The 56,502-nt window shown below is 48.9% G+C and carries 43 protein-coding genes and 2 tRNA genes; 25 read left to right on the top strand and 20 right to left on the bottom strand.

Going from position 1 to position 56,502, the window contains the following annotated elements:
* The first annotated feature begins 67 nt into the window (after positions 1-67).
* Both ACYVI9_RS14725 and ACYVI9_RS14730 read left to right on the top strand, forming a co-directional pair.
* On the top strand, positions 68-895 hold the full coding sequence (locus ACYVI9_RS14725; RefSeq protein ID WP_460765791.1) for an ISAon1 family transposase: 828 nt from the start codon (positions 68-70) through the stop codon (positions 893-895).
* A 40-nt stretch (positions 896-935) separates the two neighbouring features.
* The gene (locus ACYVI9_RS14730) at positions 936-1,016 is read left to right on the top strand and encodes a hypothetical protein (protein ID WP_460765907.1); all 81 of its coding nucleotides are present in this window, start codon (positions 936-938) and stop codon (positions 1,014-1,016) included.
* Positions 1,017-1,132: 116 nt separating this feature from the next.
* Here the strand turns inward: ACYVI9_RS14730 and ACYVI9_RS14735 are convergent.
* The 5 genes from ACYVI9_RS14735 to amaB all read right to left on the bottom strand — a co-directional run bounded on the left by ACYVI9_RS14735 (position 1,133) and on the right by amaB (position 8,870).
* A tRNA-Pro gene (locus tag ACYVI9_RS14735) sits at positions 1,133-1,206 on the bottom strand.
* Between the two features lie 157 nt (positions 1,207-1,363).
* The gene (locus ACYVI9_RS14740) at positions 1,364-3,565 is read right to left on the bottom strand and encodes a sodium-translocating pyrophosphatase (RefSeq protein WP_460765794.1); all 2,202 of its coding nucleotides are present in this window, start codon (positions 3,563-3,565) and stop codon (positions 1,364-1,366) included.
* 319 nt (positions 3,566-3,884) lie between these two features.
* Positions 3,885-5,258 (bottom strand): saccharopine dehydrogenase C-terminal domain-containing protein, encoded by a 1,374-nt coding sequence (locus ACYVI9_RS14745; RefSeq protein WP_460765797.1) that lies wholly within the window; start codon positions 5,256-5,258, stop codon positions 3,885-3,887.
* A 239-nt stretch (positions 5,259-5,497) separates the two neighbouring features.
* Complete coding sequence (locus ACYVI9_RS14750) at positions 5,498-7,135, bottom strand: S8 family peptidase (RefSeq protein WP_460765799.1); 1,638 nt, start codon at positions 7,133-7,135, stop codon at positions 5,498-5,500.
* Between the two features lie 208 nt (positions 7,136-7,343).
* Positions 7,344-8,870 carry an L-piperidine-6-carboxylate dehydrogenase gene (gene amaB, locus ACYVI9_RS14755; RefSeq protein ID WP_460765802.1) on the bottom strand — a complete coding sequence of 509 codons (1,527 nt, stop codon included), beginning with the start codon at positions 8,868-8,870 and terminating at the stop codon, positions 7,344-7,346.
* A gap of 260 nt (positions 8,871-9,130) precedes the next feature.
* Here amaB and ACYVI9_RS14760 point away from each other — a divergent pair, with 260 nt between their 5' ends.
* The 8 genes from ACYVI9_RS14760 (at position 9,131) to ACYVI9_RS14795 (ending at position 17,143) form a co-directional block, all read left to right on the top strand.
* On the top strand, positions 9,131-9,634 hold the full coding sequence (locus ACYVI9_RS14760) for a hypothetical protein (RefSeq protein ID WP_460765804.1): 504 nt from the start codon (positions 9,131-9,133) through the stop codon (positions 9,632-9,634).
* Between the two features lie 5 nt (positions 9,635-9,639).
* Positions 9,640-10,446 (top strand): hypothetical protein, encoded by an 807-nt coding sequence (locus tag ACYVI9_RS14765; RefSeq protein WP_460765807.1) that lies wholly within the window; start codon positions 9,640-9,642, stop codon positions 10,444-10,446.
* Positions 10,430-11,077 carry a hypothetical protein gene (locus tag ACYVI9_RS14770; RefSeq protein WP_460765809.1) on the top strand — a complete coding sequence of 216 codons (648 nt, stop codon included), beginning with the start codon at positions 10,430-10,432 and terminating at the stop codon, positions 11,075-11,077. The genes ACYVI9_RS14765 and ACYVI9_RS14770 overlap by 17 nt, the downstream gene beginning before the upstream one ends.
* 44 nt (positions 11,078-11,121) lie before the next feature.
* A complete protein-coding gene (locus ACYVI9_RS14775) occupies positions 11,122-11,754 on the top strand; it encodes a COG1470 family protein (protein ID WP_460765812.1) in 633 nt (210 codons plus the stop codon).
* 22 nt (positions 11,755-11,776) lie between these two features.
* A complete protein-coding gene (locus ACYVI9_RS14780) occupies positions 11,777-12,481 on the top strand; it encodes a hypothetical protein (protein WP_460765814.1) in 705 nt (234 codons plus the stop codon).
* A gap of 4 nt (positions 12,482-12,485) precedes the next feature.
* The gene (locus ACYVI9_RS14785) at positions 12,486-13,514 is read left to right on the top strand and encodes a polyprenyl synthetase family protein (RefSeq protein ID WP_460765818.1); all 1,029 of its coding nucleotides are present in this window, start codon (positions 12,486-12,488) and stop codon (positions 13,512-13,514) included.
* Positions 13,514-14,995, top strand: coding sequence for a geranylgeranyl reductase family protein (locus ACYVI9_RS14790; protein WP_460765821.1), 1,482 nt, complete (start codon positions 13,514-13,516; stop codon positions 14,993-14,995). The genes ACYVI9_RS14785 and ACYVI9_RS14790 overlap by 1 nt, the downstream gene beginning before the upstream one ends.
* Positions 14,996-15,379: 384 nt before the next feature.
* Positions 15,380-17,143 carry a hypothetical protein gene (locus tag ACYVI9_RS14795; RefSeq protein ID WP_460765824.1) on the top strand — a complete coding sequence of 588 codons (1,764 nt, stop codon included), beginning with the start codon at positions 15,380-15,382 and terminating at the stop codon, positions 17,141-17,143.
* 38 nt (positions 17,144-17,181) lie between these two features.
* Here ACYVI9_RS14795 and ACYVI9_RS14800 read toward each other — a convergent pair whose 3' ends face one another.
* Complete coding sequence (locus ACYVI9_RS14800; RefSeq protein ID WP_460765827.1) at positions 17,182-17,931, bottom strand: class I SAM-dependent methyltransferase; 750 nt, start codon at positions 17,929-17,931, stop codon at positions 17,182-17,184.
* Positions 17,932-17,941: 10 nt separating this feature from the next.
* Complete coding sequence (locus ACYVI9_RS14805) at positions 17,942-19,132, bottom strand: acetyl-CoA C-acyltransferase (protein WP_460765830.1); 1,191 nt, start codon at positions 19,130-19,132, stop codon at positions 17,942-17,944.
* Between the two features lie 241 nt (positions 19,133-19,373).
* Between ACYVI9_RS14805 and ACYVI9_RS14810 the strand changes: the two genes are divergently transcribed.
* Positions 19,374-20,588, top strand: coding sequence for an exo-beta-N-acetylmuramidase NamZ family protein (locus ACYVI9_RS14810; protein ID WP_460765833.1), 1,215 nt, complete (start codon positions 19,374-19,376; stop codon positions 20,586-20,588).
* Between the two features lie 153 nt (positions 20,589-20,741).
* On the opposite strand, the gene ACYVI9_RS14815 is transcribed toward ACYVI9_RS14810, so the two are convergent.
* From ACYVI9_RS14815 to ACYVI9_RS14840, 6 genes are all read right to left on the bottom strand, one after another.
* Complete coding sequence (locus ACYVI9_RS14815; protein WP_460765836.1) at positions 20,742-21,383, bottom strand: collagen-like triple helix repeat-containing protein; 642 nt, start codon at positions 21,381-21,383, stop codon at positions 20,742-20,744.
* Positions 21,384-22,551: 1,168 nt separating this feature from the next.
* Positions 22,552-22,875, bottom strand: a complete 324-nt coding sequence (locus ACYVI9_RS14820) for a hypothetical protein (protein ID WP_460765839.1) — start codon at positions 22,873-22,875, stop codon at positions 22,552-22,554.
* A complete protein-coding gene (locus tag ACYVI9_RS14825; RefSeq protein ID WP_460765841.1) occupies positions 22,868-23,275 on the bottom strand; it encodes a hypothetical protein in 408 nt (135 codons plus the stop codon). Before ACYVI9_RS14825 ends, ACYVI9_RS14820 begins: the two co-directional genes overlap by 8 nt.
* An 86-nt stretch (positions 23,276-23,361) precedes the next feature.
* Positions 23,362-24,684 (bottom strand): hypothetical protein, encoded by a 1,323-nt coding sequence (locus tag ACYVI9_RS14830; RefSeq protein ID WP_460765844.1) that lies wholly within the window; start codon positions 24,682-24,684, stop codon positions 23,362-23,364.
* A gap of 487 nt (positions 24,685-25,171) precedes the next feature.
* Positions 25,172-26,707: a RagB/SusD family nutrient uptake outer membrane protein gene (locus ACYVI9_RS14835; RefSeq protein WP_460765846.1), complete on the bottom strand. Its 1,536-nt coding sequence runs from the start codon at positions 26,705-26,707 to the stop codon at positions 25,172-25,174.
* 31 nt (positions 26,708-26,738) lie between these two features.
* Positions 26,739-29,720: a SusC/RagA family TonB-linked outer membrane protein gene (locus ACYVI9_RS14840; RefSeq protein ID WP_460765848.1), complete on the bottom strand. Its 2,982-nt coding sequence runs from the start codon at positions 29,718-29,720 to the stop codon at positions 26,739-26,741.
* Between the two features lie 281 nt (positions 29,721-30,001).
* Here ACYVI9_RS14840 and rpsO point away from each other — a divergent pair, with 281 nt between their 5' ends.
* The 4 genes from rpsO (at position 30,002) to ACYVI9_RS14860 (ending at position 33,956) form a co-directional block, all read left to right on the top strand.
* The gene (gene rpsO / locus ACYVI9_RS14845; protein ID WP_460765851.1) at positions 30,002-30,271 is read left to right on the top strand and encodes a 30S ribosomal protein S15; all 270 of its coding nucleotides are present in this window, start codon (positions 30,002-30,004) and stop codon (positions 30,269-30,271) included.
* 211 nt (positions 30,272-30,482) lie between these two features.
* On the top strand, positions 30,483-32,663 hold the full coding sequence (gene pnp / locus ACYVI9_RS14850; RefSeq protein ID WP_460765853.1) for a polyribonucleotide nucleotidyltransferase: 2,181 nt from the start codon (positions 30,483-30,485) through the stop codon (positions 32,661-32,663).
* Between the two features lie 143 nt (positions 32,664-32,806).
* The gene (locus tag ACYVI9_RS14855; RefSeq protein WP_460765856.1) at positions 32,807-33,592 is read left to right on the top strand and encodes a HipA family kinase; all 786 of its coding nucleotides are present in this window, start codon (positions 32,807-32,809) and stop codon (positions 33,590-33,592) included.
* Complete coding sequence (locus ACYVI9_RS14860; protein ID WP_460765859.1) at positions 33,570-33,956, top strand: DUF3037 domain-containing protein; 387 nt, start codon at positions 33,570-33,572, stop codon at positions 33,954-33,956. Before ACYVI9_RS14855 ends, ACYVI9_RS14860 begins: the two co-directional genes overlap by 23 nt.
* Positions 33,957-33,981: 25 nt before the next feature.
* Here the strand turns inward: ACYVI9_RS14860 and ACYVI9_RS14865 are convergent, their stop codons facing one another.
* Both ACYVI9_RS14865 and ACYVI9_RS14870 read right to left on the bottom strand, forming a co-directional pair.
* Entirely contained in the window at positions 33,982-34,896 is a 915-nt protein-coding gene (locus tag ACYVI9_RS14865; protein ID WP_460765862.1) for a helix-turn-helix domain-containing protein, read from the bottom strand.
* Positions 34,897-34,915: 19 nt separating this feature from the next.
* Entirely contained in the window at positions 34,916-35,656 is a 741-nt protein-coding gene (locus ACYVI9_RS14870; RefSeq protein ID WP_460765864.1) for an SDR family oxidoreductase, read from the bottom strand.
* 227 nt (positions 35,657-35,883) lie between these two features.
* On the opposite strand from ACYVI9_RS14870, the gene ACYVI9_RS14875 reads away from it, so the two are divergent.
* Positions 35,884-36,258: a BlaI/MecI/CopY family transcriptional regulator gene (locus ACYVI9_RS14875; RefSeq protein WP_460765867.1), complete on the top strand. Its 375-nt coding sequence runs from the start codon at positions 35,884-35,886 to the stop codon at positions 36,256-36,258.
* On the top strand, positions 36,258-37,829 hold the full coding sequence (locus tag ACYVI9_RS14880) for a M56 family metallopeptidase (protein WP_460765870.1): 1,572 nt from the start codon (positions 36,258-36,260) through the stop codon (positions 37,827-37,829). The genes ACYVI9_RS14875 and ACYVI9_RS14880 overlap by 1 nt, the downstream gene beginning before the upstream one ends.
* Before the next feature lie 99 nt (positions 37,830-37,928).
* Here the strand turns inward: ACYVI9_RS14880 and htpG are convergent, their stop codons facing one another.
* A complete protein-coding gene (gene htpG, locus ACYVI9_RS14885; RefSeq protein ID WP_460765873.1) occupies positions 37,929-39,818 on the bottom strand; it encodes a molecular chaperone HtpG in 1,890 nt (629 codons plus the stop codon).
* 167 nt (positions 39,819-39,985) lie between these two features.
* Here htpG and ACYVI9_RS14890 point away from each other — a divergent pair, with 167 nt between their 5' ends.
* Together ACYVI9_RS14890 and ACYVI9_RS14895 are read left to right on the top strand one after the other, a co-directional pair.
* Complete coding sequence (locus tag ACYVI9_RS14890) at positions 39,986-40,342, top strand: cupin domain-containing protein (protein WP_460765876.1); 357 nt, start codon at positions 39,986-39,988, stop codon at positions 40,340-40,342.
* Between the two features lie 220 nt (positions 40,343-40,562).
* On the top strand, positions 40,563-41,354 hold the full coding sequence (locus ACYVI9_RS14895; RefSeq protein ID WP_460765879.1) for a DedA family protein: 792 nt from the start codon (positions 40,563-40,565) through the stop codon (positions 41,352-41,354).
* On the opposite strand, the gene ACYVI9_RS14900 is transcribed toward ACYVI9_RS14895, so the two are convergent.
* The 3 genes from ACYVI9_RS14900 to ACYVI9_RS14910 form a co-directional block, all read right to left on the bottom strand.
* Complete coding sequence (locus tag ACYVI9_RS14900) at positions 41,351-42,376, bottom strand: RluA family pseudouridine synthase (RefSeq protein WP_460765882.1); 1,026 nt, start codon at positions 42,374-42,376, stop codon at positions 41,351-41,353. The two genes, ACYVI9_RS14895 and ACYVI9_RS14900, sit on opposite strands and share 4 nt — an antisense overlap.
* A 64-nt stretch (positions 42,377-42,440) precedes the next feature.
* Positions 42,441-44,786: a hypothetical protein gene (locus tag ACYVI9_RS14905; RefSeq protein ID WP_460765885.1), complete on the bottom strand. Its 2,346-nt coding sequence runs from the start codon at positions 44,784-44,786 to the stop codon at positions 42,441-42,443.
* A gap of 95 nt (positions 44,787-44,881) precedes the next feature.
* Positions 44,882-47,272, bottom strand: coding sequence for a hypothetical protein (locus tag ACYVI9_RS14910; protein WP_460765887.1), 2,391 nt, complete (start codon positions 47,270-47,272; stop codon positions 44,882-44,884).
* A 353-nt stretch (positions 47,273-47,625) separates the two neighbouring features.
* Here ACYVI9_RS14910 and ACYVI9_RS14915 point away from each other — a divergent pair, with 353 nt between their 5' ends.
* Both ACYVI9_RS14915 and dnaJ read left to right on the top strand, forming a co-directional pair.
* A complete protein-coding gene (locus ACYVI9_RS14915) occupies positions 47,626-48,174 on the top strand; it encodes a nucleotide exchange factor GrpE (RefSeq protein ID WP_460765890.1) in 549 nt (182 codons plus the stop codon).
* Positions 48,175-48,178: 4 nt separating this feature from the next.
* Positions 48,179-49,336: a molecular chaperone DnaJ gene (gene dnaJ, locus ACYVI9_RS14920; protein ID WP_460765892.1), complete on the top strand. Its 1,158-nt coding sequence runs from the start codon at positions 48,179-48,181 to the stop codon at positions 49,334-49,336.
* A 195-nt stretch (positions 49,337-49,531) separates the two neighbouring features.
* Here dnaJ and queG read toward each other — a convergent pair whose 3' ends face one another.
* Entirely contained in the window at positions 49,532-50,476 is a 945-nt protein-coding gene (queG, locus tag ACYVI9_RS14925) for a tRNA epoxyqueuosine(34) reductase QueG (protein WP_460765895.1), read from the bottom strand.
* A 351-nt stretch (positions 50,477-50,827) separates the two neighbouring features.
* Between queG and clpB the strand changes: the two genes are divergently transcribed.
* The 4 genes from clpB (at position 50,828) to ACYVI9_RS14945 (ending at position 56,318) form a co-directional block, all read left to right on the top strand.
* Complete coding sequence (gene clpB / locus ACYVI9_RS14930; protein WP_460765898.1) at positions 50,828-53,446, top strand: ATP-dependent chaperone ClpB; 2,619 nt, start codon at positions 50,828-50,830, stop codon at positions 53,444-53,446.
* A gap of 254 nt (positions 53,447-53,700) precedes the next feature.
* Positions 53,701-54,312 (top strand): DsbA family protein, encoded by a 612-nt coding sequence (locus ACYVI9_RS14935; protein WP_460765901.1) that lies wholly within the window; start codon positions 53,701-53,703, stop codon positions 54,310-54,312.
* Between the two features lie 402 nt (positions 54,313-54,714).
* Positions 54,715-56,148, top strand: a complete 1,434-nt coding sequence (gene dnaA / locus ACYVI9_RS14940) for a chromosomal replication initiator protein DnaA (RefSeq protein WP_460765904.1) — start codon at positions 54,715-54,717, stop codon at positions 56,146-56,148.
* 81 nt (positions 56,149-56,229) lie between these two features.
* Positions 56,230-56,318 (top strand) — tRNA-Ser (locus ACYVI9_RS14945).
* Positions 56,319-56,502: the final 184 nt, after the last annotated feature.

The raw sequence follows: 56,502 nt of genomic DNA on the forward strand, positions 1-56,502 counted from the left end.
GATTTTGCTGCTTTTTTAAAAGAAGTCCGCGGATACTAAAGCCTTGGATTGCAGTACCATAGCCGAGATGTATGGTATATCACCTAAAAAGTTCCAACGGCAATACAAAAAGAAGATAAGTGACTTTGAGAGTTGGGCGTGCAGGTCTCATGCAGACCGCTGGTTGCTATTCCCGAAGAATATGTCAGAAGAACTGTCCATCGACGAAGTGGCATTATCAGGAGGAGAGCTTTACACGGTAGTTACATCTAAGCAGGCTAAGGGCAGGAAAGGATGCCTGGTGGCCATCATCTTTGGAACAGATTCTGATACCGTCATTGCTCATTTATCCAAGCTAGACAAGCCTTTGAGGGATAAGGTAAAGGAAATTACGCTGGATATGTCAGGGTCAATGAAACTTATCGCGCTGAGGAGCTTCCCTAAAGCTACCCAGGTTATAGATCGCTTTCATGTACAGCAGTTGGCCAGCGAAGCTTTACAGGAAATAAGGATTAAATATCGTTGGGAGGCCATAGATAAGGAACACGAACTGATCGCAAAAGCAAAGACACAGGATAAGCCCTACGTCCCCGAAACACATATCAATGGCGATACAACCAAACAGCTACTGGCCAGAAGCAGGCACCTGCTGTATAAGAATCCCGACAGATGGACCCAAAATCAGCAAGAGCGGGCGGAAATCCTCTTTCACCTATATCCTGACATCAGAAAAGCTTATGAACTTACTGACAGCCTGCGCAGTATATACAATCGAAGAATTAACAAACCGGTAGCAATGACCAAGCTCGCGCGCTGGTTTAACCAGGTAGAAGCATCTGGATTCAAAACCTTCAACACCTTACTGAAAACCATCAAACATCATTACAGTTGTCTTAACCCCCTATTACTTCAATAAGCGTAGTACAAACGCTTCAGCAGAATCATTTAATGCTAAGATAAAAGCCTTTAGAAATCAGTTCAGAGGCGTCAGGGATACGAGGTTCTTCCTGTTCAGATTATCAAATATTTTTGGCTAAATCCCCAGGTTTTGTACTTGATCCGGAATTGATGAACCGAGAACCGCATATTCAACTACCTGACCAATCAAAGAGGCTGTCTCGAACTTTTGAGACAGCCTCTTTGATTTTCTAAGTCGGGAAGACAGGATTCGAACCTGCGACCCCCTGGTCCCAAACCAGGTGCGCTACCGGCCTGCGCTACTTCCCGGATGCTTCCGTTTTTACGGAGCGGGTGCAAAAGTAAGGAAATCCCGTCGATGTAGCAACAAAGCGGTGAAGTTCCTGTAAATTTTTTTGGATTTAGATTTTAAAAAAAGCCACGCGGTAAAGCGTGGCTTCTAGATAGTATTCGGTAAAATATTGTACTAACGATATAAGACGGCGTTTTTTGGTGCCGGTTTGGCTATCGCTTGTTTGGTTTGGTTCTGAACGGTTTCCTTTACAGCAGTTGTATGGGTGCCTGTATTGCCTTCTAATTGTGCCAGTGTAGGTGCTATAACCAGCGAAACGATTGACATCAGTTTGATCAATATGTTCATAGAAGGACCGGAAGTGTCTTTTAAGGGGTCACCAACCGTGTCACCGGTAACGGATGCCTTATAAGGTTCAGAGCTTTTCTTGTAAATCTGTCCATTGATTTCCACACCTTTTTCAAAAGATTTCTTGGCATTATCCCAGGCCCCTCCAGAATTATTCTGGAACATACCCAGCAGGACCCCACTGACCGTGGCGCCAGCCAGAAAACCACCCAGGGCTTCTGCACCCAGCCCTGGAAGAAATCCGATAACCAACGGAGAGACAATAGCAATCGCACCAGGAACCACCATCTTACGGATGGAAGCTTCGGTAGAAATTGCCACGCATTTATCGTATTGAGGCGTGGCTTCACCTTCCATAATGCCTGGGATTTCCCGGAACTGCCGCCGGACTTCTTCCACCATGGCCATAGCAGCTTCTCCGACTGCCCGAATGGCCAGTGAAGAGAAGATAAAGGGGATCATTGCCCCGATAAACAAACAGGCCAATACATTGGCCTTGTAAATATCGATTCCTGAAATCCCCGCTACACCTACAAAAGCGGCAAAAAGCGCCAGAGCCGTCAGTGCCGCTGAAGCAATTGCGAACCCTTTACCCGTAGCAGCTGTGGTATTACCTACGGCATCGAGGGCATCGGTTTTTTCCCGTACTTCCTTGGGCAGTTTGCTCATTTCGGCAATACCTCCGGCATTATCTGCGATCGGACCGAAAGCGTCGATAGCCAGTTGCATGGCCGTAGTAGCCATCATGGCTGCAGCAGAAATCGCTACCCCATAAAGGCCCGCACAATGGAAGGCTGCGATAATACCGCCGGCCAGTACCAGGATCGGAAGGAAGGTAGATTCCATCCCTACAGCCAGACCTCCAATCACATTTGTCGCGTGACCGGTGGAGGACTTTTTGATAATCATATTTACCGGTCGTTTGCCGATAGCCGTATAATATTCAGTAATAATGGTCATCAGGGCACCCACCAGTAAACCAACAACGATGGATCCCAGTACACCCAGCCGGGTGAATACAAAGCCCCGCAGCTCCATCTGGTCCGGCAGCAGCCAGTATACCAGGCCGGCAGAGGCGATGGCAGTCAGGACAATCGAGCCCCAGTTGCCCATATTCAGGGCTTTCTGGATTACATGGGTACTGACACCGGCGGTTTCGGAAATCCGCACGAAAAAAGTGCCGATAATGGAAAACAGAATGCCCACACCGGCAATCAGCATGGGCAGGACCACAGGGGAGTAGCCTCCCAGACTGTCCGCACCACCGGTTATGGTAATTTGCTGTCCTAAAACAATGGTTGCCAGTACAGTAGCCACATAGGATCCGAACAGATCGGCACCCATACCGGCCACATCACCTACATTATCGCCCACGTTATCGGCAATGGTAGCCGGATTTCGGGGATCGTCTTCGGGAATGCCTTTTTCTACTTTACCTACCAGGTCGGCGCCAACATCAGCCGCCTTGGTATAAATACCACCTCCCACACGGGCAAAAAGCGCAATCGATTCAGCACCCAGCGAAAAACCAGTCAATACTTCGATGGTGGTCAGCATTTCTATGGAGTTCAGGCCTGCATCAGGCGCAAAAAACTGTTTCAGCAGGATATACAGCCCTCCCAGGCCAAATACTGCCAGACCTGCTACGCCGACACCCATGACGGTACCGCCGCCAAAAGACACACTGAGTGCCTTTTTGAGGCTGCTGCGGGCTGCGTGTGCCGTACGAACATTGGCCATGGTAGCTGCTTTCATCCCAATAAAACCGGCAACGGCGCTCAGGATGGCACCAATTATAAATGAGACAGAGATCAGCCAGTGGGAATGGGGATTGGCATTGGCGAGTACCCCCAGTAATAAGGCCGCAATGATCACAAAATAGGTTAAAATCCGCCATTCGGCTTTCAGGAAGGCCATGGCACCCTCGGCTATATACTTACTGATCTCTTTCATTCGGGGTGTGCCGGCTTCCTGGCGGGCTACCCAATTGAATTTTCCATACATGTACAGCAAGCCAATTAAGGCCATTCCGGGGACTAGATAAATCAGATATTGCATATTCAGTAGTAAATCCTTTTACTTTATTTGGCAAGGTTGCAAATATAAGCGTTGGATGAATACGGATAGTCTTTATTTAAGGGGTGAAGGCCCAATTACCCGCCCCTAAACACCTACGGTCAACCAAAACTTAAGACAAATCAATTTTTGCCTTCCCTGCCATAAAAAAGCCCCTATACAACCAGACTGATTCCGCAAATTTACCTGCAGGCGTATCCATAAAATTAGACAGATGAACAGCAGCTGTTGGCTCAATACAAGGGTTTCTATGCAAAGTAATTAAAAAAAATCATTCTTCAACTTTTACCGTTTCATCAAACCGGATTTGGTGCTGCCGGAGTGCTTCCAGCACAGGGTTGTAAATCTCCGGCAGGACGGGTATATGCAGCCCCCGGACGCCGATACGTCCGTCAAGTACCATCCCCGCAGCAATACCCAGGGGTAATCCCACGGTTTTGGCCATGGCCGTATGTCGGTCATCATCGCCGGTGGCCTTCAAACAGCCGGTATATCTGAACTGTTGCGCACCCAGCCGATAACGGATTTCATGCTGCATAACGACCATATCCCGGTCGCCGGCATCCAGCCGCAGTTTTTCTTCCAGCAGGGCCTGCAGGACCGATGCAGGAGACGGGTCAGCGTGCCCGGCCAGCCTGATATCTGCGGTAAGGTCTAAATAATCGAAGAGCTGACGCACCAGTGCCTGCTGATCTGCCGGTACCGTTTCTGCCAGAAACTGATCAAAGGAACTAAAGGGGGTGTATAATTTGAGGCAGGCCGTCAACAAATCCCGGTAACTGCATAGATCAGTCTCAGGTGCAAAGGGCGTGGTTGCGGTCAGTCCGGCGGCAATAATATATTTCCAGCCGGTACAGAAATCGGGATGTCTCAGGGTGCCTCTTAGAAAATCAGGTACTGCTTCTAATCCATACAATTCGGTATAAGTCAGGCTATCCCGGTTGGCATAGCATGCGTACTTTGAGCCATCGGGACAGTACACCGGCGTTGTCTGATCGAATACCTGGCGGTGATCCAGCTCTATGACCTGGCCCTTTTTTTTATAACGGGCACCGCTTTTGCCGGCATTGACGATATTGGCGGGGTTCCAGCTGATCTTATAATGCCAGGGATTGGAATCAGAAGCAGGGGCGACCAGACCACCACAATACGACCGGAAACTAATGATTTGCCCCTGTTCTCTTCGAATACGGTCAATGACCTGCATGGCACTCATATGATCAATGCCAGGATCCAGCCCGGATTCGCATAAGAACAGCAGGCCGGCAGATTCGATGTCGGCAGCCATTTCCCGGAGTTGGGCATCGGCATAGGATGCAGTCAGCAGGTTTTTACCCAGGCGCAGACAATCCCTGGCTACCAGATAATGCAATTGGGCCGGCAACATGGAAATGACAAGATCAGACACTTCTATCCACTGACTGCGGGCTTCATCCTGCAGTATGTCCAGCCGGATGGCCCGGGCATTCTGTCGGCCGGCAATTTTTTCGGTTGCCCGTTCAAGATCGGCGTCCACCAGAAATAGATGCCAGTCATTACCCCGTTGACTGCAGAGATAATCAATCAGTACCGTGGCAGATTTGCCGGCACCAAATAATACTATTTTTCTGGGGTGAGCGATAGGCTTTACATATTTAACGGGCACCGTCCTGATAGCCCGGATTTCAATAGCAAACAAACATTCCTGTCCCCGTAAAGATAGAAAGGCGCATGCATAGAAAGCGCAAAACACCAGAAAATTATAGCTCAGGGTAATATGGTATTTCTATGGAGGCCGGCTAATCACCGCAAAGGAGCGGGAGAGCGGCTGGCCTGATGGCTTGCCGTTTCAAAAAAAAAGCTATCTATTTGAGATAGATAGCTTTTTTAGAATCAGTTGATTACTTATTTCTTTTTACGCTTTGGCTTTTCCTTACTGGTCTTGTCAGCCAGCTGAATTGCATTATAGGCATTGACAATACCACCTGTAACGGATATATCAGAAAGCATTACGTCATCTCCTCCACCGGGATTGCTCACTTTTTCTGTGGGTTTGCTCACCGACTGCTCAATGATCTGCTTTACCTGGGCGGCTGTCAGGTCCGGATAATAACTCATAATAAAGGCAGCGATACCGGCTACCACCGGGGAAGCCATGCTGGTTCCCTGGGCATTGCCGTACTTGTTGCCGCCAGGTATGGTCGAATAAATTTTTACACCAGGCGCAAAAACATCCACTTCTTTTTTACCATAGTTAGAGAAACTGGCGGTCAGGCCTCCCAGTTTTTCATCGCCACTGGCACCTACTGTAATCCAGTTATCGGGCCGGCTGCCGTCCAGAAAATGGGCAGTAGGAAAATTGAAAGCGGTGTCAATATTGGAATTGTCATTACCAGCCGCATGTACCAGTAGGACATTTTTATCAGCGGCATATTTAACGGCTTCATCCACCCATTGTTTTTCGGGCGAGAAACCTTTACCGAAGCTCATATTGATCACCCGGGCGCCATTATCAACAGCATAACGAATGGCCAGGGCGATATCCTTATCATGCTCATCACCATCGGGCACCGCACGGATACTCATGATACGAACATTATCAGCAATCCCGTCGATACCGATGCCGTTACCGCGGGCAGCACCGATAATACCAGCGACATGGGTGCCGTGGAAAGCGGATTCATTGGTGACGTATAAATTGCTGTTACCGTAATATTTATCTTTAAAATCCTGATAATTGTCCTTAACGACCTCATCGCGGTAATTCTCAGGCGCTTCAACGGTCAGTTTGGCCTTATCAATATCCTTCTGGATTTCCTCGATCAGCATTTTATTGGTAATATCATCATTCTGATTGGCTTCGCAAACCCGCAGTAGGACCGTTTTCATCTGTGTAGCGGCCACGTTAAGGCTGCTCGGATTGTAGGTTTTCAGATCGGTGCCATTGTATTCCTCTTTTTTCAAGTCTGCACGGACGATGGAATCTCCCTGCAGGAGCACTTTCGCCATCTTCAGCATCATCTGGGTCTGTTGGGGATCCGCATCCTTGTTGATTTCCTCTTTCGCCCTTAACCAGGTTTTGTAATCAGCCTGCCGGTCTGCAGCGATTTCAGTGGCGGATTTACCATCAAATTCATCTTTGTAGTTCCAGTAAAAACGGGCGGCTTCGTAGGAATCCTTCTCAACATTACCGCCGTCTTTATTGCCCAGGAAATTCCATCCGTGGGTATCATCTACATAACCGTTCTTGTCATCATCCTTGCCATTACCGGCAACTTCTTTCTTATTGACCCATAATACCGGTTTCAGGTCTTCATGGGTGGTATCGATACCGGAATCCACGATACCTACAATGACTGGGGTGCTCTTCAGGTTTTTTGATTTTACAAAATCATAGGCCTGATCGAGACTGATCCCATAGAGACCATCTTTCTGCAGATCTTTCAGGTACCAACCATTAGGCACTTCCATTTGCGCGCTCACCGAAATCGTGGTGATGATGGCTGCTGCAAAAGTGCCCGCTTTTCTAAACATACTGTTCATATTCTTCATAATTGATTTAAAATTCAGCAAACGACAAAATTAGCTTTCTTTAGATTAAGAATTTGATAAAATGATGAGCGGTAAAGCCAAAAGGATGCATGTTTCTAATTGATTGGTCTTCAATAGCAATCTCTAAAAGCCTGAATAACAGGCGGACGCATTTGCCACTCTTGACAGCGCCGGCAGGAAGGAGTAGTGCCACCGAAACTTAACCCAGGTCAAAACGGATGCCCTGAGCCAGGGGCAGGCGGTCGCCATAATTGATGGTATTGGTCTGGCGGCGCATATAGTTTTTCCAGGCATCGCTGCCGCTTTCGCGACCACCACCCGTCTCTTTTTCGCCCCCGAATGCCCCTCCGATTTCCGCACCGGAAGTGCCGATATTTACATTGGCAATGCCACAGTCACTTCCATAGGCAGACAGGAAATGTTCGGCTTCCCGCAGGTTCATCGTCATAATGGCCGATGAAAGTCCCTGAGGGACATTGTTCTGGATATGAATGGCATCGTCCAGGTGTTTGTAAGACATCAGGTATAGAATGGGTGCGAAAGTCTCGGTTTGAACAATAGGCATCGTAGCATCGACCTGGGCGATACAGGGCCTTACATAACACCCACTTTCATAACCTGCTCCTTCCAGTACGGCAGCTTCCACCAGGAATTTTCCGCCCTGTTCTTTACAATCGGCGATGGCTTTTTGATACATGGCGACGGCATCTGTATCAATCAGCGGACCTACATGGTGGTTGGGATCCAGGGGATCACCGATTTTTAACTGTCCGTAGGCTTTACTCAGCTTTGCACAAACTTCCTCGTAAATGGATTCTTCAATAATCAGCCGCCGGGTACTGGTGCAGCGTTGCCCTGCTGTTCCGACGGCCCCGAATACGGCAGCCGGGATGGCGACTTTCAGTTCAGCATGCCGGCTGATGATCATCGCGTTATTGCCACCCAGCTCCAGCAGGCTTCGTCCCAACCGGCCGGCTACGGTCGCTGAAACGGCTTTGCCCATCCGGGTGGAACCGGTGGCCGAGACCAGGGCGATCCGCTTATCGGCAGCCAGCCACTGTCCGGCGCTGTGATCGCCGTTGATCAAACAACAGACGCCCTCGGGCACCTGGTTGTCAGCAAAAACCCGGGCGACAATCTGTTGACAGGCCACGGCACAAAGCGGGGTCTTTTCGGAAGGTTTCCAGATACAGACATTTCCACAGACCCAGGCCAGCATCGCATTCCAGCTCCAGACAGCTACCGGAAAATTAAAAGCCGAAATAATACCCACCAGCCCCAGGGGATGGTATTGTTCATACATACGGTGGGCAACCCGTTCACTGTGCATAGACAGGCCATAAAGTTGCCGGCTGAGACCCACCGCAAAATCACATATATCAATCATTTCCTGAACCTCTCCTAGGCCTTCCTGCAGGCTCTTGCCCATTTCATAGGAAACCAGCCGGCCCAGTGCTTCTTTTTGGCTCCGCAGTGCTTCGCCGATCTGCCGGACAATTTCACCTCTTCTGGGCGCCGGCCATTGCCGCCATTCGAGAAATGCGGCCTGTGCAGATGAGATTACCGATTCGTATTCCTTTGCTGAGCTGACACTGACGCTGCCGATTAATTTGCCGTCCACAGGGGATCTTGAGTCCAGCAGCCGGTCGCCTAAAGGTAGCCAGTGACTGCCGGTGGCCGTGCCGGCATTGCGGGCACTTATCCGAAGTTTTTCCAGGAAATCCATATGGTCTGATTTTTCTGTAAACCTACAGTAATATTTCTAAGCCCCAAAATACAGACCGCCTGACCCTGCTATATCGGAAAAGCGGGTAATTTGTAGCGGACAGGAGCCCATCGGCACGCAGGATACCGGGGGTGCAGCTTCCCGGATTGACCACTGGCCCCGACCTGATAATTTCACCGCCATCACCTGAATAAGCGATGGCCGGGATTCGATTGTACGCCCGCAATATTGTAATTTTCCAACTCTAAACTATTATAACCATGGGAGGCTCAAAAGTACCAGACAGTTTCGAAACCGAAGTTAACTTCTATCCCCAGAAAGCTTTCGAAATCGATATGGGTGGACAGTTGGAGTCCATCCTCTCCGGAACCTTCAACCCACAGCATTCGGGTAGTCTGGAAACCAAGGTCAGCGGAAAACTGGAAACCGATAACAAGCACAAACTAACCGGAGATGCCAAAGAACCGGTTGCCACGGACAGTAAGGTAGAAATCCTGAACCTGCCCCGGTTTACGCTGCAGGATATCAAGGACATGCAGAAAGTCCGGATGCATATCCCCAATTATACGAATGTGAGTTTTAAGTTATTCGGTGTCGAAATGATGAGTATCTGTCTGAACGGGGAAGCGCAGGTAATTACAGAACCTTATGTACCCAATCCGCAGGAGCGTTGTGACGATGATTGCTGTGCCCCCGATACCCGGCCCTTTCCTCAAAACAACGATACCAATATCAAACGGAATGATCAGAACATCAAAAAATAGAAACCATGCTTACGGTAACGGTCACAAACTTTCATGATAAACTGGAAGTCGAGGATGAGGAAGTCGTTCTGAACGGCCCTCCGGGTGCCTTAAAAGGCCAGATCGTTTTAAGCAATCCGCATACCGAAGCCCTGCGGATAAAAGCATTGCCCCTGCAGCATGCCAGCCGTTCGACACTGTTAAAATCGGACCAGCAGCAGGCCTTGCGGCTTTCCGTCAGGCTCCAGCCACAGGAAAAAAAGCGGGAGCAGCTGGTCCACGAAATCGATGCGAAAACTCCTCCAGGCATTTATGAAACCAGTTTGCTGGTAGGCGGCAAAAAACGGAAACTGAAAATGATCGTACAACCCCTGGTCGCGGTCAATATTCAGCCCCGGCATTTCAGTTTTCAGGGAACGGCGCCCGGCACCAGCCATAATGCCGTCATAACGGTGACCAATACCGGTAATATGCCTTTCCAGATTCCGGAAATCAAACATCTTTCCTTACTGGATATGGATTATTTGTGCCGGGCCACCGCTTTGGCCATCCGGAGTAAGGGGGCAGCACAGAGCCATGAGGCCATGATGGATGAACTCACCCGTAATGTGCACCAGAATATGACGGACTGGATCACTGCCACGGTCAAGCAGTCAGGGCAAATTGTTGAGCCGGGTGCGACCCTGTTAATAGATCTGGAAATTAAACTGCCCGGTAATACGGACGCCCTGCGTGATTACAGCGGCGATATCCGCTTCTGGAACCGGGTCCTTACCTATACGATAAAAGCCCATCACCTAAAAATTACCAAAAACAATGGCAAACAAAAATAACGGTAACCTGCAGCAGACTTTAACCGATAACGTCCAGCAACTGGCAGACATGTCACTGAGTTTTGCCCAGCCGCTGATGCAACAATTAATGGGTAATTTTTCCACCCTCAGCCAGTCTTTTTTTACCGAGGACGGGCGTGTGAACCTGCCGCAGTTTAAGTTGAATACGGACGGCTGTACACCCAAAAACAGTTGCCCGCCCCATTGCATCGCTCAGATCAGCAGAACGGCAATGCCCCAGGAGCGAATACTGGTGCCTTTTACTGTCAGGAACCAATGCAGTACGACCCATACCTACCAGATCGGCATGCGGCCCCTTATGAATCAGGACGGACAACCGGCACCGGACCAGCCCAGGTTGAACAAAACTTCGGTTACCCTGGAAGCCGGTGCGAGTGAAAGGGTATTGATGGCGCTGGACCTGGGCAAGTTTCAGGCAGGAGGCAGTTATACGGCGGAAATTGTGCTGCGGGAAAAAGAGTACAATCAGAATATCTGCTTCAGTCTGGAAGTTACGGACGACGGCGGACCGGTTGTCAGCCCCTATGACGAAAAGAAATACCGCCGGAAATGGCATGGCTGGCAATCACATTATTATTGTGAACCGGAGCAGGGCAGGACCCGTCAGTAAGCAGCAACAATCGGGGTGGTATATTAACGAATGGCTTAGCAACTATGAATCAAACGGAGAACCTGAAACAGGAAATTCAGGACCTGGTGAATAAAACCATTGAGGTCAACAAAAGCTTTCTAAAAGAAGGCAGCGCCCTGCTGCAACAATTTACGACAAAGGATACCGCGGCGGGAAGCAGGCAGGCTAAGGCCGTATTTCAAAGCAACCTGCTGTCGCAGGCCATTAATGCCTACGCCACACTGAATATCCGGCACCTCAAAAATATGATGGACCTGGGGATGGAGCTGACCCGACAGGCGGTGAAGACGGCCGGATCAGCAACCACTACCGCTGATGAGGAAGAAACTGCGGTGGAGCCTTCCTTTATACTGCAACAATCGGTAAAAGCCGGTAGCAGTACCCGTTTCCAGTTTGTGATGGACAATGATAAATCGGAGGCGGTAACGGTGCAGCTGATACATTCTGCTTACCGGCCCGATGTTGCTACAGATGCCGGACTCGATTTTCCTACGGTATTCAAACCGGCACGTTTCGTTCTGGACCCCGGCGCCGAACAGCGGGTCGACCTGCGGATTACGGTACCTAAAAAAACTGCAGCGGGAACCTATACCGCCCAGGTGCAGGTCAGCGGGTTTGAGCCCGCCTATTTCAGGATTCAACTCGATGTAACTTAACCAATCAAAATATTCATTTCAAATGCCATCGGCCCAGAAGCAATCTAACGGACAATCCAAACATTCAGCTGCCGGTAGCGGCAACCCGCTTTTTGATGCCTTTCAGCCCGATGCCATCATCAACAATGCCCAGCAGGTACTTTCTTCGGCAGTGCATGTGCTGGAAGAAGAAATTGCTGCAGGTATCCTGGCTGCCAAGAAACTGGAATCAAAGGTCATCGATGTGGAAGATATCCGCGAAGACCCCAAAGATCTGATGAACCGGATCCGCCGGGATATTCACGAAGCGGTAGATCTGCTGATGGACTCGGTTTCCGCCCTGACCCGGCACTTTGGAACCGTGTCAGACAATATCATGGGCAAGACCAGCGAATCCACAAAACCAGCCGCTACAGCACCTGCCGGCCCGACACTGATCCGCCATCCGCAGCCGGCAAAGCCAGGCAGCACCGTGGTACTCGCAATGTCCCTGGGGAACCATCAGTCTGAGAAGGCGTTGTCGGTAGCGTTTGTAAAAGCAGACCTTACCGGCCCCAATGCGGCAAAAATTCCTGCCCGCCAGCTTCGCTTCCAACCCAATCCGCTGGTAATTCAGCCCGGCGGGGAGCAGCCCCTGGAACTTATCATCAAAGTCCCGAAATCAACTTCACCGGGTTTGTACAGCGCTATGTTTACTGACAGCCAGGACGCGACCAACCGGTTAGTAGTGGAACTTGAAATCGCCTGAACTTATGGATGAAGCCCGGATGAAATCAATGCTGGCTGATTACGGCGCCCGAACCCTGAAAGGGATTCACGCATATATACCGGATAAGGAACCCCATCAGTATCTTTATGAGCTGGCCAGGGACTATCCCGACAGGGGTGGCAAGGGCTTTCGCCCTGGACTCTGCATGGCTACCTGTAAGGCTTTCGGCGGCACGAGCCGGATGGCCATCCATTCTGCCATTACACTGGAACTCCTGCACAATGCTTTTCTGATCCATGATGATGTGGAAGACGAGAGTTACTACCGACGCAACCGGCCGGCGATGCATCAGGCTTTCAGCAAATCCATTGCTGTCAATGTCGGCGATGCAATGCAGGTACTGGCGCTGTACCCGCTTTTTCAGAACCGTTCGGTGCTGGGGCCGGCGCTGGCCACTAAAGTATATCTGGAAGTACAGCATATGGTGACGGCTTCAGTGGAAGGGCAGGCCCTGGAACTGGGCTGGCGTCAGGACAATCGTTGTGATTTGAAGGATGCCGACTACCTGGAAATGATTCTCAAAAAAACCTGCTGGTATACCTGTATGCATCCCTTGAGAATCGGCGCGCTAATCGGCAGCAATGGCAAAGTAAATCCCGACCAGTTCAACCGACTGGGGTACTTTATGGGAACAGCTTTTCAGATACAGGACGACCTGTTGAACCTGTTGGCCGATGAGCAGAAATACGGGAAGGAAATCGGGGGCGATATCATGGAAGGCAAACGGACCCTGATGCTGATTCATCTGCTGCAGCAATGCCAGCCCCGGGAAAGGGAACTGGTACGTGGCCATCTGGCCCTGCCGATCCCGGAACGAACGGAGGCTACCTGTGAACAGATCATGCAGCTGATGCATCATTATGATTGTCTGAACTATTCTAAAAATATTTCCCGCTATATGGCCGGTGCCGCCCTGAAGGAATTTTATACCGTTTTTTCGCGACTGCCGGATAGTGAGGATAAATCACTACTGGAAACAATAATTTTATACATGATCAATCGTGATTACTGATGATTACCATCCGACCCAAATGGAACCATGACTCCCAGGTACTGATTATTGGCGGCGGTCCTGCCGGCAGCGGGATGGCTTACCACCTGGCCCGGGCGGGCATCAAAGTCCTGGTAGTGGAGGCACAGACTTTCCCCCGGGATAAAGTATGTGGAGATGGCGTCAGCCCGATCGCATTGGCAGAACTTCAGGCCATGGGCATTACCGGTACGGAGCGTTTTGCCCGGGCCAATGAGATTCGTAATGTGGGCCTTTTTATCAAAAACGATAAAGTGGTGATTCCACTTTCCAAACCCGATCACCTGCCCCTGCATGCCCGTATCATTCCAAGGGCGGAACTCGACCACTGGATATATGAAGCGGCTAAGAAAGCCGGCGCCGTATTTATTGAATCGGCGCGCCTTAAATCCTACAGGCTGCAGGAGGGCGGCATCAGTGCGGTTATCAAAGATGATTCCGGTGAACGGATACTGACGGCCAAAGTACTGGTAGGCGCCGATGGCAGCCGTTCGGCAGTGGCCCGGCAACTCCATGGCAGCAAGACGGCTTCGCGGTACCAGCTTCTGGGACTGAGGGCCTATTATGAAGGCGTCGAAGGTCCTTCGGACCGGGTGGATATCTTTTTTTCAAAAGAAAGTTTCCCGGGCATCTACTGGATGTTTCCGAAAGGGACAAGTGGGGCGAATATTGGCATGGCAATGGTGGCAGCCACCCTGCCACATCAGCCCGCCCACGCCCAGCAATTATTACAGCAGCATATTGCACAAAACGCAGATATCAGCGCCCGAATAGGTGGCGGTCAGCAACAGGGGAAAATTCTGGGCTGGCCCATTGGGTTTTTCAATCCCGAAAATCCGATTATTGCCGATCGACTGCTGCTGGCCGGTGATGCAGCCGGACTGATCAACCCATTGAGTGGCGATGGTATCCAATACGCCCTGCTGAGTGCCCGCTGGGCCGCAGAGGCCCTGGTTCGCTGCTGTCAGACGGATGATTTTTCAGTGGCCGGGCTGGCGCCGTATCATCAGAAAATAAAATCGGAACTGGCTTATGATTTTGCCTTCTCGCAACTGCTTGTGCAATGTTCAAGAAATAAAACCCTCTCGACGGTATGGATGGAAATTATTGCGGTGCTGATCGCCCGCGCCAAACAGGATCCGGCTTACGGCGATACGGTGGCCGGCATATTTGAAGGAACTTATCCTTCCTATAAGGCCCTTAGTCTTCCCTTTATCCTCAAATCCCTGTTGCAGGCTGGAAATTCGGGAGCCGCAACTTTACGTAAAATGATCGAGAATCCCCAATACGGTATGCAGACCGGCCTGCAGTTCAGCCAATCTGCCATCAACATCCTGGATGATCTGAAAACCTATCCACGCCTCCAGGGCCAGTGGCTGGGGCAGCTGCTGAAAAGTACGGCAACCGTAGCGGCTTATACAGCTTCGTCTATCTTACAAAAAGCGGGTAAAAAAGCAAACTGATCACAGATTAAATGCCTACCGACAGGTTGGAAGTGCCCGAAAAACGGTTATAGTGTTTGGTGTTACAACAGGAATTAAGGTCCAGCCCCGAAGGCATTGTGGTCCAGTGACCTGCAGTCGTCAGCAGCGCCGTCAATTAATGGAAATAGCTTATCTTTAGCAGCTGACAGGCCCCATATTCAAAACAACAATGACCTGAACCGTATGAATATTGCAATATTAGTCCGACAGACCAGCGGTGGAATTACTATGACTAATGATGTGTGTAAGTTCCTTATTATTAAAAACAATCAGGAACCGCAGACCGGTGTCTGCAGATTCATATCATACCCCAGCAACCTGCATTTTTTCCAATTCAATAGCTAAAATTATAAACTTTTTGACATGCTAAAACCAATGGGTAATCTACTGTATTTATTTGTTCTGACTGGATTACTGTTCGGTTTGCCCTATCTTCTGACAGCCCAGACGATGACGGCACCCGCCCTACAATGGCAAAAATCCTTTGGCGGCAGCGGCACCGAGGTGATCTATTCAGTGGACAAAACAGCAGATGGCGGCTATATTCTGATGGGCAACGCAACGAACGACGGCGGTGATGTTTCGGGAGGACATGGTGAGCAGGATATTTGGGTAGTCAAAACGGATGCAACGGGTACACTGTTATGGCAGCGAATGTTGGGCGGGACCAGTTATGATATTGCGGAGTCCATCATCAGCACGGCCGATGGCGGCTATATCATTGCAGGTTCGACAAGTTCCGATGATGGCGATGTCAGCATTAATTACGGGTCCTATGATGTCTGGATCGTAAAATTAAATAGCAACGGTACGATTCAGTGGCAAAAATCCCTGGGCGGTTCGGATATGGATCATGGTTTTGGGATCCGGGAGTCGGTTGATGGTGGTTATGTTTTGGTGGCCTCTACTTATTCTACAGACGGTATGATCACCAACCCGAAAGGCCAACTGGATAGTTGGCTGGTGAAGCTAGATGGCAGCGGCAACCCGCTATGGCAAAAGATTCTTGGAGGAACAGAAGGCGATGCCCTGCAATCCATTGCCAATACGCCCGATGGAGGCTATATCCTGGCTGGAAATTCTTCTTCCAATGACGGTGATGTTTTGGGCAACCACGGGGGGCAGGATGTCTGGGTCGTAAAAGTAGATGGTGCCGGTAATATTCAGTGGCAGGAAAGCTTTGGTGGTAGTTTACAGGACGCGGCTGAAGCGGTGGCACCCGCCATTGGCGGGGGGTACTATATCGGCGCACATACGGTGTCGGGTGACGGCGATGTCACGAATGGGAGAGGAAGTGCTGATTTCTGGCTCATCAAAATAAACGACGCTGGCAATCTCCTATGGCAGCGCCCGGCAGGATCTACTTCTTCAGAATACATCCGTGGAATGTCCGTTACCTCGGATGGTGGCGCCATCATGACTGGTGGCGTCAACCTGGCTGATGGAGATGTCAGTCAGGTATACGGTAATTTTGATGCCTGGCTGGTTCGTTTCAGCAGTACGGGAGACCTGTTATGGGAGAAGAATATGGGTAGTACGGGAAATGATGCTTCATCGGCTGTAATACAAACGACAGACGGAGGCTTTCTAGTCGGTGGTTATGCCAGTGTTGCCGATATGGACGTAACCGAATCTTTTGGCAACCTGGATTTCTGGTTGGTAAAACTGGATGCGGAGTCAGCGTTATCGGTAAATTTCGGTGTCATCAATGCTTCAAGGAGAGGAGGGCAACTTCGAGTGGACTGGGATAGCGAATCTGAAACCAATTGCCTGCGGTATGATATTGAAGCCTCGGCCGATGGCCAGGTATTTAAAAAGATTGGATCAGTCAATACTAAGGCAGATGGCGGAAATTCCGCGACCACCCTTCATTACAGTTTTACCCGATCGACTACAGGACTCTTGTCGGGAGTGGGCTTTCTGGCCTTTTTATTCGGTTGCTTTAAAAGACGTTCCTGGTTACTTAAGGGGATTGCAGCGCTGCTGTTTTTTGTATCCCTAATGGCTTCCTGCCGCAAAACAGCAGCAGGCGTCACCGAAGCCCAGGCAGCCTTTATTCGCATCGCCCAGGTGGATATTGATGGCAGTGTTCATTATTCCACGGTGGTGAAGGTGGTTACGGAGTGATCGGGCGGCAATCGGTCGATACGTAAAACTACCGCTGTTCAAAGATTCCAGAACAGCTGGGTATCATAACTGAAAATAACTTTATTGTCAATGGCATACTGTTCATAGAGCTGCCGGATGCCTTTCATGATTTTATTATATACCGGACCTGATTTGGGTACATAGGAAGAGGACAGAACCCTGCCCCGGAAACCTTCCCAGTCAAAGACCTGTTGATGGGGCAGCGCCGCCGTTTCCAGCGACGCAGGTTGAAAAAAATCCGCCAAAGCTGCCTGATCTACATTGCGGTGGTCCAGTGTCTGGTATTCGGGTATCAGCTCCCGGAGCAGGTTGTCATAGCCTTTGGAAAAAGCATGATCATCCCTGCGGGCATTCCAGATCAGTACGATATGGCCACCTGTTTTGAGGATGCGGTTAAATTCCTGGCGGCATCCGTCGCGATCGAACCAGTGAAATGCCTGGCCTGCAACAATCGTATCAATCGTATGATCAAAAAGGGTTGTAGTTTCCGCAGTTCCTTTTACCAGTTTCAGGTTGGCATGATGGCCGTAAAGCTCTCCGCAGGCGATACGCATGGCATCATTGGGTTCCACAGCATAAGTATAGTTTTTATTTTTCAGGAAAAGTTCGGTTAAAAATCCCGTTCCGGCGCCGATATCGGCAATGATGCTATGCGGATTCAGCCCGATCCGGTCCCGCAAAATGCCTATAATCTCTGGGGGATACTTGGGCCGGTAACGGATATAATCGCTGACGCGGTCAGAAAACCGTTGGGTAGAATCTTTCATTTTTCAGGATTTAAATATCAATGGCCTCGATCACCATGGCACTGGCGCCGCCGCCACCATTGCAGATCCCTGCGGCACCATAGCGGGCTTTATTTTGCCGAAGCACCTGGATCAGGGTGGTAATGATGCGTGCACCACTGGCACCCAGCGGGTGGCCCAGGGAAACGGCGCCGCCATTTACGTTGACGGTAGCGGGATCCAGCTCCAACCGACGGGTATTTTCAATACCTACGACACTGAAAGCTTCATTGAGTTCCCAGAAAGCGATATCGCCGGGTTGAAGTCCCGCTTTTTCAATGGCCCGGGGCAGGGCCAGACTGGGACTGGTGGTAAACCATTCGGGCGCCTGTTCTGCATCTGCATAGGCCAGAATCTTGGCCACCGGCTTCAGCTGAAGTGCTTCTGCTTTTTGGCGGCTCATCAGTACCAGGGCCGCCGCACCGTCATTCATTGTACTGGCATTGGCCGCAGTAACCGTACCGTCCTTCTTGAAAGCCGGTCGCAATTCCGGAATTTTCTCAAATTTTACCTGAAAGGGCTCTTCATCCCGGCGGATGATGACCGGATCGCCTTTTTTCTGCGGAATGCTGACTTCGATTACTTCTTCATCAAAGTGGCCCTGTTCCCAGGCTGTCTGACTGCGGCGATAACTTTCTACGGCAAATGCATCCTGGTCCGCCCGGCTGATACCGCAAGTATCGGCGCAAAGTTCAGCCGCCATACCCATGGCCTGGCCGTCATATACATCGGTCAGGCCGTCTTTAGCCAGACCATCAATAAGGGCGGCATGACCATATTTACGGCCCCAGCGGAGGTCTTCGGCATAGAAAGGTACATTGCTCATGCTTTCCATACCACCGGCGATTATAATCTCGGCATCGCCCAGCAGGATGCTCTGTGCTGCCTGGGCAATGGCTTTCATGCCACTGGCACAGACCTTATTGATAGTGGTACAGTTTACCTGATCCGGCAGCCCGGCAAATTTAGCCGCCTGACGGGCGGGTGCCTGACCCAGATTTGCCTGCAGCACACATCCCATCAGCAATTCCTGGACCTGGTCCGGCGAGAGGCCGGACTTTTTCAGGGCACCCTGTATGGCCAGCGCACCCAGTTGGGTTGCGGATAGGGATTTCAGGGCACCACCAAAACTTCCGATCGGGGTGCGGACTGCAGCAACAATATAAACTTCGTTTCGATTCATATAGCGTTGTTTTTCTTATTACAAATGTACTGGCTTTTATTTTTCCTAGATTCAACCAAAAGGGCACCGGCCCCGTCTGTAAAACAGCCGGTATCAAAGGATTCAGATCGGTGGTATTGGGTATTTTTTGTAGGTTTGGCAGATGCATTGCCAAAAACCGATACCGATATGGGTAGCTGGCCTAAATAATTCAATGCCCTGGCTGCTGGCCTGGGCATAGTTTAAAATTAAAAAAACTGGAATGAAGTTATTATTCGTACTGACGACGGCACTTTCGTTTTTATGGGGAGCGATCCAGCTGCCCGCCACCTGTGAAAACCAGCTGGAAGCACCGATTATTACCGGCGCCGATCAGACCGGCCTTTACCTGGATTATCTGAAGGGAAAAAGAATCGGCATTATGGCCAACCCGACCACCATAATCGGCGATAAACATCTCGTAGATAGCCTGCAATCACTGGGTATTAATATTGTCAAAGTATTTGGTCCGGAACACGGATTCCGGGGAAATGCCAGCGCGGGTGTAAAGGTTAAGGATGAAAAGGATCCCTCCACCGGCATTCCGATAATATCCTTATACGGGGCTAAAAACAAACCCACGGCCCAGGATATGGCGGATATCGATATCCTGATCTACGACCTGCAGGACGTAGGGGTACGTTTTTATACCAATATCAATGCCCTGTCCAGGTTGATGGAAGCATGCGCCGAGAATGATAAGGAAATGCTGATCCTGGACCGCCCGAATCCGAATGCATATTTGATTGATGGTCCAATCCTGGACATGAAGTATAAATCCGGTATCGGTATGTTCCCGATACCCATGTCTCATGGTCTCACCGTAGGTGAGTTTGCGCAGATGGCCAATGGGGAAGGCTGGCTCAAAAACAAGGTAAAATGTAAATTGAAAATTATCCCGGTAGCCAATTACAACCATAATATGTCGTATACCTTACCGGTAAAACCTTCACCCAATCTGAATACCCAGCAATCAATCATGCTCTATCCTTCCACCTGTATGTTTGAAGGTGTATACCTGAACCATGGCCGGGGAACGATGTTTCCTTTTACGGTACTCGGGAGTCCCGAATTAAAAGGAAAATACAGCTTTTCTTTTACCCCCAAGTCGATTAAAGGCATGGCCGAGACACCGATCTTTATGAACCAGGTTTGCTACGGACTGGACCTGCGTGACTATGATATCGAAAAACTGAAAAAATCCGGCCAGATCAATATCAAGTGGATCATGGAGCTTTATAAAGCACATCCGCACAAAGAGAAATTTTTTAATTCCAAGCTCAGTAATCAGATGGGCAAAATTGAGAACCTGATCGGCAATGGCCTTTTCCGTCAGCAGATTATCGATGGTGTCTCCGAGGCCGAAATCCGCAAAAGCTGGGAGCCAGGTCTGAGCGAATACAAAGAAATGCGCAAAAAGTACCTGCTCTATCCTTGATGAACCATTTTCTCAAAGGGTACTGTTGCGATCAGCTGTTTGATATTTGGTCCTATCGCAAGCGTCAACACCGCAGATTCATTGCTGGTAAGGCCTGCCGGATTCCCGGTTCGGTATTTCCTACAGTGAAATTACCCTGGCATGTATACAAAACTATGGCGTGATATCGAGCAGTTCACATACTTTGGAATAAGGCATGCTTTTGAGCTCGGATTCTGATACAATAGAACCGTTATTCAGTACCACCCGATTCTCTGTGTCCGTCACTCTTTTTGCTGCGACACCTCCTGGAATAATTACATATCGAAAATGGTGAGCACTAGATATCGTTCCATAAGCATTAATGGAACTGCTGAAATCAATGGTTAATTTTCCAGGTGTGAGTAGGTAAGTTATCACATCTGTGTAAGGAGTGGAGCCTTGTCTAATCAACAGGGAGATAGGAAGCAAGCCTACCTGATCCTTCGGCCAGATTAAAGGGTTGTATCCCTCGATCTTACCATAGACCAGCACGACACCCTTATCCAGAATGGCCTGGGTAATAGCAGGTGCAGCCTTTTCGTACCTGAAATGAACGATGCCAAACACAGAGGTGTTGGTATAGGTAGTTGGATTAAACCAATCGGAATACTGGACATTGGCAGTCCCGGTCGCACCACGCGGACCAGTTGCGCCAGGTGCACCGTCTTCACCATCTACGCCATCAATACCATCTTTACCATCCTTAGCACAGGATATAAGACTGAGTGCACAGACCAGTAAATAGATAATAGGTCTGCAATTGAGTTGTTTCATAGTTTTCATAATTTTAGTTTATAATATTAGATGGATAGGTACTATCCCCCAATCGTTTCTTGGAAACAACAAAACTATATAGAGACTTCAGCATGTACAATACCGTAATCAGGCGAGTGTAGAAAATTACATTGAAGATTAGATTTCTGGATGGCATTGTCGTTGTTGATGGTAATTGGGGATTTCAAAAAGAGTTATCAGAAATTTTAATATTGCGGACAGCACAGATTTACATATCATCCAGGAACCTTCTTACTTTTTTGTTGATTGATTCATTTTCCACCAAGACAACTTTACAATAGATATTATACATGGACTTCTACACAACTTGGGTACATTCGCTTCAGTTACGAACCATTGCATCATCAGGAAGAAACTTGGTCGAAAGCTTCTCTAATGGTATCGGATCTTGTCAAGCTATAACTCAGAGATTATTACTCCAGTTTTTTTTAAAATATTTTTGAAGAAATTAGCTAATTTGCCCAACCGGTACTAGATGACGACTACTACAACAAATTATGAAGGACTTACAAATCAGGCCGAAGCCGTCCTACGAAGAACTGCCCACATTAACAGACTATCATTGGGAGAGGAGCAAGGCCGCACAAGTGGAGGTAGAGCAAATATTGAAGCATCCCTTCTCTTTGGAACAATGGAGAGAACAAATCCGTCAACATCAAGAGCAGAGAACCTTAAAAGCCAGGAGAAAATCTTAAAAATATGCTTGGGCTAAAGGATTATGGTTTAATCCTGAAGCATATTTATATCAAAATTCCGGAAGGGAACGAAGATCCGGAAAGGAGGTGGTATTAACAGCCATTCTACTCGACTGGCTTACACATAAGGCCATTCATGTAGATATCCACTATTTTTCGGGCTGAGCGTATTTTTTGCATATATAGAAAAAGAAAAAAACCCTTCAAACCTTGGAAGACCGGGTGAATCCCACTCAGACATCCTCTAACGCTAAAGGGTCAAATAACTCAAACAAAAGCCGGACGAATCCCGTTCAGCCACTTTCAAGTGAGTTATATACTAAAGTTAAGAAAAAAAATGAAGGTCATTAAAATGAGCTTTTCATGAAATGATGTTGAATATTTTCAACTGAGTTTTAATACCGAGGTTGTTGCCTGTCTCAGGCATACTTCAGTCTGACAATCCAACGATTTTACCTTCCTGTCGCGGTAACTTCTTCAACATCGTCTTCTGCCGCCGATTGTTTGTTATCTGATATCTTTTTGGGCTCCGGCTTTGTCTCTTCATCAAAGAAGTGGTCAAATGGCTCAGTTCCCAGACTTATGATGTTCTCGTTTGCAAATAATCTGAGCATACTATCGCATACACGCGTCTTCATTTTCATCGAGATATTGTCAAGTGAATCTGCCCAGATATTGCCAGAAGGAATTCCGACAGTTTCCGCTTGTTTATATACATCGTCACCCGCGCCTATAAAAGTGAATATCCAATTTTTCTTGGAATAGGTCTCAACCATTTTTTTTTATGTGATTGGACTTGTATTCCTGAGAAGCATTTTCAAATCCATCAGTAAGAATCGAGACTAATACCACATAGTTGCGTTTATTTATTAAGAAGCGAGCCAGGTCATTAACACTTTTTCCGACGGCATCCCAAAGTGGTGTCATTGCATCGGGATTATAATCATTTTGACTGAATCCCTTAATTTCATCAATTGGCATTTTATCGAAAACATACTTAATGCCATCGGAGTTGAAAGTGATCAATGAGACGTTTTGAAGTTGTTCCTTATGCTTCTTTTGACTTGTCCTGATGGTTTGCAGAATTTCCTGGTAGTTTGTAATTGTCTGCTCTTTGACGGACTGCATTGAACCGCTCTCGTCTAAAATAAGTAAGTTGAAAAATTTCTTGGCCATAATAAACAGATTTTTAAGTCTTAGAATAATTAGATTCACAAAACTATTCTCTATGTGGCCAGGTTTCGTTTTCTGCAACCTTGTAATCATAGTTCCTTCGGCAGGACTTTTTCCCAGATAATCCTACTTTCCTCACGGGCGGCAGGAATGTATTTGACAAGTCCGCGACCCTGATGTATATAATATTGTTGTGCCAGCCCTTCTTCCATCCGGCTTAAGAAAGCCTCCTTTATCCGGCTGCATTTTTCGTTGATGGAATTACATCTCGGATCAGTTAGTGTCTGGATGCTTTTCCTAAACTTAGCTGAATCCTGAAGATTGGTCAGTTGGCTGTAAATAGCTGTAATTTCTTTTCTATATTCTGGCAGTCGCTTGAATAAAACCCCTTCTGGATGTCGAAGAAAGAAAAAGAATACCGTTTTAGGTAGTGGTGTGAGTTTAATTTCCATGTTTTCAAACTCCGGTAAAAGTATTTTATAATCTTTGCTGATATATATGGAGCTATATTGGTTTATCGCGGGCTGGAACAACTTTTTTATATCCTCGTTATCGAGGCTTTGTCCAATCATTTTAATAAGTAGTTCATTGAATCCATTTTTTTTTAAGCGCAGGATTCGTTCGCGGATTTCTTCAGCGATAATTTCAGACTCTTTCAAAAAATTGATATCAGCAAGATTGTCATTTTCTTCCTTCTCCGGCTCCAGGGAGGAGTTTAATTGATAATAGATCTCTTCATGAACTGATGTCGGTACGATTTCAGGACGGATAAGATTGGAGTGATACTCAAAGAAGCTCATATAATCCTGCTCCTCGAGGCTGGAAAAATCTGTATAGGCAAATCGATTGGGACGGCGGGCACGCAGGAAGCCAAATTTGCAGGAAGCAAAAAGTTTCTCCCGGAACTGATCATGATCAATACGGGGTTCATTGGCAATTTGAACCTGACGGCTTTTAAAAAATTTCTTAAATAAACCTTGTTTGGCGAGCTTGGCTGGTGTTCCCGACTCATTTTCCTGAATTCTAATTCCTGAGACAAAGGATTTCGTAAAAAAATCAGTATTATATAATAGCTCCGCAGATGATTTCCATAAATCGATCTGTTCCTTGTTTAATGAAGGATAATTGAATCCGAGTATATCTATAAAATCTAACTGATTTTTTTCTTCCTCCAGAAAGATAAAATTTTTACCCGCCTTTTCCTGATATAATGACTTGATCTTCTCATAATGTCTACGTATAAACTTGGTGGCTGAATTATCGTTACTAAAATTTACAAATAAGATATCGTCTTCCGCTATTTCAGAGATAAGGATCGGAATAGTAGATTTTTGCCTATCTACAATAAAATTTATTGTAAGAATGTTGATTCCATTAAATTGATGAGGGATCTGTTTCGTGCTAAAAGACATCTAGATAAGTTTTGGTAATTACCTTTGGAATTAACCCAGTCGATTTGGTTCTCGGTTTACAGGAACCATTCGGCTGAATCAGTTAAATTTATGGAAAAGGGGTTAAATTTGAAAAAATGAAGTGAGTTCTTTAACCCCGGGCGTGACAGTTTTTTGTAAAATCACAGTTGAATCTCGTGTTATGAAAAAAACCAATAAGTGTGATTTAAGAGGGTAATGAATTTGTGTAAAATTCTTGGATATAGACAAATAAAGACTCCCCTTCTTCTTCACATGTCCACATTTAAGGGCCCGTCACGGGAATCTGAAAGAGAATCTTCTTTGTAAAGTTATAATAATCTGTTGATGTTATTCCAACTTTTAAAGAGCTAAGTGGGTAAATGGCACTTTCCTTGAAAATATTGGAGGGCCTGCCGGGGTTACATGTTATGAATTAAAGCCGCACCTGACGCATCAGATACGGCTTTAAAATTTGTATTATTGAAAATTAGAAACCTTCGTTTTGTGTAAGACTCGGATTCACCGCCAGTTGCTGGCTCGGTATGGCGTAGAGCAGTACTTTGTTATCTTCATCGGCCGGTTTGGTCTCACGGGCATCCAGGAACTTCCCGAATCTTATCAGGTCCTGTCTTCTCCAGCCTTCCCAATAGAGTTCGCGGCCCCTTTCATCCAGCAGACCATCCAGGCTTAAGGAGCCCAGGTTGCCGGCACCCCTTTTGCTGCGGATAGAGTTGACCAGGGTGAGTGCAGCAGCAGCACTGCCACCGCCACCTCTTAACATGGCTTCGGCCTTCATCAATACCACGTCAGCATATCGATAGACCACCCAGTCATTGTTTTTCTGTCCGGATTGTGAAGCATAATCGTAAGCATACTTAAGTACCCGGATTCCGGCAGTCTCCAGGGTATTGCCCGAAGTACGGATAGTAATATCATGGGTAAACACCAATGGCTGGCTGGAAGGGTTGCGCGCATTGAGCGCCGCACCAGTAGTCAGGTTGTATTGCTGACCGGCCAGGAAGCCCACGGTTCTGGCTCCTTTGGGGTTGGGTTTGTTGAAAGCGGGATACCGGTAATCGATGCCCCTTCTTTCATCTGAAGCGGAGAACTTGTCATAGAATGCACCCAGGGTGGCCCAGCCATTCCAGCCACCGGGATCCATATTGTAGTGTGCGATCGTGTTATAGGCGTTACCGACGCCGCCGCCCCGTTCGCCTTCCTTGTTGTAAAGCGTAAAAATATTCTCCGTGGATTTTACATCGTTATCGGGTGCAAAATTATCAAAGTATTTACCTGCAGCAGCAATGGTATAGCCCGTAACCTGATCGGCCAATTCAATAACTTTACTCATATCAGCGGCATCGAAGCTGGGGGCTTCCCGGTTGATAAAGGCGCCCCGGTTCAGGTATACTTTCATCAGCAATACCCTTGCTGCGTTCTTACTGGCAACCCAGGCATCCCCGCCTGTAGGTAATGTTCCGATGATCTCATTGACTTCACTGATAATAAAATCCAGCCCCTCAGCGGCGGTCATCACAATCGGGTCTTTACGGAAATCTTCCAGGTCTTCGCGGTATACGGCTATTCCCCAGAGATCGATCATGTCAAACATGGCCAGGGCCCGGATAAATCGGGCTTCGGCAGCTTGTTGTTCAGTAGGATTATTGCGCAGGACATTCGAAGCCTGGAAAATGGCGGTACCAAAACTATTGAAGCATCCGCTCATATAATCATTATCGGCATTCCAGGTATGCAGGTGGATGGCGCGGTGACGACCATTATCATCCCAGTCACCACCCCGGGTCGGGGCAATGGCTTCGTCAGAAGAGAGTTCCTGCATGCACCAGCGATCGCCCTGCTGATAAGGCCCGTTCAGGGTGGAGTAGGCGCTGACCAGCAACTCAGATGCGCTAATGGCATCTCCTTCCTCCAGGTTACTGCGAAACTCCTCATTCAGCTTGGTACAGGCAAACAGGGAGAACAGCAGCACCGTCAATATACTATATGGTAGAATTGTTTTCATCTGTGTATTTTTTATAGTTTACAATGGTCGGTTATAAAGAAAAATTCAATCCCAGTAAAAATGTCCTGGCTGAAGGGTAGGGGATGTATTCGATCCCCAGGGAGGGAATGCCATTGGTGCCGCCATCGGTATTCACTTCCGGATCGAAGCCCCTGTAGTTGGTAAATACCAGTAGGTTCTGACCGGTCAGTGAGATGTTGACATTTTTAAAGGCCCGACCGACATCGCCGAGATGGTAGTTCAGGGTGGCATTGGACAGTTTCAGGTAATTGCCTTTTTCCAGATAACGCGTGGAAGGTGCTGCTGAATTGGAAGTTTTTTCCCCCAGTTCAGGTTGGAAGAATTCAGAAGATATGTTCTTACCCGACAGGTTATTGATGCCCAGCACAGTTGCCAGGGTATTATTGAACAGGTAATGTCCAAAGGCGCCGTTGAAGTTGACAAAAGCCGAAAACTTCTTATAACTCACATCGGTAGAAATCCCCAATAGCATTTTCGGGTTGGGGCTGTTGATATAAAACTTATTCTGGGCAGGATCCACTTCCGTACCTATGGTACCGTCTTTGGCGCGGTACATACTCAGCCCTGTGCTTGGATCGATGCCCTCAAATATGGCCAGGTACCAGACATTCAGCGGTTGACCGCTGACCATGCGCTGACCTACAACATTCGAGAAGCCCTGGCCCCTGAGTGTCGCTGTTTCGTAGAATCCCGGCAGTCCGGATACACTGTTTTTCAGCAGGGTCAGATTGGTACCCAGGTTCCATTGCAGGTTATCGTTACTTACGATGGCGCCGTTAAGATTAATTTCTATTCCCTTGTTCACCACTTCTCCATCCAGGTTCACCCAGATTTTACCATTGGGCGCCGGCTGGGCGATGGTCCTTTCGAAAAGCGCATCGGCGGTCGTTTTATGAAATACATCGATAGAACCGAAGATCCGGTTGTTCAGCAGTCCGAAATCAACGCCGAGGTTATACGTCGTAGAAGTTTCCCATTTGAGGTCGGGGTTCCCGAAATTGGTCTGCTCCTGGCTCTGCATGCCGAACTCATATCGGTTCTTGGAAGCGCCGGAAGGAAATTCACTGTTACCAGTCTTACCCCAGCCAATGCGCAGTTTCAGGTTACTGACGGCACTGCCTTGAAGGAAGTCCTCATTGTAGGCATTCCAGGCGAAGGCCAGTGAAGGGAAATTGGCATACTTATTATTCTCCCCAAACTTAGTGGAGCCGTCCCGGCGGATGGTACCGGTCAGCAGGTATTTATCCTTAAGGTTAAAGCCCGCCCTGAAAAAGAAGGATTGCAGTTCATTGGTTGGAGAACGGTTGGAATTGATATTACGGGCGGAAGCCACGGAATAATCCAGGTAATCGTAAAAATCAATGCCCTTATAGGTATATCCCGAACCGGACGCGGAATTCCAGCGGGTATCATAACTCAGGTATTCATAACCCGCCACGGCATTCAGGTTCAGGTCGGTGGCGATATCCTTATTAAAACTTAGGGTATGGGTCAGCTGCTGGTCCGTATTGGAATTATTGCCCACGAAGGCCATCCCTTTCTCGGTATGGGTGGGATTGATCAGCAGCCGATCATACATCCCGGTCCGCAGTCCGGTCTGGCGGGTCAGGCTATAAGCCAGTTTGTATTCCAGGAAATCGGTGATTTTATAGGAAGGTGCTACATTGACGATAATGGTATTGACGGTGGCCAGATCCTTGAAAGCCTGCAGGGTGGCCAGCGGGTTGATCACATTGGCACTAACCCAGGTTAAGTCCCCGTTCTCATCCCGCAGGGGGCGGGTGGGGTTCCAGTTCAGGGCCTGGGAGATCAGGTTGCCTTCAAATCCCACACCCACGTCAATGGGAGCGATCCGCTCATTGGTCTGGGTGAAAAACAGGTTGAGGTCCAGTCCCAGTTTTTTGGATTCCAGGAATTTGAAGCTGGAGTTCAGGTTGGCCGTATATTTTTTAAGATTGGAATTCTCAATAATACCATCCTGGTTCAGGTAACCCAGCGAGAGCCGGTAACGGCCCCTGTCGGTACCGCCGGATATACTGGCATTATGGTTCTGGGTAATGCCGACACGGGTGATGGCGTCAAAAGCATTGACATTACCGCCCAGATCGGCTGTCGCCGCATCACCGGGGGTATAGACTTCCAGGGCTTCCCGGAACTCATCGGCACTGAGTACATCCATGGTCTTGATAACGGAGGAAGCACCTACCGATGTCGAAATCCGCACCGTGGGATCGCCGGAAATACCCCTTTTCGTATTGATAATCACCACCCCGTTGGCGCCGCGGGAACCATAGATGGCGGTGGCGGAGGCATCCTTGAGGATGTCAATCGAGGCAATATCCTCGGGGTTCAGGTAATTTAAAGGGTTGCCGCCATCAGAGCCAAAGCCCCCGCTGCCACCCGGGCGGGCAGAATTGCCGGAAAGTGGAATCCCGTCAAGTACGAACAGGGGATTATTGCCGGCGCGGATCGAGGAATTACCCCGGATCCGGACCGTGGCTGATCCCCCGGGCTGCCCGGTATTATTAATTACCATCACACCCGGGGTCTTTCCCTGGATCAGCTGGTCCGGGTTGGTGATGATCCCTTTATTAAAATTCTTTTCACTGATGGTCACCATCGAGCCGGTAAGATCCCTTCTTCGGGCCGTACCATAGCCGATGACAACGACTTCATCCAGGGACTGCTGGCTGCCACTGACAAGGGTAATGGTCAGCGGCCCATCGGTAATGGTCACTTCCTGGGTGGTATAGCCGACATAAGAGATGACCAGGAGGGTCTCGGTTTCGGGCAATTGGAGGCTAAAAGTTCCGTCTTCAGCGGTGACGGCGGCCGTTTGGGAATTTTTTCCCACAACTGTAGCACCTGCTACAGGGTTGTTTTTGTCGTCCAGTACCTTACCGGTGACATTTTTTGTCTGGGCAAGGGCACAAAACGACATCATTAAACATGCCAGACATAGCATGCTTTGGACAAGCAAATTGGGTTTCATACGCAAAAATTGATTTTAAAAATGACAAAGCTTATTGAGGTTTAGGACACTGATATTTCAATACTCTGGCAATGCGAAATCAGGCAACGCAACTCATTCTCATGTATTAACTACACATTAATCATTAAAAATATTGAAAAATTACCAGAACCAAAAAATAAATTTCCGGGACCGGGCGACAGATTTTTCCGGATATTTGTTGCATTTTATTAATTTCCTTACCTTTGCGGCCTTAATACAACAGGATACAAAAAACAGGATGACTTTTTAAAAAAGACAGTATGCCACTTACTAAAGAAAGAAACGCAAAGATTTTTGAAGAATTTGGAGGAAATACCGCCAATACAGGCTCTATTGAGGGCCAGGTTGCTCAATTAACCGAGCGCATCAGCCAGATCAGTACGCATTTAAAGGAAAACAAGAAGGATTTCTCTTCCCACAGAGGCCTGATGCAGCTGGTAGGCAAGCGCAAAAGCTTATTGGCCTACCTGCAAAAAACGAATCTTGAAGGGTACCGCGCCCTGATCGAAAAACTGGGATTAAGAAAATAATTTCCCGCTGAGATCTCAGTTGGGAATCGGTTCTATTCCTGGGTTTGATTCGAAAGTTCAGACTTCATTATATATATACTGGTATTCCCAACATGATCCATGTTGGGAATACCAGTTTTCGTATACCTGATTGCATTGCTTCGTCCAACCGGCAGCCGGCGCCTGGCGCATTGATCGGCCTGTCACATATATAAATTTTCAAATTAGAGCTATGTTACAACAATCCATAAGAAAGACTTTTGATATAGGCGATGGTCGTGAGATTACCATCGAAACCGGCCGGCTGGCCCGCCAGGCCAACGGTTCAGTGACCGTTAGTATGGGCAAAGCCATGCTGCTGGCGACGGTGGTGGCCAATAAGGAACCCAAGGAAGGGCAGTCCTTTTTCCCGCTGACCGTAGATTATCAGGAAAAATTTGCTTCCGCAGGCCGGATCCCCGGGTCCTTCTTTAAAAGAGAAGGCCGCCTGAATGACTATGAAGTATTGGTTTCCCGGCTGATTGACCGGGCCCTGCGTCCCCTGTTCCCGGATGATTATCTCTGTGACGTGCAGGTATTGATCACCCTGGTCAGCAGCGATCCCGAGATCATGCCGGATGCCATGGCCTGTCTGGCTGCCTCTGCGGCCCTGGCGGTGTCAGATGTACCCATTAAAGAGATTATCAGTGAAGTACGGGTGGCCAGAATCGAAGGCGCATTCAAAATCAATCCCACCCGCAGTGAACTGGAAAAAGCCGATATGGATTTTATCGTAGCGGCTACTAAAAAGAACCTGATGATGGTGGAAGGGGAGTCTGATGAATGTTCAGAAGAAGACCTGGTGGCTGCCCTGGGTGTGGCCCATGATGCCATCCGCCTGCAGATCAAAGCGCAGGAAGAACTCCGTGACCTGAAAGGTATAGCCGGTAAAAGGGAGTATACGGCACCTCCGACCGATGAAACCATTAAGGAAAAAGTATACAGCCTGGCCCAGGACAAAGTACTGGAAGTAGCCAAAGGCAAACTGGCCAAGCATGATCGTACCGATCGCTTTGCAGCCATCCAGGAAGAACTGATTACCCAGTTCCAGGAAGCCGCTACAGAAGAAGCGCCTTTCGGAGACCTGGAAAAATCCCTGGTAAAAAGATATTTCCATGACCTGCAATATGATGTGGTCCGGGACATGATCCTCAACGACCGGGTGCGTCTGGATGGCCGGGCCCTCAATGAGATCCGTCCCCTGGACATGGAAGTGGATGCCCTGCCTTCCCCGCACGGCTCCGCCCTGTTTACCCGCGGTGAAACCCAGTCGCTGACGACCGTTACCCTGGGCACCGGACTGGATGAACTGCTGCTGGAAACCGCAGCGACTTCCAAATATTCCAAATTTATCCTACATTATAATTTCCCGCCCTTCTCCACCGGTGAAGTCAAACCGATGCGTGGACCGGGTCGTCGGGAAGTGGGGCACGGCAATCTGGCCATGCGCTCGCTGAAGCAAATGATGCCCGCCGAATCTGATTTCGGTTATACCGTGAGGGTCGTGAGTGATATTCTGGAATCCAATGGTTCTTCTTCTATGGCTACCGTTTGTGCTGGTTCACTGGCACTGATGGACGCAGGGGTACCTTTCCCCAAGCACGTTTCCGGTATTGCTATGGGATTGATTACCAAGGAAGATAAATATGCTATCTTAAGTGATATTCTGGGTGATGAAGATCACCTGGGGGATATGGACTTTAAAGTAACCGGTACCCGTGATGGTATTTGCGGCGTACAGATGGACATCAAGGTGGACGGTCTTTCCATGGAGGTAATGAATGAAGCCCTGCAACAGGCCAAGGCCGGCAGACTGCATATCCTGGAAGCCATGTACCAGACCATCCCTGAAGCCAGAGAAGACGTGAAACCGCATGCACCGCGCGTGGTGAAAATGTTTATCGATAAGGAATTTATTGGTGCGGTAATCGGACCAGGTGGTAAAGTGATACAGGAAATTCAAAGAGAAACCGGTACGACCATCAATATCGAAGAAGTGAACGCGATGGGTGAGATCAGCATTTTCGGTGTGGAAAAAGAAGCCGTGGTCAAAGCCGAAGACTGGATCAAAGGCATTGTAGCTGTTCCTGTCGTGGGTGATGTTTATGATGCCGTTGTGAAATCGGTCGTTCCTTTTGGTGCCTTCGTGGAATTCCTGCCCGGCAAACAGGGGCTGGTGCATATCAGTGAAGTAAGCTGGAAGCGCCTGGAGACCCTGGATGGTCTGGTGAAGGAAGGTGATAACATGAAAGTGAAGCTGATTGGTACCGATCCCAAATCCGGTAAGTTCAAATTGTCCAGAAAGGCCCTGATCCCCCGTCCTGAAAGAAAACCTCAGGAAGGCGGCGAGCATCCTGCACCGGAGAATAACTAAGCCGAAGCAATTAAATACTAAGATCTATAGAAGCTGTCCCCCGGGGCAGCTTTTTTTAGAGGGGCCGGACTTTTACCCAGCGCGATCTGTACCATAGGTTGCCGGTAGCCGGATTCCGGGCAATTCCATTATTTTTGATGTCGATGCCTGAAATAAGAACCATTGATGTAACGCGTTATGTAACGCCTTTAAGGGAAGGCGGATCGCTGCCGGCAATTGCTGAAGGCAGCGACGGATTTCTCTATGCCCTTAAATTCCGGGGGGCAGGGCAGGGGCCCAAGGCCCTGGTCGCCGAATTCATCGGTGGGGAGATCGCCCGGGCCCTGGGCCTTAAAGTCCCGGAAATCGTACTGGCCCGGCTGGATGCCGCATTTGGTCGCACCGAAGGGGATGAAGAAATCCAGGACCTGCTCAAAGCCAGCCAGGGAATAAATATTGCGCTTCATTACCTCAGTGGTTCCATCAGCTATGATCCGGCAGTTATGCAGACCGATGCGATGCTGGCCTCCAAAATTGTCTGGCTGGATGCCTACCTGATGAATATGGACCGTACGGCACGCAATACCAATATGCTGATTTTTAACCGGGAGCTATGGTTAATTGATCATGGAGCCTGCCTCTACTTTCATCATAACTGGAGCAGTTGGGAGGCCCAGCGCAGCAGTCCCTTTGCCCTGATCAAGGATCATGTGCTCTTAAAAGAGGCCGCCTTGCTGGAAGCCGCAGACCAGGACATCCTGCAACAGCTGGACCCGGTGCTGATTGACGATATTATAGAGGCGCTGCCGGAAGACTGGTTGCATTATGAAGAGGCGGAGGGAAATGCCGCTACCGTCAGAGCGGTGTATAAAAATTTTCTGAAAACCCGTTTGGAACAATCTGTTGTATTTGTAAAACAAGCCCAGGATGCCAGAGCTGCAATTATATGAGTATGCGGTGATCCGCGTGGTGCCCCGGGTAGAACGGGAGGAATTTGTCAATGCAGGGATCATCCTGCTTTGCAAAAAAAGAGCTTTGATTGCCTGTCGCATTCAGGTACCCGCCACCAAACTGTCCTGTCTGGATCCGAAGCTGGACCTGCAGACCATCAGCGCGCATCTGGAGGCTTTCCAGAAAATTGCTGCCGGAGATCCGCTATCGGCCTCGCCCATTGCCCGGCTGGATCCGCCATCCCGTTTTCGCTGGCTGACCGCCACCCGAAGTACCATCGTCCAGTGTTCCAGGGTGCATCCCGGACTGAGCCCGGATTGCCTGACCAAGCTGGAACAGTTGATGCGGGAACTGGTGGACTGACCTGCCCCTGATTTTTTCCGTTGATTTAATTGAAAGATTGCCGGTAAGCCAATGGAGAAATCCGGGTCTTGGCTTTGAAAAGTTTACTGAAAGACTGCGGATGCTCAAAACCCAGATAATAGGCGATTTCCGCAACCGATAAACGGGTGGTCGCCAGTTTTTCTTTTGCCTTTTCAATGATGGCGCGCTGGATATACTGCTGTGTATTGAGTCCTGTCAGGGAGCGCAACAGGTCGCTTAAATAGCGGGGTGATAATTGTAAGGCGGCACTGATATCACGAACCGCAGGCAGGCCGTCTTTTAGAGGATGTCGGGTATCAAAATAACGGTTCAGGAGGGCATCCAGCTTGGTGATGATCTCGTGATTGATGGCTTTTCTGGTGATAAACTGGCGATGGTAAAATCGGTTGCTGTAATTCAGCAGCAGTTCTAATTGCGATACCAGCACATCCTGACTAAAGCGATCGATATTGTTCTCCAGTTCAAGGGCCATCGATCTGAATAAGGTCCTGATAATTTCCCTTTCCTTTTCAGACAGGAACAGGGCTTCTGAAACATCGTAATTGAAAAAGCCGTACTGGCTTATCGCTTGGCCTAAAGGATAATTCCGGATAAAGTCTTGATGAAAATACAGGGCTAATCCAACATAACTTTCTTTGTCTTCAGGTGCAAATGCGATTTGCCCGGGCTTTAAAAATGCCAATCCGCCGGCATCAAAATCGTAATAGCCCTGGCCGTATTTTGTCTGTCCCGTAAAGCCCGATCTAAAGGAAATTTTATAGATGTCCAGGCTTATTTTCTGCCCCTTCGGCAGGATGGTAACCGGATCCTGATCATAATCTACCAGGGTTATCAATGGGTGGGAAGGCGCCGGTAAACCCAGTTCCCGTACCAGCGCTGAGATGCTGGCAATATGATTAATTGGTGCGGATTGTTGCATTTTGCTACTACTAATGTAATCAATTCTGTTTTGAGGGCCGTATCACCAGATCACCCACTTCAATATCTTCCGGCTGACTGATGGCGTAGATGACGGCATCGGCAATCGCCTTCGGGTCTATGGCCAGCGCCTCGACTGTTTGGGCAAATGCTGTTTTCATCGCTTCTGTCCGGACACTTTTTATGGCAAAATCTGTTTTGATATAGCCAGGTGAGATGCCGGTGATGCGTATCCGGCCATCGGATTCCTGGCGGAAGGCTTCGGTAATCGTGCGCACCGCGTTTTTGGTACCCGCATAGACCGCCTGCAAAGGTGTAATCTGTATGCCGGAAGTGGAAAGAATATTGACGATATGGCCCGAGCCCTGTTGATTAAAAACCGGGATGACTGCTGCCATGGCATACAAAACCCCTTTGAGATTAATATCGATCATTTCGTCCCAACCCGCTGTGTCGCATTCATCGATGCGGCTCAGCCGGGCAATGCCCGCATTATTTACGATAACATCCAGCCGGCCATATTGCGTCAGGGCTGCCTGCACCAACTGCCCGAGATCGGCCTTATGGCGTACATCGGTTTTGCGGGAGATGGCCTGGCCGCCCGTCCGGGAAATTTCTTCAACTACTTTTTCTAATCTTTCGGTATTCCTGGCGCCTAATACCAATCTTGCACCCTTATTAGCGAGTGCTAAGGCGATGGTTTTTCCAATTCCTGCACTTGCACCCGTAACGACGATTACTTTTTCTTTGATTTGCTGCATTTGATTTACTGATGTTTTGAAAAGCAAAGTTCTCTATATGCGCTCCCCGAAAAGTAGCCAGATGGGTCATTCTTGTAGCCGGATAGATTGAAAAGAACCGTTTCGCCAACCGTTTATGGAATCCGCGTTCCAGCCCGTCTTAGCAATTGTGGTTTTCTCAAAAAGAAAAATATTTGGCGTTTTGCATTTATATTCTACATTTGTAGAATTAAATCTATATTTGTAGAATGATTAAGTTATCCAAATCCGAAGAACAGCTGATGGAATTGATCTGGCAGAAAGAAAAAGCTTTTATGAAAGAGCTCCTGGAAATGTTTCCCGAACCCCGGCCGGCATCCACCACAGTTGCCACCCTGCTGAAGCGCATGACCGATAAAGGGGTAATCAGTTATACGCAGCTGGGTAATTCCCGGCAGTATTATCCGCTGGTTCGTAAATCAGCTTATTTTTCCAAACATGTCAGTTCCCTGATCAAGGATTATTTTGATGATTCGGTACTGCAGTTCGCATCCTTTTTCACCCGGGAAACCAATCTGAGCCGCGAACAGCTCGAAGAACTCCGCAAATTGATTGACGCACAAATCCATAAAAAGAAATCCTGATGGAATACCTCTTAAAAATGATCGCCTGCAGCGCCGTGCTTTATGCCGGTTACCACTGGCTGCTCAGTCAGGAAAAAATGCTGGTCTTTAACCGGTTTTACCTGCTGGCGGGCCTGATTTTACCCTTTCTGATCCCGTTGATTGAAATCCAGGTAGCCGCTCCCCGGCAGGCAGACCTGTCCGGATACAGCTTGCAGGCAGCAGATGCCGGTGACCAGAGCCTGGATCTTCTGATCAGGGGATGCGTCTGGCTGTCGGCTGTTATCAGCGCCCTGCTGCTCCTGCGTTTTGGCCGTAACCTGCGGCGGCTGCGCCGTACCACCCGCCGCCATCCCCGCAGCTATTATCAGGGAGTGCCCCTGGTGCTCATGGAACCGCCCGTGGCCATCTTCAGTTTCTTCAACCATATTTTCATTGACCGGACTATCTGGGAGGCCGGTGAAATGGAACCGGAAGTGCTGGAGCATGAGCTGGCCCATATCCGGCAAAAGCACAGCTGGGATATCGTCCTGCTGGAGCTGCTCACCGCGCTGTGCTGGTTCAACCCACTCTTGTACTTATATAAGAAAGCTATAAAAATCAATCATGAACTTCTGGCCGATGCAGCGGTCCTGAAAAAGTTTGATGACCCGCGCAGTTATCAACTGATTCTGGTCCGGCGGGCTGGCGCGCAGCCCGCACCCGCATTGGTTAGTAGTTTCCATTTCTTCACCATCAAAAAAAGAGTTCTTATGTTACAGAAAAAAAGCCATCCGTTCAGGGCGGGTTGTAAGGCCTTTGCCGTATCCGGCCTGCTGGCCCTGCTGGTATTCAGTTTTGGTAAGCGCGTCTATGCTCAAACCGAGAAGCCGCCACCACCGCCACCCGTTGCCATCGAGCCGGTAGTCACGAAGTTGCATTTACCCGAAGGGGTAGAAAGTTTGCGAATGACCGGTGACAAAAACAAAACCTGGGCCGTCCTGAAATACAAAAACGGCAAAACGATTAGAGAAGAAGTCACTACGCCGGCCCAACAGGCGGCCTTCGAAAAAAAATATGGTGCTACGGTAGTACCCCCACCACCGCCGAAGTTTAAAAAGCGCAAGCAGGATCCCGGCATGCCCGCCCCGCCGCCACCACCGGCACCCTTAAAAGAATCGACTTCGGCCAATAGCCTGCAGCTCGAAAGGGAAGCAACAGCGTCTGTCGCTCAACCTGCCGCCACCGCCGCTGCAACAAATGACAGGAAGGAGCAGATCGTACTGCGGCTGGCAGTGCCTCCGGCCGATGCATCCGGTAGCGACAGGTCACCTGCGAAGGTCTCCGGTAGCCTCCATGGGAAGCCGGCCGTTGTCGGTGAACCTGCAATTATCCGGGCAGCACCGGCCGGCAAGACCCAGGAACCGGTGGTTGCCGGCACCCCGGTTTCAACAATCCGGGTGTCACCACAAACCGGCGTCGTAAAGCCGGCTTCGGACCTGAAAAAATCAGCAACCCCGGTTATTACCCACATTAAGTTTAGCGCCGCCCGGCCGGCAGTGGAGCGGATCGCTTTCAGAGCGACGGACCAGGCCACTGCCGCGGAAAACTAATCCTGGGACCATACCTCTTATAACTGATTCAGGCCGGGCGTTAATGCCCGGCCTGAATATTAAATGAACCTATTGGATTTACTGGACCCTTTGGATCTATCAGATCATTTTTACACTGCGTGCGACAAAGGCGGTCAGCTCCGGTCCGGTGAGCAGCCCCTGGGCTAGCAGGGCCAGATCAAAAGCCTGCTGCGCCAGCGCTTTGCGTGCGTCAGCACCGGACTCAGCCAGGATGCGGGTAGCCAGGGGATTATTGGCATTCACGGCCACTTTGTAGCGGTCGGGCATGGCGCCATAGAAGCTCATACCACCACCCATTGCTGCCATATCCTTCATGCGCCGGCTGAACTCATCCATGGTGACCGTTACCGGCATGGCTTCTGCAGCCAGATTCTCGACCACTACTTCCATGCCCGGCTTCTGGATGGCTTCCTTATAAACGGATTCCAATTCCTTGGTTTGTTCTTCGCTCAGGCTGCTCTCGATTTTCTCGTCCTTATCGATCAGTTTTTCTATCACATCGGCATCCACCCGCTTGATCTGGGTCTTTTCCAGTTCCCGCTCCAGGAAGCTCACAAAATGATTGTCCAGGGGGCCATCGAGCAGCAGGACATCGTAGCCCTTATTATTGGCAGCCTGGATATAACTGTCCTGTTTGTCAGGACTGGGGGTATAGAGGTAAATGATATTACCATCCTTGTCGGTCTGACTGGCGGCTACTTTCTCCCGGTATTCGGGCAGGGTACTGATGGCTTTGGCGGTATTCTGCAACAGGATAAAATCTTTGGCCCGCTCCCAGAATTTGGGCTCGGAAATGGCGCCATATTTTACAAATACGCCTACATCGGACCATTTTTCTTCATAGCTCTTGCGGTCGTTTTTGAAAAGCTCGGCGAGCTTGTCAGCTACTTTGCGGGTAATATAAGTATTGATCTTCTTTACATTGCCATCCGCCTGAAGAAAGGAACGGGAAACATTCAGTGGGATATCCGGCGAATCGATCACCCCCTGTAACAGCATCAGAAATTCCGGAACAATATCCTTTACATCATCGGTGATAAAGACCTGGCGGCTGAAGAGTTTAATCTTGTTGCGCTGCATTTCAATATCATTCTTGATTTTCGGAAAATACAGGATACCGGTCAGGTTGAAGGGATAGTCTACATTCAGGTGGATCCAGAACAGCGGGGGTTCGGTAAAGGGGTAGAGCTCCTGGTAAAAGTTCAGGTAGTCCTCATCCTTTAATTCAGAGGGCGGCTTGGTCCAGATGGGAGCCACAGTATTGATAATATTGGGTCGCTCCACTTCCTTGTACTTGGGCTTGCCTTCTTCATCCTCGCCATCCGGCTCAGATTCCTTTTTCATACCAAACTGGATGGGTACCGGCAGGAATTTACCGTATTTGTTCAGGATCTCCTGCAGCTTATGGTCCTCCAGGAATTCACTGTTTTCCTCATTAATATGCAGGATGATATCGGTACCCCGCTGGCTGCGGCTGCCTTCGCTGAGTTCATAGCTGGTGGAGCCGTCACAGACCCATTTTACCGGATCGGCATCCTGTTGATAACTCAGGCTCTGGATTTCCACCGTATCGGCCACCATAAAGGCGGAATAAAAACCCAGACCGAACTGTCCGATGATTTCATGGGCGTCCTTGGCTTCCTTGAATTTTTCCAGGAACTCGCTGGCGCCTGAAAAAGCCACCTGATTGATGTATTTTTTAACTTCCTCCGCCGTCATCCCGATACCGTTGTCAGAAATCGTGATGGTTCTGGCTTCCTTGTCCACTTTTACCTGTACCAGCGGTTCGCCGAGCGTACCGTTGAACTGCCCTAGTGAAACCAGCCGCTTGGCCTTCTGAATGGCATCTACAGCATTGGAGACCAGTTCGCGCAGAAAGATTTCATGGTCACTGTATAAAAACTTTTTAATGATCGGAAAGATATTCTCCGTGTGAATCGAAATATTACCTTTTTCCTGTTCTAACATAAGTCAATATTTAATAATATATGGGGTGAATGATCTATTGTATGCTGGATTCTATCAAAATTAATACCGCAGCCTTAAGAAAGTCAGAATGTCAGCCGGAAATGCAAAAATTTCACCCCGACCGCCCGGGATTTCAAAATGCCCTCCTGAATAACTAACTTGGCGGCATGAGTAAGGAAATTTATTTTCAGCAGGCCGCTGAGATCGGCTGGCAGGACCTGGGTGGTGGTGTCTCCCGGCAGTTACTGGGCCATGACGACAGTCTGATGATGGTCAAAGTTCGTTTTGATACCGGTGCCGAGGGCGCCCTGCATCATCATCCTCATATCCAGGTCAGTTATGTGGAAAGTGGGGCATTTGAACTCCGGATCGGAGCGGAGACCCGGTTACTGCAGGCCGGTGACGGCTATTTTGTTCCGCCGGATATTCCGCATGGTTGCGTCTGCCGCCAGGCCGGTGTACTCGTGGATGTGTTTACGCCTGCCCGCCAGGATTTTCTGCCGGCCCGGGAAACCGGTGTATGAATTTTCATGCCAAATGAACCTTTGTAAGATTGGATTGTTTTTGTTTGTTTTTGTATTCAGTAAGGCAACTGCTGCTACCGTTTAACAAAAACTTTTCATCCGGTCAACCGGCAAGTGAAGTATGGGCCGCCTGGCTGACCTATATTTGCCGAAAATTCGGATACAGGAAATGATAATCAGCAGCCTTCAGGGGTTTTGGCTATTAAAATGACAACAGGAAATGATCGAAATTTTAAGCACAGGGTTTCAGTGGACGGAATTATTACAGCCACAGTGGTATATTGAAAATGGGGGCTTATGGCTGCTGCTATTTGTGGTTTTTGCTGAAACCGGTCTCTTTGCCGGATTCTTCCTGCCCGGTGATACCCTGCTGTTTGTCGCCGGTATCTATGCCCATAAAATCGGTGAAGGCGCCCTGGCCGAACCCGGTCTGGCTTATCAGTTCATGAAATTATTCGGTCTGGGCCATATCCAGAATGAATGGCTGGATCTGATCATTCTCTGGGCCCTGATTTCCTTTTGCGGGATCCTGGGCAATATGGTCGGTTATTGGACGGGCCGTAAAGTGGGCCCGGCGATGTACAACTGGAAGGAAAATTTCTTTTTCAAACGCCGCTATCTGGAGCAGGCCCATGATTTTTACGAGAAAAACGGCGGTGGCGCGATTATCGTCGCCCGTTTCCTGCCCTTTATTCGCACATTTGCGCCTATTATTGCCGGGATCGTTAAAATGGAGCGCCCTAAGTTTATGTTTTATAATATTGTGGGTTGTGTGGCCTGGGTATTCAGTATGATTTTTGCAGGCCATTTTCTGCAAAAATGGCTGATGAGCGGATTTGGATTTGACCTCAAACAGCACCTGGAGCTGATTGTGCTGGGTATTGTACTGATCACGACATTCCCGGTGATCATGAAACTGGTCAGTGGTAAAAAGAAAGCCAAAAAGGACGCAGCGGCGGCCGCTGAAACCGCGGCTTCAGAAAATACCGAAGCGCCGGTCAATCAGGACTAACGACTGGTATACCGACGCCATTTTTCAATTACCGCCTCAATATCCGCCGGCAGTTCGGATTCAAAATAAACCGGTTCGCCGGTGCCCGGATGGGTAAAACCCAGGGTCTTGGCATGCAGGGCCTGCCGGGGACAGCGGGCAAAACAATTATCGACAAACTGCTTGTATTTGGTATACACCGTTCCCTTTACAATTTTATCTCCGCCGTAAAAATCATCATTAAACAGCGGGTGTCCGATATATTTCATATGCACCCGGATCTGGTGGGTGCGGCCGGTTTCCAGGATACATTGCACCAGGGTAACATATCCAAACCGTTCCAGCACTTTATAATGGGTAATGGCTTCCTTGCCATGGTCTCCTTCGGGATAGGCTTCGAATAATTTGCGGTAGCGCTGGTTGCGGCCTACATGGGCCACAATTGTTCCTTCATCCTGCTCCATATCGCCCCAGACCAGGGCCAGGTATTTCCGGCTGACGGTATGATCAAAAAACTGTTTGGCCAGCTGCCGCATGGCCAGTTCGGTTTTGGCCAGTACCAGCAGACCGCTGGTATTCTTATCGATCCGGTGGACCAGTCCGAAACGGGGCAGGGCTTCGGTATCGACCTGCTGTTCCTCCAGGTGCCAGGCAATGCCGTTGAGCAGGGTACCGTCGTAATTGCCACTGCCGGGATGCACCACCATGCCTGGTTTTTTATTGACAATGATGATATGGTCATCCTCGTGAAAAATATCCAGTTCCAGGGGTTCGGGCCGGATCTCGTTTTCTTCGGGGGCATTATCGGTGTAGACGATAATTTCCTGGCGGGCCCGGACCTTGAAATTGGGTTTGATCTGCTGACCGTCCACCAGGACCATACCGGCATGGATCGCCCGCTGGATCTTGCTGCGGGTAGCACCTTCGATACGGTTCATCAGGAATTTATCAATACGATAAGCTTCCTGACCGCCATCGGTTTGAAAAACAAATTTCTGGTAAAGGGCTTCACTGCCTTCTTCGATATGTTCGGGTTCCGTCATCAGCCTGCAAAGGTAGGTGCTGGGGCATTAATTACCACTGTCCCGGATCAATAAGGCAGGCCTGTTATCGCAGGACCTTTTCCAGCATCAGCATGCGGCCATCAGCAGTCAGTCCTTCGCAGACGATACGGAAGCTTTTACTGCGATCGTTATTATAGAATTCAATGGGCAGTTCCTGCTGTCCGGTTGCCTTTAACTCCGGCAGCCAGTTCAGGGTCAGCCGGTAGTCGCGGTAATTCATTTCAGGTGGCTGGCTGTAATCCGGGGCGTAAAATTCCTTGATAATGCTGTAGCCGTCATAATCAACAATATCACCTGTCGCTTCCATGCTTGCATTCAGATCATCGCCTCTTTTGGTGTAGACCGCAATCGCCGCCTGGTTGCCACGGGCGCCGATGAACTGGGGATATATCTTAATCAGGGCAATTTCGCTGGCGGGGAGACTGGAAATCATGGTCGCATCCTGCAACGGCATCTCATCCAGAAAAAGCTGCACCGGACCATTGCGGTAACGCAGGCGGTAATTATCATAGAAATTACCGGCGGGATTGATCTGCAATCCCGGTACCCGGCCCATCAGCCATTCAAAAATATTGAACTGTGGAATGAATTGTCCGGTCAGATTGATGGTACGGGCATTGATATTCCCCCGAAACATGCCACTGAGATATTTGTCTTCCAGTTCTTCGAGGGTCATCCGCCGGCCTTCGACTTCAACATTATCCAGCAAAATACCTTCCTGACGGTTGTAAACACCCTGGGCGGCAGCCATCCGTTCGCGGAGTTCCGGATCGGCGTTGCCGGCAGCCGGCCGATGGACTACCGGCAGGTCAAAACTGCGGTACAGGGAATCGGTGTTCAGCTTGACAGTGATATACTGACTTTTGTCGCCCATGACGTCGCTGAACAGAATCCGTGCCTTGTCGAAGAAGACGACGGAATCCATTGAAAACCGGCCTTCGGCATCGGTCTTCAGCAGTTGCAGGGACTGTCCTGAATCCGCGGTGGCGACCCAGACCAGCAGTTCCCGGTCGGCAAAACTTTTCCGGGAGTCCCGGACATTGACCTTTCCGGAAAGGGAGATATAGCCGGGGTCGGTATAGGCCGGTGCAGGCGGGTCTGTCTGTGCCATTCGGGTCCAGCTGAAACGCCGCCAGCCATTGGTGAGCATGACCAGATCCAGGTTATCGGCTGCCGCTGGCGCATCCGAAAAATAATGGGCGGGGTTATGGATATAACCGGGCAGGTCACTGGTGAGCAGCAGGGAGCTGACGATATTGTCCGGCCGCGGTCCCGGCAGGTTATAGGCTTCGTCGGTGATCGCCACCGAAAAATTTCCTTCCACCGGCTGGTCGAACCTGAGCAGGAAACGGTTGGCTTTCCGGGCACCGGTGGCCAGTTTGGTGGTTTCCAATTGGGCCTGAAGCCGGTATTCTCCGTTATCAATAAAAGCCAGCCGCTCTGCCAGTGGCAGATTCTGGCTGTTAAATACGGTCAATTGCAGGACGCCGGAATGCAGTGTATCGGTGGGGATGCGGGTGCGCTGCCCGTTTTGGACGGGAACTTTAAACAGCACCTGGTGCTGCATCTGGCCAATGATATAGGCCGGCTTAAAAGTTTCAGGCCCCCGGTGGTTCAGCTGGAGTTCCAGCCCTCCCTGTTGTTGACGCAGCTCCAGGGCCAGGCCTTCCGTAACCGCTGCAGGAAGGGGGAAACTGTCACCTTTAAAAACGGCTGTATAGGAGCGTCCGGCAACCGGCTCCAGCAGGAATCGTCCCCTGCCGTCATGGGTGGATTCGATGCGGGTGATTTCCCTGCCCTGGTCATCCTGAATCAGGGCCTCCACCGGCAAAGGCCGGCCCTGTTCATCGGTGGCCTTAAAAGCCAGGTTATTGGTAAGACCGGCTACCAGGGTGCCACCTTCAGGAAAGAATTGCAGGTTGGCGCCGCCTTCGGTTGGGACGGCAGACCGGTTCCGGCGGCTGTAGACCCGGATCGGTGTATAGTACAAAAAGGATTTGTCCTGATTGAGCATCAACGGGGTATATGCGCGGAGCTGGTAGGTTCCCGTACCAAGGCTGTCGGGCAGTTCCAGCTGGCCATAGCTGACCGCATTAAATACCGGCAGCACTTTCTTGTACAGGACCCGACCGCTGCGGTTGATCAGTTCCACAAACAGGGTGGAATTATGCAGGGAGGCCTTGAAATCCGATAGGAAATAAGCTTTGAACCAGCAGGTCTGTCCGGCAAAATAATCCTGCCGGTCCAGTTGAAGATAGACTTTTTCAATAGGATGCTGGCGGTGCCACTGCTGCAGCCTTTCTACAGCGTTTTGTCCCCGGGCCTGCTGCTGAAACAGGAGGATCGCAAATAATAAAAGGGTTGATATAAGTGTCCGATAGCTGCGCATAATGCCATGTTAAGTTACAAAAAAAACGGGAGCCGGCCTGAAGGCCCCTGTTCTAAGGATGCATGTAACGAAGGCATTGCATAATTCTGCAGCTCCTAATTTGTCCCGGGCTTTTCAATGATTTTTTCGAGCCGCAGCATTCTGCCGTCATTGGTGATCCCTTCGGCAACGATTTTGAAGCGTTTGGTCCGGTCATTATTATAAAAAATCACGGGTATTACGGGGTCCGCCTGGGCTACAAAGAAATAAGGCTGCCAGGATAGGGTAATCCGGTTATCGACCTTGTCATTTTCAGGACGGGCATCATAATCAGGGTTATAAAATTCCCGGATAATGGTATACCCGCTATAATTGATGATGTCGGTGGCCGCTTCCATGGCGGCCCGCAGGTCGGCGCCTTTTTTCATATAAATACCCAGGGCGGTACCACCGCCCGGTGTCGCTACGGAATTGGGCAATAGTTTCACCATGGCGATCTGGTTTACCGGAATGGATTCGATAAAGTCCGCATCTACCGGCGCTTCGTCCAGGTAAAGGGTGACATTGCCCCCGCCAAAACCACCGCCCCGGAAACTGATGGTATAATTGCCCGGACTGCCGCTGACCATCAGACCGGCCATGCGTCCCTGGAGGTACTGGAATATGCTGCCGGCAAAGTTTTCATTCCGAAGATCCAGTGTGCGGCTGTTGATCCCGCCGGCGAATAGACCACTGGCATATTCCTCATCCAGCTTTTCGGCTTCGGATTTCTGCCGGCTTCTGACCGTCACGGTTTCCAGGGTCAGGCCTTCTGCTTTTAGAAAATCATCAAAGGAACTTGTCATCTTTTCAGCAACCGGACCTGCAGCGGGTTCGTAGGGCATTTCTATATCAGGCAGGTTGAAAGCCATGCGCAGCGAATCGGCATCCATTTTAACTTTAATGTACTTGCTTTTCTTCCCCCGGATATCGGAAAACAGGATCCGCATTTTTTCAAAGAAAATCACGGAATCCAACTGGAAACGGCCGTCCGCATCGGTATGTATGAACCGGGGTGTTCCTCTTTTCTGTTCGGTAGTGTCTTCCGGTGACAGGAACATGATCAGGTCCTTATCGGCAAAGGGCTTCCTGGTGCCTTCAATATTTACCCGACCCCGCAACTGGATATAACCTGAATCCCGGTAACGGGCTTCGGGTAATTTATTATCGCGCACATCCACCCATTTAAACCGGGTCCAGCCATGGGTCATCAGCAGCAGATCCCGTGCTTTTTTGACGGCAGCAGAATTATCGCTAAAATAATAGGAGGGACGGTGGATATAACCTTTCAGGTCGCTGGACAGCAACATCCAGGAATAGATATTCTCCTCCCGACCGGAAGCTTCTTCGTAATCGGCATCGGTAATAGCTACCGAAAAATTACCCAGCACCGTATCCTTTAAGGCAATGGAGAAATGATTCCTGCCGCGGGGATCGGTATTCAGGGTATCGGTGGTAAAAGTCGCGGGCAGGATATAATCCTGATGGTCCACAAAGGTCAGTCTTTCCGCCAGGGGCATATCATCCTGGTTAAAGACGGTGATCTGCAGGATCCCCGAAAACATATTGCGGTCGTCAATGCTGCCGTTAATCTCGGGCTTATCCCCTTTGAGTTGGGCCTTGAAAACAATATCGCCACCGGCCTGACCCAGAATATAGGCCGGTCGGAACAGGGGATCCTGACCCGCATGGCGGATCTGGAACTTTTTACCGGCGCCGGCATCGACCACCGATAAAGTCACCCCATTGCTGACGGAAGCCGGTAAGGGAAAGGAGGAGGTCATTCCGTTAATCCGGGCATAGAAACTGCTGCCTTCCAGGGGCTGGAGGACGAAACTGCCCATGCCGTCATGTATTGTACTGAAAGTGGTTATCGGGTTGTTTTTATCGTCATAGATCGTCCCCTCCACTTTGAGGGGCAGGCCGTTTTCATCCGTGGCTTTAAACGCAATCTGGTTCAGCATGCCATTAACCATATTGCCGCTCTCCGGAAAGAAACGCATTTGGGGGCCGGAGGATTTGTCCGGGTTCCCGGCTTTTTTTGGTGCCTTCCCGACGATCCGGATCCTTTGGGAAAATAAAAAGCCCGGAAAATTGAGCATGACCGGTGAATAAGCACGAATCAGATAAGTACCGCTGGTCAGGGTTTCCGGGAGGTCAAGTTGACCGGCAACCACGCCTGCGCTGGCCGGAAAGACGGTTTGTAATACCCGCCGGCCGGCCGGGTCCAGCAGATCCACATAGAGGGTGGAACTCAGACCGGAAGGTACCCAACTGGTAACAAAATAGCCCTTGAACCATACGGTTTCCCCACTATAGTAGGTATTCCGGTCTAAATGCAGATAAACTTTCTCGGTGGGATTTTGTTTTGCCCATTGAAGGTATTTTTCTTCCAGGGTTTGGGAGTTAGCGGTCATGCAGCACCATGCCAGCGGCAGGGCAATAAACAGTTTTGCTATATTGTTCATATGGTAAAAAGAAATGAAAATAAGCGAAAAAAATGGAAGCCGGTTTAATTTCAGCGCTTTACCAAAAAATAATCTTTTGCAAAACCGACAATTTGTCCTCATTTCGCCGATTGGCAGTATTCTTGTCATAGCAGGTAGTTAATTGGTGGGCGGAGCGGGTAATAAAAAATGGACCAGGAAGCCGGTGCAGTAAGGGAAGGAGGACAGGCAACTGTCACAAATGCAGGGAACGGCATCAGGCCCGCCAACCCATAGACAGGAAAATAGTGGTAACAGCAGATAAGTTGAACCTTAGATATCAGGATGGCGGCCACAGGCGCCATCTGTGCATTTAAAAATTAGAAATTATTGTGATGAATCAGAACAATGAACAATTTGAAGATCAGGAAGGGCTGAATATTAACGCCGATGAAAATCTGAGCGGTACCGAACATCTGACCGATCCGCTGGAGGATTCCAATATGGAAGCCTTGGAAACTGAACTCGCTGAAAGCAAGGATAAGTATTTACGCCTTGCAGCAGAATTTGACAATTTTCGCAGGAGAACCGCCAAAGAGCGGATTGAGTTGTTCCAGACCGCCGGAAAGGATATTGTGACCGACCTGCTCGAAGTGATGGATGATATTGATCGTGCTTCAGCCGAAGCTGAAAAAAGCATAGATGCGCAATTGCGGGAAGGCGTTACCCTGGTATTTACCAAGTTTAGGAATATCCTGCAGTCCAAAGGTGTCAGGGCCATGGAAGCCAAAGGGAAGGAATTTGATCCTGAACTCTATGAGGCGGTCGCTGAGATTCCGGCGCCCTCGGAGGATCTGAAAGATAAAGTAATAGATGAGATAACAAAAGGTTATTATTTGAATGATAAGATTATACGCCATGCAAAAGTGGTGGTAGGAAAATAAAACTATGTCAAAGAGAGATTTTTACGAGATCCTGAACGTATCAAGAACCGCATCTGCAGAGGAAATTAAGAAATCATACCGGAAAGTCGCCATGCAGTTCCATCCGGACCGCAATCCCGGTGACACGGCAGCGGAAGAAAAGTTCAAGGAAGCTGCCGAAGCTTACGAAGTGTTAAGTGATACAGAAAAGCGCGCCCAGTATGACCGTTTTGGACATGCAGGGCTCAGTGGTGCCGGCCGTGGATTTGGCGGTGGCGGTATGAATATGGAGGATATTTTCAGTCAGTTCGGTGATGTGTTCGGCGACGATATCTTTGGCAGTTTTTTCGGCGGTGGTCGCAGCCGGGGCGGGCAACGTGCCAGAGGTGTAAGGGGCAGCAACCTGCGGGTGAAGCTGAAACTGAATTATGAAGAGATTGCCAAGGGGGTTACCAAGAATATCAAAGTCAAAAAATACACAACCTGTGAAACCTGCGGGGGCAATGGCGCCAAGGATCGTGGCAGCATCCAGACCTGTTCGAGCTGTCAGGGGAGTGGTCAGGTAAGAAGGGTACAGAATACCTTCCTGGGTCAGATGCAGACCGTCACCACCTGTCCGGATTGTAATGGAGAAGGTACCCAGGTGACCGCCAAATGTAATTCCTGTAAGGGAAGTGGCCGGATCTATGGAGAAGAAACCATTACGATCGATGTACCGGCAGGCGTCCAGGCCGGTATGCAACTCAGTGTCGGCGGCAAAGGCAATGCAGGCGAAAGAGGTGGTGCCTCCGGGGACCTGATCGTACTGATCGAGGAAGAAACCCATGAGGAACTGCAACGTGAAGGGCTGAATGTGGTGTATGACCTGCATATCTCTTTCACCGATGCGGTTTTCGGTACCAATGCGGAAGTGCCTACCATTGATGGCAGGGCCAAGATCAAGGTCCCGCCGGGCACCCAGAGTGGTAAAATTTTCCGTTTAAAAGGTAAAGGTTTTCCCAATGTACATGCCAATTACGATAAAGGTGATCAATTAATCCATGTGAGCATCTGGACCCCTAAAAACCTGAGTGAGGAAGAAAAAGCGGCACTGGAAAAGCTATCCGGCTCTCCCAACCTGAAACCCCAACCTGAAAAAGAAGAAAAAAGCTTCTTCGATAAAATAAAGGACTTATTTAGTTAGAGTTATTTATTTAATTAATAGTCAATCAGTAATACTAAAATATTACTGATTTTTTTTGCACGTTAATATGCATTTATTTAGGATCATTTAAGAGGTTGGGAAGCCCGGTAACCGGATAATGAGCCTATGGATGGAAGAAGGCATTGTAACTAAATAATTTATTGAAATAAAGTTTAATATATTTCTATTATTCAGCTATTTATCATCATGTTTTATTTCTCTGAAACTCAAATTACGCTGAATGCCCTTCCATTTGGTTCTTTTCAGGGGGGAATGCCTGAAAATCTTTCGAAAAGCTTCTTCACTCAATGCGGCCCACTCGCTATTGCTTAAATCCAGTACTTCCGGAATTGGCTGCAGGGCGGGTTCTTTGCCCGGACGGCTGAATCGGTTCCAGGGACAAACGTCCTGACAGACATCGCAACCAAAGATCCAGTCTCCGAATTGGCCCTGGTATTCGGAAGGCAGTAACTCATCCTTGAGTTCGATGGTAAAGTAGGAGATGCATTTGCTGCCGTCGACAACCCGGTCGGGCAGGATGGCCTGGGTGGGACAGGCCGTAATACAGCGGCTGCAGCTACCGCAATAATCTTTGGCATAAGGATCATCGGCGACCAGCTCGAGATCGGTGATCAGCGTGGCAATAAAGAAAAAGGAACCGGCGGATTTGGTAATCATATTGCCGTTTTTCCCGATCCAGCCCAGACCGCTTTTACGGGCCCAGGCCCGTTCCAGCACCGGCGCGGAATCCACAAAGCCCCGGCCATTAATGGCGCCGATCTTTGTTCTTAATTCATCTAATAAATTATTTAGTTTATCTCGTATAATCTCATGATAGTCATTTCCATAAGCATATTTTGAAATCTGCGGTTTATCGGAGGACTGTTGTTGCGAGGGGTAATAGTTCAGTAGCAGGGTAATGACGGACCTGGCACCGGGAACCAGGAGGGTCGGGTTGATGCGTTTGTCAAAATGGTTTTCCATATACTGCATCTTTCCCTGCATGCCCTGGCGCAGCCAGGCTTCCAGCCGGCGGGCATCCTCATCCAGCACTTCGGCCCGGGAAATACCACAGTATTCAAATCCGAGCCGGCGGCTTTCCTGCTTGACAATGGCGGTATAAGTAGCTGCGAACGACATCTGGCCGTCAAAAGTAAAACCTATTTGCGGATTATGGGAAAGCTGGATTGACAGTCCCGGAACTGATGGGCAATAAACCGAAAAAAATCAGGTTCTTCAAATAATAAGGGGTTCGGAAGGCCTGCCTGATTTTTTGCGCATTCAATTCACGTGGATCCGAACGGCGACAGACCTGAAAATATTGCATAAAACGTTTATTATTACTGACTTATAGTCATATTTTAGCGCGTCGAACTGACATTATTTCCTTATTTACGGCTTGGATTTTGATTTGCTATAGAAATGGTACCGGCCATATTTGGCGTCAACCAGGAAGGTCGGAAAACCATTTATCAAGGAAAAAAATTATATATGAATCTAGGAAATTTCACAATAAAAGCTGCCGAGCTGGTCCAACAGGCCCAGCAAATCGCGTTTAATGCGCAGAACCCCAATATCGAAACCGAGCATTTGCTCAAGGCCCTGCTGGAGCAGGAGGATTCTCCGGTGGATTATTTGTTAAAGAAGAATAATGTGACCATCAACCTCCTGGACACCAAACTTGAGGAAGCCATTCAAAAGCTGCCTAAGGTGAGCGGCGATCCCGCCCAGAGCATCAGCCGGGAGTTGAATAATGTCATCCTGAGAGCCGGTGCCGACCTGAAGCAGTTCAATGATGAATTTGTGACACCGGAATTATTGCTGCTGGCGGTAGTGCAGGGTAATGACGGTACCGCGAAACTTCTAAAAGATGCCGGTCTGAGTGAAAAAGGACTGATTACGGCCATCAAGGAATTGAGGAAGGGCACCAATGTGTCTTCACAGACACAGTCCCAGGAATTTAATGCCCTGAACAAGTACGCCAAAAACCTCAACGAGATGGCCCGTGAAGGCAAGTTGGATCCCGTGATCGGCCGGGACGAGGAAATCCGGCGTACCCTGCATATATTAAGTCGTCGTTCCAAGAACAATCCGATCCTGGTGGGGGAACCCGGGGTGGGTAAGACCGCCATTGTCGAAGGGCTGGCCCATCGGATTGTCAACGGAGATGTACCTGAAAACTTAAAATCCAAGATTATATATGCCCTGGACATGGGACTGCTGATTGCGGGTGCCAAATACAAGGGTGAATTTGAAGAAAGACTGAAGGGCGTGATCAAGGAAGTGGCAGAAAGTGACGGTGAGATCATCCTGTTTATTGATGAAATTCATACCCTGGTAGGTGCCGGTGGAGGCGAAGGAGCCATGGATGCCGCCAATATCCTGAAACCAGCCCTGGCCCGTGGTGAACTTCGGGCAGTAGGTGCCACGACCTTAAACGAATACCAGAAATATTTTGAGAAGGATAAAGCCCTGGAACGTCGGTTCCAGAAAGTCATGGTCGACGAACCCGATGTGGAAGATGCCATTTCAATACTGAGGGGACTCAAAGAAAAATATGAGGCCCACCACCATGTGCGTATTAAAGATGATGCGATCATCGCAGCGGTGGAATTGTCCAACCGCTATATTACCGATCGGTTCCTGCCCGACAAGGCCATTGACCTGATCGACGAAAGCGCCGCCAAGTTGAAACTGGAAATGAATTCCATGCCCGAGGAACTGGATCGGCTGGACCGCCAGATCCGGCAATTGGAAATTGAAAGGGAGGCCATCAAGCGGGAAAACGATGAGGAAAAGCTTAAACAGCTCAACACGGATATTGCCAATCTTTCCGTAGAAAGGGATACCCTGAAGGCTAAATGGACTTCAGAGAAAGAGCTGGTGGACCAGATTCAGGAATCCAAAGCCGGCATTGAGACCCTGAAACTGCAGGCCGAACAGGCGGAAAGAGAAGGAGACTATGGTAAGGTGGCTGAAATCCGTTACGGTAAGATCAAGGAAGAGGAAGCCCGAATTGCGAAACTGACTACCGAACTGCAGGAAGAATCCGAGAAACGGCTGCTCAAAGAAGAAGTAGACGCCGAGGATATTGCAGAATCAGTGGCCAAATCTACGGGGATACCAGTAGCCAAGATGTTACAGAGCGACAGGGATAAGCTTCTGCACCTGGAAGACTATCTCCATCAGAAAGTCGTGGGTCAGGATGAAGCCATTACCGCTGTAGCGGATGCCATCCGGCGGAACCGGGCCGGGTTGGGGGATCCGAATCGCCCCATTGGTTCCTTTATATTTCTGGGTACCACCGGGGTAGGTAAGACCGAGCTGGCCAAGGCACTGGCGGCGGACCTCTTCGATGATGAACATATGATGACGCGTATTGATATGAGTGAATATCAGGAGAAACATGCGGTCAGCCGCCTGGTGGGCGCCCCTCCCGGTTATGTTGGCTACGACGAAGGCGGACAGCTCACCGAAGCCGTTCGACGCAAACCTTATAGTGTGATTCTGTTCGATGAAATCGAAAAAGCCCATCCGGATGTCTGGAATGTATTGTTACAGGTACTCGATGACGGGCGTCTGACCGATAATAAGGGCCGGGTCGTGAATTTCAAGAATACGATTATTATTATGACATCGAATATCGGCAGTCACCTGATACAGGAAGCGTTTGAAGGCATTGGCGCGGATGACCTGGAAGCGGCTACTGATAAAGCCCGTCTGGAAGTCATGAACCTGCTCCGGGAGACCGTAAGACCGGAGTTTCTCAACCGCATTGATGAAATTATCATGTTCCGTCCGCTGTCCAGGAAGGATATCAGGGGGATTATTAAGATACAATTGAACAACCTGCGGCAGCTGGTACTGCAAAGCAGCGGTATTCAACTGGAATTCAGTGAATACGCTGTCGATTTTCTGGCAGATCACGGATTTGATCCCCAGTTTGGGGCCCGACCTTTGAAAAGGCTGATACAGAAAGAGATCGTCAACCAGCTGAGCAGGAAGATCCTGCAGGGTGATGTAGACAGGCAGCATCCCATCCTGGTCGATGTATTTGATAATACGGTTGTCTTTCGCAATGAGGCGAAAACAGCGGAAAAAACGGGTTAGCAGACAGTTCCCTGCAGTAGATTCTGCGCAAGTGCTTACAGGCTGTCAGACAGAGGTTTGGGGGCCTGTATGCATGTTGGAACACTAAAATGGCTGTCTGACAGGGTAAATAGCCTGTAAATCTGATGATTTTTGAAGAAAAAATTTGTCAGTTCAAAAAAAAAATTATCTTCAACCGCGCTTTCCTTTCGAGGGGATTTAGCGTATGGTAATCGGGGTGGAATGACAATTACCGTTATAAATTTTTATGTTGTATGAGCGTTAAAAAAGAAGAAGAAATTATTATTGAACCTAAGGAAATTTTCGTAGGTAAAAAAGAGGCTCCCGTGGTCCTGATGGAATTCGGGGAGTATGAGAGTGAGGACTGTGCCAAAGCCAATGAGATTGTCAAACAGATTCTTATTGACTATGACGGCAAGGTGAAATTCAATTTCCGGCATTTCCCGCAGACCCGGATTCACCAACGCAGCCTTAAGGCGGCCGAGAGTGCCATCGCCGCAGCCCAGGAGGGTAGATTCTGGGAAATGCACAATGTACTCTTTCAGAACCGGAGGAATCTGGGCACCACCAGCCTGAAACTGCATTCCAGGGAGGCCGGGATCAGTAATAAGAACTTCCTGGAAGACCTCGTCAACGGAACCTATGGCTGGCAGGTCCAGGATGACCTCAAGGAAGGGATCGACCGGGGGGTGAAGGACGTGCCGTCTTTTTTCGTGAACGATGTTTTGGTTAAAGGCAAGCCCACTTATGCGGCCATCAGTGCTGCGATTGATGAGGCTTTAAAAGCTGGTAAGAAAGCGGCTAATCCAAAATCTAAGACTGCAGCTAAAAAGGCTTCAAAGCCAGCACCTAAATCAAAAAAATAAAATTCATCACGGGCGGCAAGGTCCGACCTGATAGCATATTACATCCCATATTGAGGATCTTCAACGGATCACGACGAATTGGCTAAAACCCTTTATTGTAAAGGGTTTTAGTCGTTTCAGGGCTTCTCACATAAGGATAAATATTCAATTTTAAAAATTAATTTCGTCTACGAATATCTTACTATCCCGGTGAAATGATACGGGAAAACATCAATTTAAATAGACATAAAAAAAAATTCAGCCTGAGCCAAAAAAATTGTTCAGTTAAATTTTTTTTATGTTGAATAAATGTGGATATTCGCTGTCCGTTCAAAAGTTTTTTTGACGTATGAGAACTGAGTCGTTTTTTGATCGAACTACAGCAAACTTAATTACTGATCCTATAAATTTTCTATATAACGAATGGAGAAGAATGCCGAAAAAGTCTGGTCTAACTGTTTAAAGATAATCAAGGACATTGTAGAATGGCAGCATTATAAAACATGGTTCGAACCGATTAAGGCAATCTCTCTTAAAAATCAGGTACTGGTCATTCAGGTACCCAGTCAGTTTTTTTTCGAGTATCTTGAAGAGCATTACGTAAATTTATTGGCCAAGACCCTGAAAAGGGAATTGGGAAAAGACGCCCGCCTCGAATATAGAATTATGGTGGACAGTGGTAACAGTAAAACGAAGCCACTGACAGTGGATGTACCGGGCACAGGATACAAAACTTATTCTAATAACGAAATGGATTTTCCGCTCGTCGTGAATAATTCGGTAAAAAACCCCTTTGTTATACCAGGCATTAAAAAAATGCAGATAGATCCGCAACTCAATGCGAACTATACATTTGATGCCTATATCGAAGGGGATTGCAATCGGGTAGCGCGCAGGGCGGGAAAAACGGTCGCCGAAAAACCCGGTGCCAATTCCTTTAACCCCCTGGTCGTATATGGCGGGGTGGGGCTGGGTAAGACCCACCTCGTACAAGCCATTGGTAATGATGTCAAAAGACTGCATCCCAATAAGATCGTATTGTATGTCAGTTCTGAAAAGTTCATCAACCAGTTCATGGACCACAGCCGGAATGGCGCCATCAATGATTTTATCCATTTCTACCAGCTGATCGACGTATTGATCGTGGACGATGTACAGTTTTTTAATAAGGCGGAACGTTCCCAGGACGCGTTTTTCGCAATTTTTAACCACCTGCACCAGTCAGGCAAGCAGCTTATTCTGACTTCTGACAAGTCGCCTAAGGATCTGGACGGGGTGCAGGAAAGACTGCTGAGCCGGTTTCGCTGGGGCTTGAGTGCCGATTTGCAAATCCCTGATTATGAGACGCGCATCGAGATTCTGGAAAGGAAAATGAAGGCAGATGGCCTGGAAATGCCCAAGGAAGTCGTTAAGTATATCGCTTATAATATTAATAGTAATGTAAGAGAACTGGAAGGCGCACTGATCTCCCTGCTGGCCCAGTCTTCGCTGAACCGTCGGGAAATCGATCTGGAGCTGGCCAAAAAAGTACTGCGGAATTTTATCAAATCTTCCAGTAAGGAGATTACCATCGATACCATTCAGAAGATGGTTTGCGAGTTTTTCGATGTGCCCTATGATAAATTGCTGCAGAAAACCCGGAAAAGGGAAATTGTGCAAGCCCGTCAGATTACCATGTACCTGGCCAAGGCATTTACCAAAAACAGCTTAAAAACCATCGGCGAGCATTTTGGGGGCCGGGACCATACAACTGTCATCCATTCTTGTCAGACGGTAAAAGATCTGATGGATACTGATACCATGTTCCGGGAAAATGTCCTGGAATTACACCAGAAAGTCCAGTTAGCTGCGATGTAATCCTACGTCGATTTTTTAAAAATTTTTTCTTGATTAGATAGCTTGAATTCTGAGTTTTTAAACTATATTTGCAACCCTTTTGGTGAGGTGGATGAGTGGCTGAAATCAGTAGTTTGCTAAACTGCCGTACGGGTTAAACTGTACCGCGGGTTCGAATCCCGCCCTCACCGCATAGAAGACAAACAAGTCAGTATAAGAAGCCCGGAAATGCAATGTTTTCGGGCTTTTTGTTGTGTGCCGTGCATGTCGGGTTACTAGGAGGTGAAAGTCCTCTGTGGGGGTTTGTAATCGCCAACCACTAGCTAAGAGCAAGGGTGTCCATCGTGAGGTGGAATCTGAAGGAAGCTTACGGCA

This window comes from Niabella terrae, from assembly GCF_054783135.1.

Coding starts and splice junctions, on each gene's coding strand:
- ACYVI9_RS14725 (WP_460765791.1), top strand. CDS start 68: ATGTATGGTATATCACCTAAAAAGTTCCAACGGCAATACAAAAAGAAG.
- ACYVI9_RS14740 (WP_460765794.1), bottom strand. CDS start 3,565: ATGGCCTTAATTGGCTTGCTGTACATGTATGGAAAATTCAATTGGGTA.
- ACYVI9_RS14750 (WP_460765799.1), bottom strand. CDS start 7,135: ATGAACAGTATGTTTAGAAAAGCGGGCACTTTTGCAGCAGCCATCATC.
- amaB (WP_460765802.1), bottom strand. CDS start 8,870: ATGGATTTCCTGGAAAAACTTCGGATAAGTGCCCGCAATGCCGGCACG.
- ACYVI9_RS14760 (WP_460765804.1), top strand. CDS start 9,131: ATGGGAGGCTCAAAAGTACCAGACAGTTTCGAAACCGAAGTTAACTTC.
- ACYVI9_RS14765 (WP_460765807.1), top strand. CDS start 9,640: ATGCTTACGGTAACGGTCACAAACTTTCATGATAAACTGGAAGTCGAG.
- ACYVI9_RS14770 (WP_460765809.1), top strand. CDS start 10,430: ATGGCAAACAAAAATAACGGTAACCTGCAGCAGACTTTAACCGATAAC.
- ACYVI9_RS14775 (WP_460765812.1), top strand. CDS start 11,122: ATGAATCAAACGGAGAACCTGAAACAGGAAATTCAGGACCTGGTGAAT.
- ACYVI9_RS14780 (WP_460765814.1), top strand. CDS start 11,777: ATGCCATCGGCCCAGAAGCAATCTAACGGACAATCCAAACATTCAGCT.
- ACYVI9_RS14785 (WP_460765818.1), top strand. CDS start 12,486: ATGGATGAAGCCCGGATGAAATCAATGCTGGCTGATTACGGCGCCCGA.
- ACYVI9_RS14790 (WP_460765821.1), top strand. CDS start 13,514: ATGATTACCATCCGACCCAAATGGAACCATGACTCCCAGGTACTGATT.
- ACYVI9_RS14795 (WP_460765824.1), top strand. CDS start 15,380: ATGCTAAAACCAATGGGTAATCTACTGTATTTATTTGTTCTGACTGGA.
- ACYVI9_RS14800 (WP_460765827.1), bottom strand. CDS start 17,931: ATGAAAGATTCTACCCAACGGTTTTCTGACCGCGTCAGCGATTATATC.
- ACYVI9_RS14805 (WP_460765830.1), bottom strand. CDS start 19,132: ATGAATCGAAACGAAGTTTATATTGTTGCTGCAGTCCGCACCCCGATC.
- ACYVI9_RS14810 (WP_460765833.1), top strand. CDS start 19,374: ATGAAGTTATTATTCGTACTGACGACGGCACTTTCGTTTTTATGGGGA.
- ACYVI9_RS14815 (WP_460765836.1), bottom strand. CDS start 21,383: ATGAAACAACTCAATTGCAGACCTATTATCTATTTACTGGTCTGTGCA.
- ACYVI9_RS14820 (WP_460765839.1), bottom strand. CDS start 22,875: ATGGTTGAGACCTATTCCAAGAAAAATTGGATATTCACTTTTATAGGC.
- ACYVI9_RS14825 (WP_460765841.1), bottom strand. CDS start 23,275: ATGGCCAAGAAATTTTTCAACTTACTTATTTTAGACGAGAGCGGTTCA.
- ACYVI9_RS14830 (WP_460765844.1), bottom strand. CDS start 24,684: ATGTCTTTTAGCACGAAACAGATCCCTCATCAATTTAATGGAATCAAC.
- ACYVI9_RS14835 (WP_460765846.1), bottom strand. CDS start 26,707: ATGAAAACAATTCTACCATATAGTATATTGACGGTGCTGCTGTTCTCC.
- ACYVI9_RS14840 (WP_460765848.1), bottom strand. CDS start 29,720: ATGAAACCCAATTTGCTTGTCCAAAGCATGCTATGTCTGGCATGTTTA.
- rpsO (WP_460765851.1), top strand. CDS start 30,002: ATGCCACTTACTAAAGAAAGAAACGCAAAGATTTTTGAAGAATTTGGA.
- pnp (WP_460765853.1), top strand. CDS start 30,483: ATGTTACAACAATCCATAAGAAAGACTTTTGATATAGGCGATGGTCGT.
- ACYVI9_RS14855 (WP_460765856.1), top strand. CDS start 32,807: ATGCCTGAAATAAGAACCATTGATGTAACGCGTTATGTAACGCCTTTA.
- ACYVI9_RS14860 (WP_460765859.1), top strand. CDS start 33,570: ATGCCAGAGCTGCAATTATATGAGTATGCGGTGATCCGCGTGGTGCCC.
- ACYVI9_RS14865 (WP_460765862.1), bottom strand. CDS start 34,896: ATGCAACAATCCGCACCAATTAATCATATTGCCAGCATCTCAGCGCTG.
- ACYVI9_RS14870 (WP_460765864.1), bottom strand. CDS start 35,656: ATGCAGCAAATCAAAGAAAAAGTAATCGTCGTTACGGGTGCAAGTGCA.
- ACYVI9_RS14875 (WP_460765867.1), top strand. CDS start 35,884: ATGATTAAGTTATCCAAATCCGAAGAACAGCTGATGGAATTGATCTGG.
- ACYVI9_RS14880 (WP_460765870.1), top strand. CDS start 36,258: ATGGAATACCTCTTAAAAATGATCGCCTGCAGCGCCGTGCTTTATGCC.
- htpG (WP_460765873.1), bottom strand. CDS start 39,818: ATGTTAGAACAGGAAAAAGGTAATATTTCGATTCACACGGAGAATATC.
- ACYVI9_RS14890 (WP_460765876.1), top strand. CDS start 39,986: ATGAGTAAGGAAATTTATTTTCAGCAGGCCGCTGAGATCGGCTGGCAG.
- ACYVI9_RS14895 (WP_460765879.1), top strand. CDS start 40,563: ATGATCGAAATTTTAAGCACAGGGTTTCAGTGGACGGAATTATTACAG.
- ACYVI9_RS14900 (WP_460765882.1), bottom strand. CDS start 42,376: ATGACGGAACCCGAACATATCGAAGAAGGCAGTGAAGCCCTTTACCAG.
- ACYVI9_RS14905 (WP_460765885.1), bottom strand. CDS start 44,786: ATGCGCAGCTATCGGACACTTATATCAACCCTTTTATTATTTGCGATC.
- ACYVI9_RS14910 (WP_460765887.1), bottom strand. CDS start 47,272: ATGAACAATATAGCAAAACTGTTTATTGCCCTGCCGCTGGCATGGTGC.
- ACYVI9_RS14915 (WP_460765890.1), top strand. CDS start 47,626: ATGAATCAGAACAATGAACAATTTGAAGATCAGGAAGGGCTGAATATT.
- dnaJ (WP_460765892.1), top strand. CDS start 48,179: ATGTCAAAGAGAGATTTTTACGAGATCCTGAACGTATCAAGAACCGCA.
- queG (WP_460765895.1), bottom strand. CDS start 50,476: ATGTCGTTCGCAGCTACTTATACCGCCATTGTCAAGCAGGAAAGCCGC.
- clpB (WP_460765898.1), top strand. CDS start 50,828: ATGAATCTAGGAAATTTCACAATAAAAGCTGCCGAGCTGGTCCAACAG.
- ACYVI9_RS14935 (WP_460765901.1), top strand. CDS start 53,701: ATGAGCGTTAAAAAAGAAGAAGAAATTATTATTGAACCTAAGGAAATT.
- dnaA (WP_460765904.1), top strand. CDS start 54,715: ATGGAGAAGAATGCCGAAAAAGTCTGGTCTAACTGTTTAAAGATAATC.